The 56,680-nt window shown below is 71.1% G+C and carries 52 protein-coding genes, 1 pseudogene and 1 riboswitch (1 of these 54 cut by a window edge); of the genes and pseudogenes, 19 read left to right on the top strand and 34 right to left on the bottom strand.

The window, feature by feature from the left end:
* Positions 1-1,175, bottom strand: the 5' portion of a protein-coding gene (locus DSC45_RS31415; protein ID WP_119295401.1) for an MFS transporter. Its footprint begins 271 nt before the window's first position; only the first 1,175 of its 1,446 coding nucleotides appear in the window; the start codon lies at positions 1,173-1,175; its stop codon lies off the left edge, out of view.
* A 177-nt stretch (positions 1,176-1,352) separates the two neighbouring features.
* Here DSC45_RS31415 and DSC45_RS31410 point away from each other — a divergent pair, with 177 nt between their 5' ends.
* Positions 1,353-1,865, top strand: coding sequence for a MarR family winged helix-turn-helix transcriptional regulator (locus tag DSC45_RS31410; RefSeq protein ID WP_119295459.1), 513 nt, complete (start codon positions 1,353-1,355; stop codon positions 1,863-1,865).
* Between the two features lie 3 nt (positions 1,866-1,868).
* On the opposite strand, the gene DSC45_RS31405 is transcribed toward DSC45_RS31410, so the two are convergent.
* The gene (locus tag DSC45_RS31405) at positions 1,869-2,270 is read right to left on the bottom strand and encodes a DUF5997 family protein (protein ID WP_119295400.1); all 402 of its coding nucleotides are present in this window, start codon (positions 2,268-2,270) and stop codon (positions 1,869-1,871) included.
* Positions 2,271-2,327: 57 nt separating this feature from the next.
* Here DSC45_RS31405 and DSC45_RS31400 point away from each other — a divergent pair, with 57 nt between their 5' ends.
* The gene (locus DSC45_RS31400) at positions 2,328-3,122 is read left to right on the top strand and encodes a LysR family substrate-binding domain-containing protein (protein WP_119295399.1); all 795 of its coding nucleotides are present in this window, start codon (positions 2,328-2,330) and stop codon (positions 3,120-3,122) included.
* A 32-nt stretch (positions 3,123-3,154) separates the two neighbouring features.
* On the opposite strand, the gene secD is transcribed toward DSC45_RS31400, so the two are convergent.
* Positions 3,155-5,383 (bottom strand): protein translocase subunit SecD, encoded by a 2,229-nt coding sequence (secD, locus tag DSC45_RS31395; RefSeq protein WP_119295398.1) that lies wholly within the window; start codon positions 5,381-5,383, stop codon positions 3,155-3,157.
* Between the two features lie 66 nt (positions 5,384-5,449).
* Positions 5,450-5,941 carry a hypothetical protein gene (locus DSC45_RS31390; RefSeq protein WP_162929400.1) on the bottom strand — a complete coding sequence of 164 codons (492 nt, stop codon included), beginning with the start codon at positions 5,939-5,941 and terminating at the stop codon, positions 5,450-5,452.
* Positions 5,942-6,139: 198 nt separating this feature from the next.
* Between DSC45_RS31390 and DSC45_RS31385 the strand changes: the two genes are divergently transcribed.
* Genes DSC45_RS31385 through DSC45_RS31375 form a run of 3 tightly spaced genes read left to right on the top strand, consistent with a single transcriptional unit; the run spans position 6,140 to position 7,622 of the window.
* A complete protein-coding gene (locus tag DSC45_RS31385) occupies positions 6,140-6,469 on the top strand; it encodes a TraR/DksA family transcriptional regulator (RefSeq protein ID WP_119295396.1) in 330 nt (109 codons plus the stop codon).
* Between the two features lie 26 nt (positions 6,470-6,495).
* Positions 6,496-6,831, top strand: coding sequence for a TraR/DksA family transcriptional regulator (locus DSC45_RS31380; protein WP_119295458.1), 336 nt, complete (start codon positions 6,496-6,498; stop codon positions 6,829-6,831).
* Positions 6,828-7,622: a rod shape-determining protein gene (locus tag DSC45_RS31375; RefSeq protein WP_119295395.1), complete on the top strand. Its 795-nt coding sequence runs from the start codon at positions 6,828-6,830 to the stop codon at positions 7,620-7,622. Before DSC45_RS31380 ends, DSC45_RS31375 begins: the two co-directional genes overlap by 4 nt.
* 104 nt (positions 7,623-7,726) lie before the next feature.
* On the opposite strand, the gene DSC45_RS31370 is transcribed toward DSC45_RS31375, so the two are convergent.
* From DSC45_RS31370 to DSC45_RS31340, 7 genes are all read right to left on the bottom strand, one after another.
* The gene (locus tag DSC45_RS31370) at positions 7,727-8,092 is read right to left on the bottom strand and encodes a PH domain-containing protein (RefSeq protein WP_119295394.1); all 366 of its coding nucleotides are present in this window, start codon (positions 8,090-8,092) and stop codon (positions 7,727-7,729) included.
* A gap of 111 nt (positions 8,093-8,203) precedes the next feature.
* Positions 8,204-10,744 carry a polysaccharide lyase family 8 super-sandwich domain-containing protein gene (locus tag DSC45_RS31365; RefSeq protein ID WP_119295393.1) on the bottom strand — a complete coding sequence of 847 codons (2,541 nt, stop codon included), beginning with the start codon at positions 10,742-10,744 and terminating at the stop codon, positions 8,204-8,206.
* Between the two features lie 130 nt (positions 10,745-10,874).
* Positions 10,875-11,711 carry an ABC transporter ATP-binding protein gene (locus tag DSC45_RS31360; RefSeq protein WP_162929399.1) on the bottom strand — a complete coding sequence of 279 codons (837 nt, stop codon included), beginning with the start codon at positions 11,709-11,711 and terminating at the stop codon, positions 10,875-10,877.
* A gap of 2 nt (positions 11,712-11,713) precedes the next feature.
* Positions 11,714-12,793, bottom strand: a complete 1,080-nt coding sequence (locus DSC45_RS31355) for a FecCD family ABC transporter permease (RefSeq protein ID WP_119295391.1) — start codon at positions 12,791-12,793, stop codon at positions 11,714-11,716.
* On the bottom strand, positions 12,790-13,827 hold the full coding sequence (locus tag DSC45_RS31350; RefSeq protein WP_119295390.1) for a FecCD family ABC transporter permease: 1,038 nt from the start codon (positions 13,825-13,827) through the stop codon (positions 12,790-12,792). Before DSC45_RS31350 ends, DSC45_RS31355 begins: the two co-directional genes overlap by 4 nt.
* A 17-nt stretch (positions 13,828-13,844) precedes the next feature.
* Positions 13,845-14,888: an iron-siderophore ABC transporter substrate-binding protein gene (locus DSC45_RS31345; protein ID WP_119295389.1), complete on the bottom strand. Its 1,044-nt coding sequence runs from the start codon at positions 14,886-14,888 to the stop codon at positions 13,845-13,847.
* Positions 14,889-15,075: 187 nt separating this feature from the next.
* Positions 15,076-16,452 (bottom strand): NAD(P)/FAD-dependent oxidoreductase, encoded by a 1,377-nt coding sequence (locus tag DSC45_RS31340; protein WP_119295388.1) that lies wholly within the window; start codon positions 16,450-16,452, stop codon positions 15,076-15,078.
* Positions 16,453-16,562: 110 nt separating this feature from the next.
* On the opposite strand from DSC45_RS31340, the gene DSC45_RS31335 reads away from it, so the two are divergent.
* Complete coding sequence (locus DSC45_RS31335) at positions 16,563-17,252, top strand: luciferase domain-containing protein (RefSeq protein ID WP_119295387.1); 690 nt, start codon at positions 16,563-16,565, stop codon at positions 17,250-17,252.
* Positions 17,253-17,326: 74 nt separating this feature from the next.
* Here the strand turns inward: DSC45_RS31335 and DSC45_RS31330 are convergent, their stop codons facing one another.
* The 4 genes from DSC45_RS31330 to metE all read right to left on the bottom strand — a co-directional run bounded on the left by DSC45_RS31330 (position 17,327) and on the right by metE (position 23,420).
* Positions 17,327-19,546, bottom strand: coding sequence for an NADP-dependent isocitrate dehydrogenase (locus tag DSC45_RS31330; RefSeq protein ID WP_119295386.1), 2,220 nt, complete (start codon positions 19,544-19,546; stop codon positions 17,327-17,329).
* 126 nt (positions 19,547-19,672) lie between these two features.
* Positions 19,673-20,392 (bottom strand): HAD family hydrolase, encoded by a 720-nt coding sequence (locus tag DSC45_RS31325; protein WP_119295385.1) that lies wholly within the window; start codon positions 20,390-20,392, stop codon positions 19,673-19,675.
* Between the two features lie 46 nt (positions 20,393-20,438).
* Positions 20,439-20,921, bottom strand: a complete 483-nt coding sequence (locus DSC45_RS31320; RefSeq protein ID WP_119295384.1) for an Lrp/AsnC family transcriptional regulator — start codon at positions 20,919-20,921, stop codon at positions 20,439-20,441.
* Positions 20,922-21,095: 174 nt separating this feature from the next.
* Positions 21,096-23,420, bottom strand: a complete 2,325-nt coding sequence (gene metE, locus DSC45_RS31315) for a 5-methyltetrahydropteroyltriglutamate--homocysteine S-methyltransferase (RefSeq protein ID WP_119295383.1) — start codon at positions 23,418-23,420, stop codon at positions 21,096-21,098.
* 185 nt (positions 23,421-23,605) lie between these two features.
* Positions 23,606-23,758: riboswitch (cobalamin riboswitch) on the bottom strand.
* Positions 23,759-24,151: 393 nt separating this feature from the next.
* Here metE and DSC45_RS31310 point away from each other — a divergent pair.
* Together DSC45_RS31310 and DSC45_RS31305 are read left to right on the top strand one after the other, a co-directional pair.
* Positions 24,152-25,663 carry an FUSC family protein gene (locus DSC45_RS31310; RefSeq protein ID WP_119295457.1) on the top strand — a complete coding sequence of 504 codons (1,512 nt, stop codon included), beginning with the start codon at positions 24,152-24,154 and terminating at the stop codon, positions 25,661-25,663.
* 91 nt (positions 25,664-25,754) lie between these two features.
* Complete coding sequence (locus tag DSC45_RS31305; RefSeq protein WP_240434956.1) at positions 25,755-26,789, top strand: lactonase family protein; 1,035 nt, start codon at positions 25,755-25,757, stop codon at positions 26,787-26,789.
* Positions 26,790-26,943: 154 nt separating this feature from the next.
* On the opposite strand, the gene DSC45_RS31300 is transcribed toward DSC45_RS31305, so the two are convergent.
* Together DSC45_RS31300 and DSC45_RS31295 are read right to left on the bottom strand one after the other, a co-directional pair.
* A complete protein-coding gene (locus tag DSC45_RS31300; protein WP_119295381.1) occupies positions 26,944-27,867 on the bottom strand; it encodes a sirohydrochlorin chelatase in 924 nt (307 codons plus the stop codon).
* Between the two features lie 95 nt (positions 27,868-27,962).
* Positions 27,963-28,973 carry an N-acetylglucosamine kinase gene (locus DSC45_RS31295; RefSeq protein WP_119295456.1) on the bottom strand — a complete coding sequence of 337 codons (1,011 nt, stop codon included), beginning with the start codon at positions 28,971-28,973 and terminating at the stop codon, positions 27,963-27,965.
* 255 nt (positions 28,974-29,228) lie between these two features.
* Between DSC45_RS31295 and DSC45_RS31290 the strand changes: the two genes are divergently transcribed.
* Positions 29,229-29,906, top strand: a complete 678-nt coding sequence (locus tag DSC45_RS31290) for a uracil-DNA glycosylase (RefSeq protein ID WP_119295380.1) — start codon at positions 29,229-29,231, stop codon at positions 29,904-29,906.
* A gap of 130 nt (positions 29,907-30,036) precedes the next feature.
* Here DSC45_RS31290 and DSC45_RS31285 read toward each other — a convergent pair whose 3' ends face one another.
* Both DSC45_RS31285 and mmuM read right to left on the bottom strand, forming a co-directional pair.
* Positions 30,037-31,119 carry a WD40/YVTN/BNR-like repeat-containing protein gene (locus DSC45_RS31285; RefSeq protein ID WP_240434955.1) on the bottom strand — a complete coding sequence of 361 codons (1,083 nt, stop codon included), beginning with the start codon at positions 31,117-31,119 and terminating at the stop codon, positions 30,037-30,039.
* Between the two features lie 196 nt (positions 31,120-31,315).
* Positions 31,316-32,248, bottom strand: coding sequence for a homocysteine S-methyltransferase (gene mmuM, locus DSC45_RS31280; protein WP_119295378.1), 933 nt, complete (start codon positions 32,246-32,248; stop codon positions 31,316-31,318).
* A 71-nt stretch (positions 32,249-32,319) separates the two neighbouring features.
* On the opposite strand from mmuM, the gene aroQ reads away from it, so the two are divergent.
* Complete coding sequence (gene aroQ / locus DSC45_RS31275; protein ID WP_119295377.1) at positions 32,320-32,787, top strand: type II 3-dehydroquinate dehydratase; 468 nt, start codon at positions 32,320-32,322, stop codon at positions 32,785-32,787.
* 55 nt (positions 32,788-32,842) lie between these two features.
* On the opposite strand, the gene DSC45_RS31270 is transcribed toward aroQ, so the two are convergent.
* Positions 32,843-33,490, bottom strand: a complete 648-nt coding sequence (locus DSC45_RS31270; RefSeq protein ID WP_119295376.1) for a response regulator — start codon at positions 33,488-33,490, stop codon at positions 32,843-32,845.
* Positions 33,481-34,701 (bottom strand): sensor histidine kinase, encoded by a 1,221-nt coding sequence (locus DSC45_RS31265; RefSeq protein WP_119295375.1) that lies wholly within the window; start codon positions 34,699-34,701, stop codon positions 33,481-33,483. The genes DSC45_RS31270 and DSC45_RS31265 overlap by 10 nt, the downstream gene beginning before the upstream one ends.
* 110 nt (positions 34,702-34,811) lie before the next feature.
* Between DSC45_RS31265 and DSC45_RS31260 the strand changes: the two genes are divergently transcribed.
* Both DSC45_RS31260 and DSC45_RS31255 read left to right on the top strand, forming a co-directional pair.
* A complete protein-coding gene (locus tag DSC45_RS31260) occupies positions 34,812-36,347 on the top strand; it encodes a serine hydrolase domain-containing protein (protein WP_119295374.1) in 1,536 nt (511 codons plus the stop codon).
* Positions 36,348-36,555: 208 nt separating this feature from the next.
* Positions 36,556-37,374: an endonuclease I family protein gene (locus DSC45_RS31255; RefSeq protein WP_119295373.1), complete on the top strand. Its 819-nt coding sequence runs from the start codon at positions 36,556-36,558 to the stop codon at positions 37,372-37,374.
* Between the two features lie 85 nt (positions 37,375-37,459).
* Here the strand turns inward: DSC45_RS31255 and DSC45_RS31250 are convergent, their stop codons facing one another.
* The 3 genes from DSC45_RS31250 to DSC45_RS31240 all read right to left on the bottom strand — a co-directional run bounded on the left by DSC45_RS31250 (position 37,460) and on the right by DSC45_RS31240 (position 41,176).
* Positions 37,460-38,908, bottom strand: a complete 1,449-nt coding sequence (locus DSC45_RS31250) for a nucleobase:cation symporter-2 family protein (RefSeq protein ID WP_119295372.1) — start codon at positions 38,906-38,908, stop codon at positions 37,460-37,462.
* Positions 38,909-39,032: 124 nt separating this feature from the next.
* Entirely contained in the window at positions 39,033-40,442 is a 1,410-nt protein-coding gene (locus tag DSC45_RS31245; protein WP_119295371.1) for an FAD-dependent oxidoreductase, read from the bottom strand.
* A gap of 92 nt (positions 40,443-40,534) precedes the next feature.
* A complete protein-coding gene (locus tag DSC45_RS31240; RefSeq protein ID WP_240434960.1) occupies positions 40,535-41,176 on the bottom strand; it encodes a DUF305 domain-containing protein in 642 nt (213 codons plus the stop codon).
* Between the two features lie 232 nt (positions 41,177-41,408).
* Here DSC45_RS31240 and DSC45_RS31235 point away from each other — a divergent pair, with 232 nt between their 5' ends.
* The gene (locus tag DSC45_RS31235) at positions 41,409-42,920 is read left to right on the top strand and encodes an LVIVD repeat-containing protein (protein WP_119295369.1); all 1,512 of its coding nucleotides are present in this window, start codon (positions 41,409-41,411) and stop codon (positions 42,918-42,920) included.
* On the opposite strand, the gene DSC45_RS31230 is transcribed toward DSC45_RS31235, so the two are convergent.
* The 8 genes and pseudogenes from DSC45_RS31230 to DSC45_RS31200 form a co-directional block, all read right to left on the bottom strand.
* Positions 42,896-43,570, bottom strand: coding sequence for a TetR/AcrR family transcriptional regulator (locus DSC45_RS31230; protein ID WP_119295368.1), 675 nt, complete (start codon positions 43,568-43,570; stop codon positions 42,896-42,898). The genes DSC45_RS31235 and DSC45_RS31230 overlap by 25 nt on opposite strands.
* A gap of 231 nt (positions 43,571-43,801) precedes the next feature.
* A complete protein-coding gene (locus DSC45_RS35925) occupies positions 43,802-43,963 on the bottom strand; it encodes a hypothetical protein (RefSeq protein WP_162929397.1) in 162 nt (53 codons plus the stop codon).
* Positions 43,964-44,003: 40 nt separating this feature from the next.
* Positions 44,004-44,737 (bottom strand): annotated as a pseudogene (locus DSC45_RS31225) (HAD-IA family hydrolase).
* A gap of 32 nt (positions 44,738-44,769) precedes the next feature.
* Complete coding sequence (locus DSC45_RS31220) at positions 44,770-45,450, bottom strand: phosphatase PAP2 family protein (protein WP_119295367.1); 681 nt, start codon at positions 45,448-45,450, stop codon at positions 44,770-44,772.
* A 32-nt stretch (positions 45,451-45,482) separates the two neighbouring features.
* Positions 45,483-46,418, bottom strand: coding sequence for a M56 family metallopeptidase (locus tag DSC45_RS31215; protein WP_119295366.1), 936 nt, complete (start codon positions 46,416-46,418; stop codon positions 45,483-45,485).
* 188 nt (positions 46,419-46,606) lie between these two features.
* Positions 46,607-47,167, bottom strand: coding sequence for a DUF5134 domain-containing protein (locus DSC45_RS31210; protein WP_162929398.1), 561 nt, complete (start codon positions 47,165-47,167; stop codon positions 46,607-46,609).
* Positions 47,168-47,300: 133 nt separating this feature from the next.
* On the bottom strand, positions 47,301-48,488 hold the full coding sequence (locus DSC45_RS31205; RefSeq protein ID WP_119295455.1) for a cytochrome P450: 1,188 nt from the start codon (positions 48,486-48,488) through the stop codon (positions 47,301-47,303).
* Positions 48,489-48,779: 291 nt separating this feature from the next.
* Positions 48,780-49,166, bottom strand: coding sequence for a VOC family protein (locus DSC45_RS31200; protein ID WP_119295364.1), 387 nt, complete (start codon positions 49,164-49,166; stop codon positions 48,780-48,782).
* A gap of 146 nt (positions 49,167-49,312) precedes the next feature.
* On the opposite strand from DSC45_RS31200, the gene DSC45_RS31195 reads away from it, so the two are divergent.
* The gene (locus tag DSC45_RS31195; protein ID WP_119295363.1) at positions 49,313-49,867 is read left to right on the top strand and encodes a GNAT family N-acetyltransferase; all 555 of its coding nucleotides are present in this window, start codon (positions 49,313-49,315) and stop codon (positions 49,865-49,867) included.
* A gap of 45 nt (positions 49,868-49,912) precedes the next feature.
* Here DSC45_RS31195 and DSC45_RS31190 read toward each other — a convergent pair whose 3' ends face one another.
* A complete protein-coding gene (locus tag DSC45_RS31190) occupies positions 49,913-50,596 on the bottom strand; it encodes a glycerophosphodiester phosphodiesterase (RefSeq protein WP_119295362.1) in 684 nt (227 codons plus the stop codon).
* 430 nt (positions 50,597-51,026) lie between these two features.
* On the opposite strand from DSC45_RS31190, the gene DSC45_RS31185 reads away from it, so the two are divergent.
* The 3 genes from DSC45_RS31185 to DSC45_RS31175 are packed head-to-tail and all read left to right on the top strand — an operon-like array spanning position 51,027 to position 54,321.
* Positions 51,027-52,469: a DUF6421 family protein gene (locus DSC45_RS31185; protein ID WP_119295361.1), complete on the top strand. Its 1,443-nt coding sequence runs from the start codon at positions 51,027-51,029 to the stop codon at positions 52,467-52,469.
* A 26-nt stretch (positions 52,470-52,495) separates the two neighbouring features.
* Entirely contained in the window at positions 52,496-53,251 is a 756-nt protein-coding gene (locus DSC45_RS31180) for an SDR family oxidoreductase (RefSeq protein ID WP_119295360.1), read from the top strand.
* Positions 53,248-54,321 (top strand): threonine aldolase family protein, encoded by a 1,074-nt coding sequence (locus tag DSC45_RS31175; RefSeq protein WP_119295359.1) that lies wholly within the window; start codon positions 53,248-53,250, stop codon positions 54,319-54,321. Before DSC45_RS31180 ends, DSC45_RS31175 begins: the two co-directional genes overlap by 4 nt.
* Positions 54,322-54,399: 78 nt before the next feature.
* Here the strand turns inward: DSC45_RS31175 and DSC45_RS31170 are convergent, their stop codons facing one another.
* On the bottom strand, positions 54,400-55,122 hold the full coding sequence (locus DSC45_RS31170; protein ID WP_119295358.1) for a lysophospholipid acyltransferase family protein: 723 nt from the start codon (positions 55,120-55,122) through the stop codon (positions 54,400-54,402).
* Positions 55,123-55,414: 292 nt separating this feature from the next.
* On the opposite strand from DSC45_RS31170, the gene DSC45_RS31165 reads away from it, so the two are divergent.
* Both DSC45_RS31165 and DSC45_RS31160 read left to right on the top strand, forming a co-directional pair.
* Complete coding sequence (locus DSC45_RS31165) at positions 55,415-55,735, top strand: TlpA family protein disulfide reductase (RefSeq protein WP_119295454.1); 321 nt, start codon at positions 55,415-55,417, stop codon at positions 55,733-55,735.
* A 241-nt stretch (positions 55,736-55,976) separates the two neighbouring features.
* The gene (locus tag DSC45_RS31160; RefSeq protein ID WP_119295357.1) at positions 55,977-56,483 is read left to right on the top strand and encodes a flavin reductase family protein; all 507 of its coding nucleotides are present in this window, start codon (positions 55,977-55,979) and stop codon (positions 56,481-56,483) included.
* The last annotated feature ends 197 nt before the right edge of the window (positions 56,484-56,680 follow it).

The raw sequence follows: 56,680 nt of genomic DNA, 5'->3' as shown, positions 1-56,680 counted from the left end.
TCCTGGGGTACGCCGCCCATGATGAGCGCGGGCATCGCCCCGTACGCCAGACCCACGCCCGCACTGCAGATGATGGTCACGACGAGCAGGCCGGCAGTGGAGCCCATCAGGAGCATCGAGGCGCCGTAACCGACCGCGATGACCAGGCTGCCGACGCCGAGCGTGATCTTGGGCCCGCGGGCAGCGGAGAGCTTCGCGCCGAGCGGGGACAGTGCCATCATCATCAGTCCGCCGGGCGCCATCCACAGGCCCATCGCGAGCATCGACTGCCCGAGCCCGTAGCCCGTCTCCTCGGGCAGCTGGAGCAGCTGGGGGACCACCAGGGACTGCGCGTACATCGCGAAGCCGACCAGGATCGAGGCGAGGTTCGTCATCAGGATCTGCGGCCGGGCGGTGACCCGCAGGTCCACCAGCGGCTCCGGAGTGCGCAGTTCCCACCGGGCCCACACCAGGAGGACGACGACGGCGGCCGTGAACAGGCCCAGCGTCGTCCCGCTCGTCCAGCCCCAGTCCGAGCCCTTGGACACGGCGAGCAGCAGCGACACCAGTCCGGCGCCGAGGCCTATCGCCCCGGGAACGTCGAAGCGGCGCGAGCCGGTGCCGGGCCGACCGGCCGGGACCAGCATCCGGATCAGTACACCGACGATCGCGCTGAGCGCTGCGGTGACCCAGAACAGCACGCGCCAGTTGGTGTTCTCCGCGACAGCGGCCGCGAACGGCAGGCCGAGCGCGCCGCCGACGCCCATCGAGGCACTCATCACGGCGATGGCGGAGCCGAGGCGCTCGGGCGGCGTGACGTCCCGCAGCAGACTCACGCCCAGGGGCACGACGCCCATGCCGAGCCCCTGCAGACCACGTCCGGCGATCATCGGAACCACCGACGACGACAGCGCGCACACCACCGAACCGGCGACCAGTGGGACCACGGAGGCGAACAGCATGCGGCGCTTGCCGTACATGTCACCGAGCCGGCCGGCGACGGGCGTGGCCACGGCCGCGGAGAGCAATGTGGCGGTGACCACCCAGGAGGCGTTCGAGGCGGAGGTGTCCAGGAGGCGTGGCAGATCGCCGATCAGCGGCACCACCAGGGTCTGCATGACCGCGGCCACGATGCCCGCGAAGGCGAGGACGACGACCACCCCGTGGGGGCGTACGTCGGACTTGGAACCGTTCACATGCTTCTCCCTGCGACTCCGTCATGGGTGCACAGCCGATCCGGCCGTATGCATGGTTGCATAGTGCACATCGTGTGCAGAGTACATGCCATATGTATTCTGCATATTGCGGGTGGGGAGTGGAGACGTGGAGTGGTGCCGTCCGGGCCGCTCGACGGGATTGGGAAGATGGTCGACATGGACAAGCCCACGCACCTGATCGAATTCGAGACCATGCTGGTCGGGCGGCACTCGCATCTGGCGAGCTCGCGGACCCGCAACGACGACGTGCGTCTCGACCGCAGCGCCTACGTGCTGCTGAACCGCATCGACGTGCAAGGGCCCATGTCCATCAGCGAGTTGAGTGCCGCGTTCCGGCTGGACGCATCCACCCTGAACCGGCAGACCGCGGCCATGCTGCGGTCTGGAGTGGTCGAGCGCATCCCCGATCCGGAGGGCGGGATCGCCCGGAAGTTCACCATCACCGAGGAGGGCCGGCGCCGGCTCGACGCCGACCGGGCCCACCACATCTACGGACTGGAGAAGGTGCTCGCCGACTGGACGGCCGCGGAAGTGGCCGAGTTCGCCGCGTATCTGAGGCGGTTCAACGGGGACATCGAGCGCCTGGAGGGTGCACCGTGGCCGCGCCCCGATACGGACGGATCCGCCGGGGCGCGGGACAACCGGACGGTACGGCCGGGCAACGCGTGAGTGTCAGGAACGGGCGTCGTCGCCGGACTGCTGCTGCGCCTTCTTCTCCTTGAGGCGCGCCGTCTCCTTGCGGACGTCCGCCTGCGTGGAGCGCTCGCGCCGCAGCCAGGCCGGATTCTCCGCCTTGAGCGCGTCGATCTGCTCGGTGGTCAGGGCCTCGGTGACACCGCCGCGGGCCAGACCGGCGATGGAGACGCCGAGCTTGGCGGCGACGACGGGCCGCGGATGCGGGCCGGTGCGGCGCAGTTCGCGCAGCCACTCCGGCGGGTCGGTCTGCAGGGCGTTCAGCTCGCCGCGCGAGACCTCGCCCTGCTGGAACTCGGCGGGCGTGGCCTGGAGGTACACACCCAGCTTCTTCGCCGCGGTTGCGGGCTTCATGGCCTGGGTGGTCTGGTGCGACGTCATGCCCCCAGGGTAACGATCCGGTGGGATGCCCCTGACCACGGCCGGTAACCTGGCGAGGTGACAGGCGCCGCAGTACCTCCTCCCTTCCGGCTCGCTTACGTCCCGGGCGCGACCCCCGGCAAGTGGGCGCGGCTCTGGCGGGAGCGGCTGCCCCGCGTGGAGCTGGTCCTGGATCCGGTGACCGCGGAGCACGCGCCGGACGCACTCCTGGAGGGGGAGGCCGACGCCGGGCTGCTGCGCCTGCCGGTCGACACGGCGCTGCTGCACGCCATCCCGCTGTACACCGAGACGACGGTGGTGGTCGTCCCCAAGGATCATCTGGTGACCGCTGCCGACGAGGTGAACTGCGCCGACCTCGCCGAGGACGTCCTGCTGCACCCGCTCGACGACACACTCGACTGGGAGCGCCCGCCGGGGGAGCCGGCCTTCGAGCGGCCCGCCACCACCGGCGACGCGATCGACCTGGTCGCCGCCGGAATCGGTCTGCTCGTGGTGCCCCAGTCGCTCGCCCGGCTGCACCACCGCAAGGACCTCACCTACCGCGCGGTCACCGACGCCCCCACCTCGCAAGTGGCCCTTTCGTGGCCGAAGGACAGCGCGAACGAGCAGGTGGAGGACCTCATCGGCATCGTCCGCGGCCGGACGGTGAACAGCACGCGCGGACGCGCCCGGGAGAAGAACGACACCAAGGCCTCCACCGGCCGGGCGTCCGCGGCCGGCAAGAGCCGTACCGACAAGGCCGGCGGCCGGTCCGCGGGCCGCGGTACGGGCGGCGGTCCCACCGGCCGCACCGCGAACCGAGGAGCGAAGCCCGGGGCCGCGCGACGCGGGAAACCGCGCCGCCGTTCCTGACCACCGGCAACCGCCCCTCCGGGCAATTCGCGTCAGCCGCGCCGCCCGCCGCGCGACTCCAACTCGACGGCCAGCGGCGCCGCCGTGAACATCGACGAGTACGTCCCGACCACGATGCCGATCAACAGGGCGATCGCGAAGTCGTGCAACGAGTCGCCGCCCAGCACCGCGAGCGCGGACAGGATGAACACCGCACCCATCCCGGTGTTGACCGTACGGGGCACGGTCTGCAGCACCGCCGTGTTCGCGACGGACCTGAACGACTCCTTGCGGCGCGCGGCCCGCAGCTCCCGGACCCGGTCGAAGACGACCACCGAGTCGTTCACCGAGTAGCCGATCACCGTGAGCAGCGCCGCCAGGAACACCCCGTCGATCGGCTTGCCCAGCCAGGCGAACACACCCACCAGAATCAGCGCGTCGTGCGCCATGGCCGTCACCGACGACGCGGCGTACGACCAGCGGAAGCGCACCGCCAGATAGAGCAGCTGACCCGCCAGAGCCACACCCAGCGCGATCAGCGCGCCACGTCGCAGCTCGTCACCGAGGCTCGGGCCGATCAGTTCGTCGCGCAGCTTGTCCGTGCCGTCGCCGCCGAGGTCCGTGATCGCCGAAGTGACCTTGCGTTCCTCGGAGTCGGAGAGCTCACCGGTCCGCACCGTCAGGTCCGCGTCACCCGATGTCTGCACCACCGCCTGCGGGAAACCGGCGTCCGCGAGTGCGTCGCGGGCCCGGTCCGCGTCGACGGCCGAACTCGTCGAGTACTGAAGCAGCCGGCCGCCGGTGAACTCGACCCCGAAATCCAGGCCCTTGGCCACGATGCCCGAGACGGCGAGTACGAGCGCGGCCGCCGACAGCGCGAGCCAGCGTCGACCGTGCCGCATCAGGTCGGGGTTACGCCGGGTCAGCCACTGCCTGACCCGCCCTGCGTCCGCGATCCCGCTCAGCCGTGGCCTGCGCCGAAGCGAGGGCCGGGCCACCGCGAACTCGGCGAGCACCCGGGTGATCACGAGGGCGCTGAACATCGAGGCGATGACACCGATGCCGAGGGTGACGCCGAAACCGCGGACCGGACCCGAGGCCAGGAAGAACAGCAGGCCGGCCGCGATCAGGGTGGTGATGTTGGAGTCCGCGATCGCGCTGAAGGCGTTCCGGAATCCCTTGGCGAGGGCGGACCGCAGACTGGCCCGGCCGCCGGTGAACTCCTCCCTGGCCCGCTCGAAGACCAGGACGTTCGCGTCCACCGCCATACCGATGGCCAGTACGAAACCGGCCAGCCCCGGAAGTGTCAGCGTCGCCCCGAGACCGGCGAGGGCCGCGTACGACACCAGTCCGTAGCAGGCCAGAGCGAGCGCGGCGAGAGCGCCGAGCAGCCGGTAGATCACCCCGATGAACAGCGAGGTGAGGGCGATGCCGATCACCGCGGCCTGGGCGCTGGACTCGATCGCCGCGGCGCCGAGCGTCGGGCCGACGGTGCGCTGCTCCACGGTCTCCACCGGCACGGGCAGCGCCCCGCCGTTGATGAGCAGCGCCAGATCCTGGGCCTCCTCCTGACTGAAGCTGCCGGTGATCCGCGTGGAGCCGCCGGTGATCCCGGAGCCGCAGCGCACCCCGCCGTCCACCTGCGGCGAGGAGATCACCTCGTCGTCGAGGACGATCGCGACCCGTCGGGTCGGGTCGCCGCTCGGGGCGCAGGCCGCCTTTCCGGTGAGGTCCGCCCAGCGGTCGCCGCCCGGGCCGCGCAGATCGACGTTGACGAACCAGCCGACTCCGCCCTGCGGGTCGATCTGGCCCTCCGCGCTCTCCACGTGCCGTCCGTCGAGGCCGGAGGGCCCCAGCCGCAGGGGCTGCTTCTGCTCGTCGGGCAGGACGAGTCCGTTCTTCTTGCCGCTGCTCCTGTCCGCGGGATCGGCCGCGCCGAGCACGGGATGGAAGGTGAGCTGTGCGGTCTTGCCGAGTACCTCGGCGGCCTCCCGCGGGTCCTGCACGCCCGGGAGTTCGACGATGATCCGGTTGTCGCCGGAACGGGCGAGGGTGGGCTCGGAGACGCCGAGGGCGTCCACGCGGCGGCGCAGTACTTCCAGAGTGCGGTCGGTGGCCTCGCCGTCGGCCTTGGCCTCGGGGGTGTCGCGTGTCTCGAGGACGATCTGGGTGCCGCCGCGCAGATCGAGGCCGAGGCGAGCGGGCACGGTGACGGTGACGTACAGGGACAGGGCGAGCACGGCCAGGGCGAAGAACGCCCGCAGCCGGGTGGCGCGAGTCAAGGGATGCCTCCCACAGGCATGGCGCCGCCCCGGACATGGCGGGACGACGTTCGGCAGAAAGGGGTGTCAGATGCCGGTGGGGAGGGGTGGTGCACGGCCCGAACAGGCCGTCACGAGCGGGCGTTCGGCCGTGGCGTCCGGGGCGCGGGGCATCGGCTGCCCGGCCGTCGGCGGCCGCGGCAGGAGGATCCCGGCCGATGTCACGGCGCCGGGGTGCGCGAGGGGTTGCTCGACCGGAACGCCGCGGTGTGCGCGGGGAGTGACGCAGTGGTCGGTGGAGGTGACCGAGCTGTCCAGGCCGAACGAGGTCGGGACCCTGTCACCCTGCGCGGTGGCAGGGGCTCCGGTCGTCTCCGACGCGATCCCGGTCAGCGGCGCGCCGGGGTAGGTCTGGCCGGGAAGCAGGACGCCGAGAACGGCCAGGAGAGCCGCGCACAGCAGGCGAGCGCTCGGCGCGAGCCGGGCCGGACGTGCCGGGCCCGCACCGTCGCGCTGGTGCACCGAACCGCCGCTCACACCGCCCCCGCTCACCCCGGCCCCCTTCGCTCGGTCCACCATGGCACACCGCCCGAGGCAGCCGGGCCGTCGGTCACCCTCAGGGGTGTCCCTGACCGCTGCGGCTCCGTACCCGGCGTATCTACACCACGCGGCCCCCGGGAAATGGGGCCTGGCCCCGATGGCGATTCTGTCCCGGGTTGTCCACGCTGGGCCTCGAGGTCGGTCCGGACCCCATAGGAGCAGCTAAGGAGCGATCGAATGTCCCTGGACATGGTCGGCCCTGAACCCCGGCCCGAGCGCTTTGCGGTGGAAGAGATCCGCCGGAGCCTCGAGCATGAGCGCGATTCGCGGTTGGCCCAGCTGAGAGTGATCGACGACGAGGCCCGCGACGCCGAGCAGGATTTCGTGTGGGCGCAGCGGGAGTCGATCCAGCGGGTCCTGAGGGACATCGAGACCGCCTTCGCGCGCCTGGAGCGGGGCGAGTACGGCGTGTGCGAGGACTGCAGCAAGCCGATCCCGGTCGAGCGGCTCGACATCCTGCCGTACGCGCGCCACTGCGTCAGCTGCTGCCGGCGGCGTGCGTCGTGACCGGGCGAGTGGAGGTGCGCGATCCCGTGCGGCAGAACACGCTCGGCACGCGGCAGCGCGGCGCCCAGCCGGACGACGCCGGCCTCACGGGCGCCGAACTGGCCGCCCTGGCTGACGCCCTGCGGGCGCAACAACGCCTGAGCCAGGACCGGTTGGCCGGACGTGCCGGGTCCGGGAGCCCGGACGTCACGGCCCGGATGGTCCTCGCCGACGTCGAGGAGGCGCTGGAGCGGATGCGCCGTGGGGACTACGGGCGGTGCGGCCGGTGTGCCGGCCCGATCGGCCCGCGGCACCTCGAGGCCGTACCGCAGGCGCGCTACTGCGTACGGTGCGGCCGTCTCCGCAGGGCGGTGCGACGATGAACGCCACTACCGGGTCCCGCGAGCGGAGCTGGGTCGCCCGGCGGTTGCGTCCCGGGATCGCACTCGATCTCGGCAGCTCCCGCACCCGGGCCTGGGCCACCGGGCGAGGCGTGTTCCTGGACGTCCCGACCATCACGTTCCCCGGCACCGGCGCGTCCCGTCCGGTACAGCGCGGGACGATCGTCGACCCCGAGGGCGCGGCCCGGATGCTCGTCCGGCTGCTGGGCCGGCAGACGTCCAGGCTCGGCCGGCCGGCGATCGTACTGACCGCGCCGGTCCTCAGCGACGCGGGGCACCGGGCGTCCGCCCGGGCCGTGCTCGACGTGCTGCGCCCGCGTTCCGTGCTGATCATCGAGAGCGCCCATGCGGTCGCACTCGGCTGCGCCGCCGACCTGACCCGCCCGCTGCTCGTCGTCGACATGGGCGCCCAGCTGACCGAGATCGCCCTGCTCGTCGACGGTGTGGTGGTCCGCGCCGAACGCATCCCGCTCGGCACCGGCGACCTGGACCCGGGTGAAGGGCAGGGGGAGCCGGCGGACTCGGTGGCCGCGGTCGTCGTCGGCATGCTGAGGGACGATCCGCACGGGAACATGCTGCGGGCGCTGCGTCGAGGCCCGCTCCTGGCCGGCGGCGGCGCACTGCGCCCGGACGTCTCGGGCCTGCTCTCGAGGGAACTCGACGTCCCCGTGCTTCCCGTCGAGTCGCCGCACACGGCGGCGTTGCGCGGGGCGGCCGTGGCGCTGCGGTCGGCCCGAGGGCACTCGGCCCGGACGGGCGGGCCGGGTGCCTGACCGGGGGTGAGCCCGGACGCTCAGGGGGCGTCCGGTACGGGCCGTGTGCGGCGGCACACGGCCCGTGGCTCCCCCCCCGGGGCCCACGCCCGGGCGTCCGGGACTCAGCGGGCGACGAACTGGGTGAGTATGGCCTGCACTTCGTAGATGTCGACGCCCTTGGTGAAGGTCTTCTCCACCGGCGTGGCCGAGCCGGAGATCCAGATCTTCAGCTCCGCGTCCAGATCGAAGGTGCCGGCGGTCTCCACCGCGAAGTGCGTGATGCTGCGGTACGGGATGGAGTGGTACTCCACCTTCTTGCCCGTGATCCCCTGCTTGTCCACCAGGATCAGGCGGCGGTCGGTGAAGAGGATCGTGTCCCGTATCAGCAGATACGCCGCATGCACCTGCTCGCCCTGGCCGAGCAGCCGGGCGAACTCCTGGTGCGCCGAGGCGGGATCGATCGTGTGCGCGTTTCCGAACAGTGCCATTTCGGGCCCCCAGTTGACGAAAATGGTCGAAGGCGATCGATTTTCGCACAGCCGTCATCGCGGTGCCCGACCGCTCCTGCCCTGCCGGACGCGGGCCGCGCCGCACCTTCCTCACCGCAGCGTGACCGTGAAACTCTTCCCGTACGCGTGCCGGGTGCGGGCCTCCACCAGCGTGCCGCCCGGCACCCGCCGCACCCGCACCCCGGGATCGGCGACGACCGCATCCAGGCGCCGCCCGCGCAGCAGGACGGCCACCGAGTCCCGGCCCATCGTCGGGTCGGACAACGCCACTTGGGTGCCGCTCCGGTGACCGAGCCGCCGCACCAGAACCGAGGCAGCGCCGTCGATCTGCAGTCCCGCGGTGTCGTGGCGGTGGCGGGTGAAGGTGTTCGCCGCGGTGAGTCCGAGCCCGCGATGCGTCACGGCCTGCATCCGGGTGGTGTTCGCGAGCACCTTCAACGGGCCGGTGCGGCCGAGGGAGCGCAGCTGAGCCGATTTGGCGTTCGGCACCAACGCATAGGCGAGAGCGCCCGGTTCGGCACCGGCCGGGGACTCGAAGGAGATGTCGAGGACCTGCCGTGTCACCTCGGTGTCCGGATTCGCCGTGCGCACGACCCGCAGGCTGCGGGTGACTTCCTCCAGGCGCACGGTGACCTCCCCGGTCTCCAGGAACACATAGCCCACGGTCTCGCCCCTGGTGGTGTTCGCCCAGTGCAGCCAGCGCAGTTCACCCGTGCCGGGCCCGGTCCAGGTGCTTCCGTCGCGCAGCGCCCCGGTCACGGTCACCCGGTCGTCCGGCCCGGCGATCCGGGCGTCGGCCGTGGTCGTCACGGCCCGGCCGGCCCCGTCACCGACGCCCGCCGCAAGCACCACGATCTCGTCGTCGAACAGGAACCACGACTTCGTCGCCCTGGCGTTCCGGTACGTCACGAAGTCGTCGGGCAGCAACTCCCGTTCCTCGTACGCCACATCGTCCGACTGCACCAGGGACGCCGTGCCGTAGGCACCGAGCACCGCCCCGCCCGAGTGGCCGGCGGTGCCGCGCGGGAAGTACACATAGGTGTTCTGCGACTCGGACGACGGGGTGAAGTTCAGCGGGTGGTCCGGGTTGTCGTAGTACGGCTGCCCGTACAGCTCCGGGACGGTGCCGCGCCGCTCGACGGGGGCCGTGACGCCCGCGAGGCGGTACGGGGACACCGCGGTGTAGTAGTCGACACCGAACGCCTGCCGCTGGTCCTGCCCGGCCAGATACAGGTGGTGTGCACCATCACCCTGGAACCACGGCATCAGGTTCTCGCCGCTCATGTACTCGTACTTGCTGATCCGGTCCGAATTGCGGGCCAGCGCGAAGGCGTATCCGGGCCGCCGGTGCACGGTCCGGTCCATCGCGTTGAAGGCGACGCTGCGGGCCGCGGGGTTGAGGTCCTCGGCGGGAATCGAGGGGTCGCCCTCGATCTCGGCATGGCGGGCCACGCTGACCGGCGAGACGAACGTCGCCGGGTCGAATGCCGCCGCCCCGGCCGAACTCAGGTGCTTGGCATAGCTCTTGAGCCGGGCGGCCCGGTCCCCGGTCGCGAGGAACGCCAGGTCGACCACTGCCTCGGCGACGACCGCGACATCGGTGTACCCCGTGGCCGTACGAGACACCGCGCGCCCCTTGACCATCTCCATCATCCAGCCCTCGAAGATCAGCGGAGCGAACCCGTTCGCCACCCAGCCGTGCACGGTCGGCACCAGTTCCTCGCCGTGCGCGAAGCCCGAGCCCTCCAGGATCGTCAGCGTCTGCACCACGCGCGACAGCAGACCCTTGCCGTACGAGCCCGTGTACGCCACCGAGGCGTGCTGGATGAACGACCCGTCCGCGTAATGCCCGTCCGTCACGCCGTGCTGCAGGTGGTAGGGGTCGACGGTCACGAACACCGTCAACTGGTCGGTCAGCGCCTTCTGGATGCGCGCCTCGTCGCCGAGCAGCGCGCCCTGCAGGATCCGATTGGTGGTGATGTCGGCGAGGTTCGCGCCGGTGTGGAAGCGGGAGTCGAGGTCCACGTCACCGTCGACGCCGTTGCGCAGGTAGGCGTCCATCGAGTCGACGCTGGTGGCCGTCAAATCGGGCTGGTACTCGGCCACTTGACCGCGCAGTAGCAGCAAGGTGCGGGTCAGGTACTGGGAGATCCCGATCTCCCAGTTGAACCAGTTGCCGTAGTAACCGCCCGACTGGTCCCCGTAGTAGTGCTCGTGCAGCCACACCAGGCCGTCGATCACCCGTCGTTGCACCGCGGTGTCGTCGTACAGGTCCGACGGGGGAGCGCCGGGTGTGCGGGTGGCCAGAGCGATCTCGTACAGACGCAGGTAGGCCGTGTAGAGGTTGGCGTCGTCGGTGCCGAGCTCCAGGCCGGCGAACAGCTCGTCCGCCCCCGCCTCGTCCATGGACTTCAGGTTGGTCCGTGCCGCGGCCAGGATCGCCTCGAGCCTGGGAGCCACCTCGGTGCGGGAGTTGGAGGCGTCGGTACCCGCGAACAGGGCTTCGGTGTTGGCGAGGAGCCGGTCCTGCCCGGCCGCCGATTCGGCCGCACTCACCCGGCCCGTCGGAATCACCGCGAGCAGCCCGGCGGCCGAGAGCGCGGACAGCAGGGTTCTCCGGGCGATCTCCATGACGTCCTCCGCACGTGGGCATACCGGCGGCCGGAGTCAAGCAGACGGTCCCAGGCGCGACAAGGGTTCCGGCACGCACCGGAGCCCCGAGCGATCCTCGGGCCAGGACGCTTCGACGGTGGCTCCGGGATCACGACGCCCCGGCTGTCCGCACCCGCTCGTGCGGAATCACCATCGGGGTGCCCGTGCGCGGATCGGGCACGATGTCGCAGTCGAGCTGGAACACCTCGCAGACGAGCTCGGCCGTCAGTACGTCGTGCGGAGCGCCCTCGGCGACCACCTCGCCGTGATGCATCACCACGAGGTGGGAGGCGAACCGGGCCGCCTGGTTGAGGTCGTGCAGCACGGCCACGATCGTGCGTCCGTCCTGGTTGAGCTCCGCACAGAGTTCGAGCAGGTCGTACTGGTGCGAGATGTCCAGGAAGGTGGTCGGCTCGTCGAGCAGAACCACCTCCGTGTCCTGGGCGAGCACCATCGCGATCCAGGCGCGCTGCCGCTGGCCCCCGGACAGATCGCCCGCCTGCGACTCGGCGAGGTCCGTCATCCCGGCACGCTCGAGAGCCAGCGCGATCGCCCGGTCGTCGTCCGGTGACCACTGCCGCAGCAGGGTGTGGTGCGGATGCCGGCCGCGGCGCACCAGACCCTGCACCGTGATGCCCTCCGGGGCGATCGGGCTCTGCGGCAGCAGCGCCACCTGCCGGGCGAAGTCCCGTCCCCGCAGGGACCGTACGTCCTGGCCGTGCAGGGTGATCTGCCCGCCGGCCGGCTTCATCACCCGGCCGAAAGCCTTCAACAGGGTGGACTTTCCACACCCGTTGGGCCCCACGATCACGGTGAGCCCACCGTGCGGGATCTCCAGGCTGACGTCCTTGACCACCGGAGCGGCGTTCCCGTAGGCGAGTGTCACCCCGCGTGCCCCGAGTCCGGGCCCGGCCGCCGCCGATCCGTCCCGCTCATCCGCGTCCATGGTCACAAGCTTCCCCTTCTCCATTCACGCGTCAGCAGGTAGCCGAGGTAGAGGCCGCCGACGGCCATGGTGTAGATGCCGACGGGCAGATCGTCGAAGAACGGGAGCTGCTGCGCCGCGAGGTCGGCGAGGACGAGCAGCAGTGCCCCCATCAGGGCCGACAGGACCAGGCGCGGCCCCGCACCCCGGGTGATCCGCCGGGCGACCTGCGGTGCGATCAGCGCGACGAAGGCGATGGGTCCGGCCACGGTGACCGCTCCGGCCGCCAGCACGATGGACAGGACGACGGCCGCCGTCCTGGTGCGACCGGGGTCGCTGCCGAGCGACGCGGAGATCTCGTCGCCCATCTCGCCCACCGCCAGATGCCGGGACACCAGCGCGCACAAGGGCGCGGTGGCGAGCAGCACCACCCAGACCGTGGTCGCGTCCGACCAGGAGCGGGCGGCCAGGCTGCCGTTCAGGTAGGCGGTGAGTGAGGTCGCGGCGTCGCGCTCCACCACGTACACGACGTACTGGATGATCGCGGTGGCGATCGCGGCCACACCGATGCCGGCCACCACGAGGCGGCCGGGATTGCGGAAGCCGGTGCCCGTCGACACGTACACGAGCGCCATCGCGCCCACCGCACCGAGCACGGCGCCGATCCACACCGGTACGCCCGGCAGCAGCAGTGCGAAGGTGGCCGCGCCGGCCCCCGCGCCCGTGCTGAGGCCGATGATGTCGGGACTGCCCAACGGGTTGCGGGTCACCGTCTGGAACAGCGTGCCGGACAGGCCGAAGGCCGCACCGGTCGCGATCCCGGTGACCAGGCGCGGACCGCGCAGCCGGTCCAGTACGAAGGCGTCCTTGCCCTCGGCGGCACCGAACACCGCGCCCGGCAGATCCGTGAGCCCGATGCCGAGCCGTCCGAGCGTCAGCGTCGCCACCGAGGCCAGGACCAGCGCCGCCAGGGCCCCGAGGACCACGACGACGGAACTGCGCTGCACCGGCAGGGCGACCCGGGTGCCGATACGCAGATAGCCGCGGGGCGGACGGGGAGCACCGACGGGTGCCGGAGCCGCCTTGCGGAGATCGGTGGTCATGCGCTCCCCTTCATGCGGCGCACCGCGAGCAGCAGTGCCGGCGCCCCGACGAACGCCGTGACCACGCCGACCATCAGCTCCTGAGGCCTCAGCAGGATCCGTCCCAGCACGTCGGCGAACAGCAGCAACGACGGTCCGGTGAGAGCCGCGAGCAGCACCTGCATCCGGAAGTCGACACCGCCGATGGCGCGCACGATGTGCGGAACGGCCAGGCCCACAAAGGCGATCGGCCCCACCGCGGCGGTCGCCGCAGCGCTCAGCACGGTCGCCGTCAGCAGGCCGGTGCCGCGCACGACCGCCGGGTCGGTGCCGAGCGAGGTGGCCGACTCGTCGCCGAGCGCCAGGCTGTTCAGGGAGGGCGCGAGCACGACCGCGACGAGCAGCCCGACGATCGCGAACGGCAGAACCGGCCAGAACGCCGAGTAGTCACGCCCGCCGAACGCCCCCACCACCCAATAGCGGTAGCTGTCGAAGACCTGCGGCTTGGTCAGCGTCACGGCCTGCACGAACGCGGTCAGTACGGCAGTGAGTACGGCGCCCGCGAGGACGAGCCGCACCAGCGACGTACTGGACCCGGCAGAGCCCAGCAGATGTACGAACACACCGGCGAGCAACGCTCCCGGCAGCGCCCACCACATCGTCTCCGACTGCCCGGACGCACCGAGGAAGGCGGTGGCGGCGACGATACTCGCGGCGGCGCCGGCGTTGATGCCGAGCAGTCCGGGATCGGCCAGCGGATTGCGTGTCACTCCCTGCATCAGGGTGCCGGACACGGCCAGGCAGACTCCGGCGAGGACACCGAGCACGGTGCGCGGGTAGCGGCTCTCGACGACGGTCGTCAGGTACGCATCGCCGTTGCCGGAGAGCACGTCGAGGACATCGCCGAAGGAGTTGCTCATGTTGCCGAACATGACGCTGGAGAACAGCGCGAGCACGAGCAGCACCAGCGCCCCGCCCACACAGAGCACCGACCGGGCGGCACCGCTCCGCGAAGGAACCGCGCCGCCCGTACGGGACTTGACAGAAGTGCTCATGCGGGAAGGACCACGCCCTACTTGGTCTTCTCGATCGCCTTGTCGATCATCGGCAGATAGCGCTCGATGCTCCACGGCACGGTCAGCGGGTTGATCATCGAGGAGGCCGTGACGAACGGATTCTCGTCACCCGCGACGACAGCGCCCTTCTCGATCGCCGGGATCGCCTTGTAGAGCTTCTGGCCCTCGATCTGCTTCCGGGACTTCGCGTCGGAGTAGAACGTGAAGATCAGGTCGCTGTTCTTCAGCTTGTTGCCGTTCTCCAGGCCGATCAGCGCGGAGTCCGTGCCCTCGGTCTCCTTGAACGTGTCCACCACCGGGTCGGACTTGAGACCGAGCGAGGACACCATCTCGACCCGCTGCTCCTCCGACCGGAACACACCGAGCGTGCCGGGACCCGTGGTGTAGATGTACGAGAACGTGTGGTCCTTGTACCCGGGGCGCGACTTGGCCGCGGTGGCCAGCTGCTTGTGGATCTTGTCCTTGAGCTTCTTGCTGTCCCCGGGCTGACCGAGCGCCTTGGCGATGATGTCGATCTGCTGATCCCAGTTGGTGCTCCACGCCTTGTCCGGATAGGCGACCGTGGGAGCGATGTCCTTGAGGATGTCGTACTGCTTCTGTGTGACGCCCGACCACGGAGCGAGAATGACGTCCGGCTCGAGCTCCGTGATGGCCTCGATGTCGAGCTCCTCGCCGCCCTTGAACTGCTTGGGCAGCTTGTCGCCCTTCTTCTTCACTGCCTCGTGGACCCACGGCAGATAGCCGGTCTTGTCGCTGCCCCAGGGGTACTCCTCCATGCCCACCGGGGTGTGGCCGAGGGCGATGGCGGTCTCCGTGGAGCCCTGGCCGAGGGTGACGACCCGCTCCGGCTCTTCCGTGATCTCGGCGGTGCCGAGTGCGCTCTTGATGCTCACCGGGAAAGCGCCGTCGCCCTTGCCCGAATCGCCGCCGGCGGACGAACCCTCGTCGTCCGGGCCGCAGGCCCCGAGGACGAGGGTGAGCACCGCGGCGGACACAGCCGCCGCAAGAGCCCTGCGGCCCGGTCGAGTCGATATGAGCATCAGAGGTCCTCTTCGTTCGGTACAGGGAACGCCGGGGGGGCGTCTCGACGCGTGTACGCGGAGCCGCCCGGGCGGGCATCGCTGCGCGGAGCCGAGCTAGTAAGGAGACCCTAAGTTAAAGCGTTCAACAACATCAAGTCGGCCTCGCGAAGCGGTCCGGGGCCCGGGGAGGGCGGTGATCGCCAGGTCAGTGGCGCCCCGAGAGCGTGTCCGCGAAGTGGGCCAGGGGTGAGGTGCGGTCGCCCTCCGTGCGGTGCTCGACGGCGTCCGCGGAGCGGTAGAGGGCGTACGTCGCGTAGCTGCCGAGCCAGCGGAGCGGCTCCGGTTCCCAGGTGCGGGCGCGGCGCTGGGTCCAGGGCAGCCGGGTGTAGTGGGTGTCCCGGCCGGCCACCAGGTCCGCGAGGGAGTGGCCGGCGAGGTAGGCCGCCGTCACGCCCTGGCCGGCGTAGCCTCCCGCCTGCCCCATCCGCGTGGTCGAGTTGTAGGTGACCGACGGCGTCCAGTCCCGCGGCACCGCGAGCACGCCGCACCACGCATGAGCGATGGGCAGATCCACCCCGGGCCACAAGTCCGTGAGTACTGAATGAAGGTGATGGATCGTCAGGGAATCGAGCCGGCCGTTGTCGTCGATCCGTGAACCGAACCGGTAGGGGAGTCCCCGGCCGCCGATCGCGATCCGTCCGTCCGCGGTGCGCTGCGCGTAGAAATACGTGTGCTGGGCGCCCGAGAGTGTCTCGCAGGCGTCCCAGCCGATCGCGTCCCAACTCCGTTCGTGCAGCGGCTCGGTGACGATCATCGAGCTGTTCATGGGCAGCACCGCGCGCTTGAGGCGGGGCAGTGTCGGCGTGTAGCCCTCGGTGGCGCGCAGGACGTGGCGGGCGCGCACCGTGCCGTTCGGCGTGACGACCCGGCCGGGGGAGACGGCGGTGGCCGGCGAGCGTTCCACGATCCGCACCCCCGCCCGCTCGGCCACGTCCGCCAGACCGAGCACCAGCTTCGCCGGATCGATACGAGCACAGTGCGGGCTCTGCGCCGCACCGAGCACGCCCTCGACATGGATGCGCTCGTACGTCTCCTCGGCCGACAGGAGCCGGACGTCCTTCTCGGACAGGCCGAGCGCGTGGTCCGCCTCCACCGAGGCCCGCATCCGGGCGAGTTCGGACGGCGTACGGGCGATCTGGAGATAGCCGCTGTGCACCGCGTCGATGTCCACGCCATGGCGTGCCATGAGCCCGATCACCTCGTCGATCGCCTCCGACGCGGCACGGCGCAGGTCCGCCACGGCCCGCCGGCCGCCCGGACCCTTCGCCAACTGCCGGGGCAGGCCGATCATCTTGCCGGACAGCCAGCCGCCGTTACGACCCGAAGCCCCGTACCCGACGTGCTCGGCCTCCACCACCACGACCGAGGCGTCGGGCAGTGCGCGGGTGAGCCAGTACGCGGTCCACAGTCCGGTGTACCCGGCGCCGATGACGCACACGTCGGCGACCGTGTCGCCGTCGAGCGCGGGCCGCTCGCGCCGCGCGGACTGCCGCATCCAGTGGGAGGTCTCACCGTTGATCATCTCGAACTGTCCTGTTCTCGCGGGGGATTGCGTCAATGCTGCGGCTGCACGCGTACGGGCACTGGGAACATGGTGCAGGTACGACGTCGCTGTCTGGAGGCTGGTCTTCGATGAAGAGTTCCCCGTTCGGTCCCTGGCGCGCAGCCGCGGGCGTTGCCGCCGTCGCCACCGCGGCGGTCCTCGTGCGGCGTGACTACGCCCGCTGGCAGGCGCTGGGTGAAGGGGGCATCCCCTGGGGTCCCCGCGGTTGGCTCACGGTGACGGGGCTCCGCCTGCGGGCCGGGGACCCGCTCGACGTGTCGGGCCTGCCGGACGACGGACCGCATCCGGACCTCGGGGACTTGCCGCACCGCGGCGCCCGCCCCCGTATCGCCCCGCACCCGGTCCCGCACCGGCAGCTCGACCAAGACGCACCCGGCGACATGCTCGACCGCCTCCAGGAGGTGTTCGACGAGGAACTCCGCTACCGCAAGGGCGAGTTGGAGGAGCGTCAGAGTCAGTTCGAGCGGCACAACCCGGCGTTCTTCGCTGCTGCCGCGGTGCTCCGCGGCGACTCGGTGACCGGCGAGGTGGCGCACTTCCACCGGCCTCAGGGTTCGCTCCACCTCCACCTCCATCCCGCGGACGTCCGTCCGGTCGTCGAACGCGGCTGGGGCGAACTCCACCCCCTGGCAGGCCGGTTGGCGAACCTGCCCGCGAGCTACACGCTGCTGTACGCGCCGCGCGACCCGACCGAACTCGACACCGTCGCTACGATCCTGCGCGTCACCCTGGACCGGGCGACCGGCCGCACGGACTGAGGGACCGCACGCACGACCGCCCCGACCGGCGCGCTGCCGGTCGGGGCGGTACGGGAGCGCTGTCCCCGAGTGGTTCAGGACAGCGAGGCGATGGCCTTGTTGAAGGTGGCCGAAGGGCGCATCACCTCGGCGGCCTTGGCCGGCGACGGCTGGTAGTAGCCACCGATGTCGGCCGGGGAGCCCTGGACGGCGATCAGTTCGTCGACGATCGTCTGCTCCTGCTCGGTCAGCGTCTTGGCGAGCGCTGCGAACGCCTCCGCGAGCTGGGCGTCATCGGTCTGCTTGGCCAGCTCCTGCGCCCAGTACAGGGCGAGGTAGAAGTGGCTGCCGCGGTTGTCGATACCGCCCACGCGACGGCTCGGCGACTTGTCCTCGTTGAGGAACGTGGCCGTGGCGCGGTCCAGGGTGTCCGCGAGCACCTGAGCGCGCGCGTTGTCCGTGGTCTGGGCGAGGTGCTCGAAGCTCACGGCCAGGGCGAGGAACTCACCCAGGCTGTCCCAGCGCAGGTAGTTCTCCTTGACGAGCTGCTGCACGTGCTTCGGGGCGGAGCCGCCGGCGCCGGTCTCGAAGAGGCCGCCGCCGTTCATCAGCGGCACGACCGAGAGCATCTTCGCGCTGGTGCCCAGCTCGAGGATCGGGAACAGGTCGGTCAGGTAGTCACGCAGCACGTTGCCGGTCACCGAGATGGTGTCCTCGCCGCGGCGGATCCGCTCCAGCGAGAAGGCCGTGGCGTCCACGGGCGAGAGGATCTCGATCTGCAGACCGTCGGTGTCATGCTCGGCCAGGTAGCCGCGGACCTTCTCGATGAGCACCGCGTCGTGCGCGCGGGTCTCGTCCAGCCAGAACACGGCCGGGGTGCCGGTCGCGCGGGCACGGGTGACGGCGAGCTTCACCCAGTCCTTGATCGGCTCGTCCTTGGTCTGGCACATACGGAAGATGTCGCCGGCGCTGACGGTCTGCTCGAGGACCGCCTCGCCGCTGCCGTCGACGACCCGCACGGTGCCGGTCGACTGGACCTCGAAGGTCTTGTCGTGGCTGCCGTACTCCTCGGCCTTCTGTGCCATCAGACCGACGTTCGGCACCGAGCCCATGGTGGACGGGTCGAAGGCGCCGTTGGCCCGGCAGTCGTCGATGACGACCTGGTAGATGCCCGCGTAGCTGCTGTCGGGCAGCACCGCGATGGTGTCCGCCTCCTCGCCGCGGGTGTCCCACATGTGGCCGGAGGTGCGGATCATGGCCGGCATCGAGGCGTCGACGATGACGTCGCTCGGCACGTGCAGGTTGCTGATGCCGCGGTCGGAGTCGACCATCGCGAGCTCGGGGCCCTCGGCGATCTCGCTCTCGAAGGAGGCGCTGATCTCGGCGGCCTGCGGCAGCGAGTCGATGCCCTTGAGGATGCCGCCCAGACCGTCGTTCGGGCTGAGACCGGCGCCGGCCAGGACGTCACCGTAGGCGGCGAAGGTCTTCGGGAAGAAGGCGCGCACCACGTGACCGAAGATGATCGGGTCGGAGACCTTCATCATCGTGGCCTTGAGGTGGACGGAGAACAGCACACCCTCGGCCTTGGCGCGGGCGACCTGCTCCTTGAGGAACTCGCGCAGCGCGCCGACGCGCATCACGGAGGCGTCGACCACCTCGTTCGCGAGGACCGGTACCGACTCGCGCAGCACCGTGGTGTTGCCGTCGTCACCGACGAGCTCGATGCGCAGCGAACCGGCCTCGGCGATGACCGCGGACTTCTCGGTGGAGCGGAAGTCGTCGCCGCTCATGTGGGCGACAGCGGTCTTGGAGTCGGCCGACCAGGCGCCCATGCGGTGCGGGTGCGTCTTGGCGTAGTTCTTGACCGACGCGGGTGCACGGCGATCGGAGTTGCCCTCGCGCAGGACCGGGTTCACGGCGCTGCCCTTGACCTTGTCGTAGCGCGCGCGGACGTCCTTGTCCTGGTCCGTCTGCGGGTCGTCCGGGTAGTCCGGCAGCGCGTAGCCCTGCTCCTGCAGCTCGGCGACGGCGGCCTTGAGCTGGGGGATGGAGGCCGAGACGTTGGGCAGCTTGATGATGTTCGCGCCGGGAGTCTTCGCCAGCTCGCCGAGCTCGGCGAGCGCGTCCGCGATGCGCTGGTTCTCCTCGAGGTACTCGGGGAAGCTCGCGATGATCCGTCCCGCGAGGGAGATGTCACGGCTCTCCACGCCCACCCCGGCCGTCGAGGCGTAGGCCTCGACCACCGGCAGGAACGAGTACGTCGCCAGGGCAGGGGCCTCGTCGGTGTGCGTATAGATGATGGTCGAGTCAGTCACCGGGTGCTCCGCTCCACGTCTGCAACATTGCTTGACATCAAGATATCCCGACAGGGGGCCCCGATCGACAAGGGCCCCGGTCCGGGATCCGGCCGGCCGGGACGCGACGGGATCCGCGGGCCGCCGTCAGCCGACGGACGGCGCCGTCCGCACCAGCCAGTCGTACGCCGCCCGCGCCGTGAACTCCTTCTGCCCGCCGGGAAACAGCAGGTCCGCGGCCGCGAAGGCGGCAGCGTCCGCGGTCTCGGGTACGTACGGGACGGCGATGCAGCGCATTCCGGCGGCGCGGGCCGCCGCGGCACCCGGCGCCGCGTCCTCGACGACCACGCACTTCGCGGCGGCGACACCGAGCCGCCGCGCGGCCTCGAGGAACACGTCCGGCTCCGGCTTCCCGCGCTCGACCTCCTCGGCCGAGACCAGGACGGTCAGGTGCGCGTCGAGTCCGGTGCCCTGCAGGATCGCCTCGATGGCCGCGCGCGAGGACCCGGACGCGACGGCCATCGGCACGCCGCGGCTGTGCAACTCCGCCACGAACTCCCGCATCTGCGGGAAGACGCGGGTGCCTGCCCGGGCCAGTTCCAGGTAGTAGGAGTTCTTCTCGGTGAGGAGTTCATCGGTCGTCGCGTCGAGGTCGTACTTGGTCCGCCAGATCGCGACCGTCTCGGCGGTGGAGATGCCCACGTACCGCTCGTGGTCGGCCCAGTCGAAATCGGTCACGCCGTGCCGGGCGAGCAGTCGGCGGCCCGCCTCGAAGTAGTTCGGCTCGCTGTCGACGAGGGTGCCGTCGAGGTCGAAGACGACGGCGGTACCGGCCGGACCGGAGGTGCGGGATGTCTGGCTGCTCATGCCCTCAAGCATGCCAAGGGCCGGCCGGACCGGCGCCGCGGGCGGCTCAGGACGAGCCACCCGGCGCACGGGCGAGGGACGCCACCAGCGGGAGCAGCCGGTGCGGCACCCGCTCGCGCAGCGCCACCTCGGAGCGGGTGCGGACCACGCCCGGCAACTGGATGAGCTGCTGGATGACGTCCTCGAGGTGGCCGTTGTCCCGGGCCACGACCCGAGTGAGCAGATCGCCGCCACCGGTGATCGAGAAGGCCTCGATGATCTCCGGCACCTGGGCGAGCGCGTCACCGACGTCGTCGAGATGCCCCTGGGTGACCTCGATGTGGACGAACGCCAGCACGGGGTGCCCCAGCGCTCCGGGCGACAGCGCAGGACCGGTCCCGGTGATCACACCGTCCCGCTCCATCCGGTCGATACGGGCCTGGAGCGTGCCGCGGGCGATGCCGAGGATGCGGGCGTACTCCCGCACGCTGGTGCGCGGCTGCTCGATCAGCAGCCGCAGGATCCGGGTGTCGAGCTCGTCGACGGCCATGCTGCGCGCGCCTTCCGTGGGACGGCCGTGCCGGGAGTGGTGGGGCCATCGGTACGACCTCCGCACCTCACCTGCACCGAGTAGCACTGGACGGAGCGATGATAGACAGCCGATGGCCCAGTGGCGACCGGTCCCCGGGGCGGGACACCGAGGTGCCCCGCCCCCTGCCTCGGCTCAGGACCCGGTCGTCCCGATCTCCGCACGGACGGTGCGGGCGGCCGCGACCAGGTTCTCCAGGGACGCGCGCGTCTCGGGCCAGCCGCGGGTCTTCAGGCCGCAGTCCGGATTGACCCACAGGCGTTCGGCCGGGATGGCCTCAAGTCCGGTACGCAGCAAGGCGGCTGCCTCGGCCGCATCCGGGACCCGCGGGGAGTGGATGTCGTACACCCCGGGCCCTGCCTCCCGCGGATAGCCGTGCTCCGCCAGCTCGTGGGCCACCTGCATGTGCGAGCGGGCCGCCTCGAGGCTGATCACGTCGGCGTCGAGATCGTCGATGGCCTGGACGATGTCGCCGAACTCGGCGTAGCACATGTGGGTGTGGATCTGGGTGTCCGGACGTACGCCACTGGTGGTGAGGCGGAACGCCTCGGTCGCCCACGCCAGGTAGCCGGGACGGTCGGCGGCGCGCAGCGGGAGGGTCTCGCGCAGCGCCGGCTCGTCGACCTGGATCACGGAGGTGCCGTTCGTCTCCAGGTCGACGACCTCGTCACGCAGAGCCAGTGCGACGTGCCGCGCGGTGTCCCCGAGCGGCTGGTCGTCCCGCACGAACGACCAGGCGAGCATCGTGACCGGACCGGTCAGCATCCCCTTGACCGGCCGGTCGGACAGCGACTGGGCGTACGTGGTCCAGCGCACCGTCATCGGCTCGGGCCGCGAGATGTCACCGGCGAGGACCGGCGGGCGGACATAACGCGTGCCGTACGACTGGACCCAGCCGTGCTGGGTGGCCAGATAGCCGGTGAGTTGCTCGGCGAAGTACTGGACCATGTCGTTGCGTTCGGGCTCGCCGTGCACGAGCACATCGAGGCCGGTCTTCTCCTGGAAGGAGACGACCTCACGGATCTCGTTCCTGATGCGCTCCTCGTAGCCCTCGGTGTCGATACGTCCCGCGCGCAGGTCGGCACGGGCGGTGCGCAGTTCGGTGGTCTGCGGGAACGAGCCGATGGTGGTCGTCGGAAGGAGCGGCAGGCCCAGGTGAGCGCGCTGCGCGGCGGTGCGCTCCGGGTACGGCTGGGAGCGGCGCGCATCCGCGTCGGTGACGGCGGACGCACGGGCACGTACGGCCGGGTCGCGGGTGATCGGGGACGCGGCGCGCGAGGCCAGGTCGGCCTTGTTGGCGGCGAGTTCCGCCGTGATGGCGTCCGTGCCCTGGGTGAGCCCCTTGGCCAGCGTCGCCACCTCGGCCGTTTTCTGCCGGGCGAAGGCGAGCCAGCGCACGATCCCCGGATCGATGTCCCGCTCCAGGGAAGCGTCCAGCGGTACGTGGAGCAGGGAGCAGGACGCGGCGACGTCCACGCGGTCGGCGAGACCGAGCAGGGTGCCGAGCGTGGCGAGCGATTTCGCCAGATCGTTGATCCAGATGTTGCGGCCGTTGACCACACCGGCGACCAGACGCTTGCCCGGCAGCCCGCCCACGGTCGCCAGCGCGTCGAGGTTCTCGGCGGCGGCCCCGGTGAAGTCCAGGGCCAGGCCGTCGACCGGTGCCTTGGCCAGCACGGGCAGCGCGTCACCGAGCCGGTCGAAGTACGACGCGACCAGGAGCTTGGGGCGGTCGGTGAGGCCGCCGAGGTCCCGGTAGGCGCGGGCGGCCGCGTTGAGCTCCGCCGGGGTGCGGTCCTGCACGAGGGCCGGCTCGTCGAGCTGCACCCACTCGGCACCGGCTGCCCGCAGATCGGCCAGCACCTCCGCGTACACCGGGAGGAGCCGGTCGAGCAGCGTCAGCGGGTCGAAGTCGGCCGAGACGCCCGGCGCGGGCTTGGCGAGCAGCAGATACGTGACCGGGCCGACCAGCACCGGCCGCGGGGTCAGGCCGAGGGCCAGGGCCTCCCCGAGCTCCGCGACCTGCCGGGTGGAGTCGGCCGTGAACACCGTGTCCGGTCCCAACTCGGGTACCAGGTAGTGGTAGTTGGTGTCGAACCACTTGGTCATCTCGAGCGGCGCGACGTCCCGTGTCCCGCGGGCCATGGCGAAGTAGCCGTCCAGGGTGCCGGCGTCGAACGCCGCGCGGTGGCGTCCGGGGATCGCACCGACCATCACGCTGGTGTCCAGGACGTGGTCGTAGTACGAGAAGTCGCCGGTGGGAACCTCGGTGATGCCGGCGTCGGCGAGGTCCTGCCAGTTCGTACGGCGCAGTTCTGCGGCAGTGGCGCGGAGCGCGTCGGCGGTGACGCGGCCCTTCCAGTAGCCCTCGATCGCCTTCTTCAGCTCACGCTGCTGTCCCTGACGGGGGTAGCCGTACACGGTGGCCCGTGCTGCCGCGGCTGCGGTCTTGGTGGTCACGGAGTTCTCCTTCGAGAGACGTATCCCTGAGATCCCGGAGACCGGCGCGGCCAGATGAGGAGTGACACACCCGCGGTTCGACCTCGCGCGGCATCAGCGCGGCCGTTCGCCTGGTGTGTACGCCGACCTGCCCTCGAGGTCACCGAGATGTCCGTGCGCGCGGTGTACGCGCCCGGGCAGGTGGCAGGTCTTCGGACTTGTGGGCGCGCCTCGTATGGGACAAGGCTCCTACTGACCGTCGCTTCCCAGGCCCGTTCCTCGGGCCCAGTGCGTGGTGACGGCGGTCGTTCCCACTCACCGCTGCGGGGCAGTCCCGGATTCCCACCGGGTTCCCTCTTGCGACGCCTCCCGCCTGGCGGACGGGCGCGAACCAGCTGCGTGCGCCACCCTACGGGGCCCCGGTCGACGGCGGCCAGTGCATCCGGAATCCGGACGGTGCGATGCGGCGGGCGGCTTCAACGCCTCACCGCGTCCGCGCCGTTGAGGCCGAATCCGGGGGCTGAGCCGCTCCGATGGTCCGTTGGCCCGCCGGCGGCTTTCCGGCCAGGGGCCGAGCTGGGCCAATGGCCCAGGGGTTTCGGCGAGTGTTGAACCAGCAGCCGTACGGATGCTCTGATGTACGCGTCGATGGCGCTGCGGATCCCTGGGGATCTCCGCGGCGCCTTTCTCATGTCGGACGAACGCGGCGGGTGTGCCGCGGCGCACCGGGTGCGCGGAAGGGGCGGGGCAACTTGCTGAGAAGGGCGTTCGTGGCACCGGACCCCGGACGGGTGCGGCTGCGGTTCGCGAGCCGCGCCGTGCTCGGGATCGGGCTCGCCGTGGTGGTCTGCGGTCTCGCCGGTCATTCGCTGGTGGCCGCCATCACCGGCGGTCTGGCCGCGCTGCTCGCCCTGTTCACGGTGACCGATCCCACCGTGCGCGGGCAGGCGGTGACGACGGCCCTGCTGCCGGCCGTCGGCCTTCCGGTGCTCGCGCTCGCCGCCGTGCTGCACGATGCGCCGGCCGCCAGGGACCTGGCGTTCCTGGCGGTCATGGGGGCCGGGGTGTACGCGCGGCGGTGGGGACCGCGCGGCCACTCGCTCGGGGTGTTCGCCTTCATGACCTTCTTCGCGGCACAGTTCCTGCACACCGTGCCCGGCCAGCTCCCCGAGCTCTACGCCGCTGTACTGCTCTCCCTCGTCGCCTCCTCCACCGTGCGCTTCGGCCTGTGGTGCTACGAGCGGCGGATCGCCGGCCCCGTCGCCGTCGCGCCGCCGACAGGCGGGACGAGGCTCGCGCGGATCACCTCACGGCAGGCCGTCCAGGCGACCCTGGGCGGCGCCTTCGCGCTGGCCATCGGCCAGTTGCTGTCCGGCGAACGCTGGTACTGGGCCGTCGGCGCGACCTGGTGGGTGTTCGTGAACACGACCTCGCGCGGCGAGACCCTCGTGCGCGGATTCCGCCGGTTCCTCGGCACCGTGCTCGGGATCGGCCTCGGTTTCCTGGTCGCCATTCCGCTGCACCACCAGCCGGCGGTGGCCGCCGTGGTCGTCGCGGCCGGCATCTTCGGGATCTTCTACACCGCCGCCGTCTCGTACACCTGGATGATGCTGGCCGTGACCGTGATGGCGAGCATGCTCTACGGGCTGCTCGGCGTGCTCGACCCGGCCCTGCTGGTCCTGCGGGTGAGCGAGACGGCAGTGGGAGCGCTGGGCGCCGTGCTCGCGGTGCTGCTCGTCCTGCCGGTGACCACGCACTCGGTGACCGATGCCTGGGTGGAGCGGGCGCTGCGCTGTGTGCGGGCCTGCACCGCGGAGGCGGCGGCGCGGCTCGGCGGGGACGCGGAAGCGGATCCGGCGCCTCGAGTCGCGGAACTGGAGTCGCTGCTCGGTCGCGTACGTCTTTCCCTCGCGCCGCTGGTGCATCCGTTCAGCCCGATGAAGGCCCGCAAGGGCCGGGCCCGCCAAGTGCTCGCGCTGCTCGACGACTGCGCCCGGGAGGTGGGCGGCCTCGCCTCCGTCGCCGCCGACCCGGAGGCCTCGCACGACGCCCGCCTCGCGGCCGCGTGCTGGCGCGTCGAGGCCGCGGTCGAGGCACTCACCGACGCGCCTGCCGTCGGAGCGGACCGTCGGCCCGAGGAGGCGACGGCCTCGGATGCCGCGGCCGCGGAGCCCGTACTCGTTCACCTCCACGCGCTGGAGCGCGCCCTGCTCGAACTCGCCGTCCCGCTGCGGAGATCCGACCGGCTGCCGATCGGGGTCTGAGGTACGCCCGAGGGCCCTCCTCCGCCGCTTTGGTCTAGACCGGCTGCTAACGTCGGGTCCGGCACTCGGCCTCGGCGACAGGGATTCTCACGTGGGCGGCACCCGGGCGTACATCGGTTCCTTCACCACCGCCGGCGGGCGCGGCATCACCGCCGCCACGGTCGACCCGGAATCGGGCGAGCTGACCGTGCTCGGTGCGGCCCACGCACTCGAGAACCCGTCGTTCCTGGTCCCGTCGCCGGACGGGGACCTGCTGTACGCGGTCGGTGAGAGCGAGGCCGGACTCGCTGCGGCGTTCCGCACCACCGGCACACCGGACGGCGTGCCGGTCCCGATCCGCGCCCCGGTCCCGGTGGGCGGCGCAGGCCCCACCCATCTCGCCCTCGCGGACCGCCACCTGGTCGTCGCGAACTACGGCTCCGGCAGCGTCTCCACGCTGCCCCTGCTGCCGGACGGGGCCCCCGGTGGCGGCGCGGTACTGCAGCACACCGGATCCGGCCCCGATCCGGAACGCCAGGAGGGCCCGCACGCCCACCAGGTGGTGCCCGATCCGAGTGGCCGGTGGATCCTGTCCGTGGACCTCGGGACCGACTCGGTGCGCGTGTGCGCCTTCGAGGACGACGCGCTGGTCGTACGCCGTGAGACGGCCCTGCGACCCGGCAGCGGACCTCGCCACCTCGCCTTCCATCCGGACGGCCGGTTCGTCCACGTACTCAACGAACTGGCACCGACCGTGACCGTCTGCCACTGGGACCGGGACACCGGGGCCCTCACTCCGCGCGAGGAGATTCCGGTCCAAGCTCCGGGCTCCACCGGCGACGCCTATCCGTCCGGGATCGTGGTCGACCCTCGGGGGCGCTTCGTCTGGACGGCGATCCGCGGACAGGACGCGATCGCGGTCCTGTCCGTCGAGGACGGGGGCGCCGCGCTTCGCCTCACCGCCACCGTGGACTGCGGCGGTCACTGGCCGCGGGACCTCGCCCTCCACCCGTCGGGACGTTTCCTGTACGCGGCCAACGAGCGGTCCGGGGACGTCACCTGGTTCACCCTCGACCCGGAGACCGGCGTGCCCGCCCGTGGCGGCGCGATCGACGCACCCGCCGCCTCGTGTGTGGTCTTCGGCTGACCTGGCCCGCACGTGACGGCCAGGTCCGGTCGTCTGCCCCACGCGAAGGGCCCGCTCCAGCAGGAGCGGGCCCTTTCGGGTGACGTCGGCCGCGCGTCGTGGACGACGGCCGGCGCAATTCTCGTACGGCTACGGCTACGGCTGCAGCGATGGCTCAGTGGGTCGGGGCACCGGACTGCGGGGCCGGGGCGATACCGAGCGCGGTCGTGTACTGCGACAGCGCGAGCTTGCCGATCGCCGGGTACGCGCCGAGCGCCTCGGCCGCGGCGCAGCCGGCCTCCTTGGCGGCCGTCTCGAGCAGTCCCTCGTCGACCTCCGGGCCGATCAGGTGCGGGGCGAGCGCGAGCTGCGTGGAGCCCGAGGAGCGCAGCTGCTCGGCCATGGCGGCGATCGCACCGTCCTGGTCGAGCGGGGCCGCCATCACCGGAACCGCGAGCCGGGCGGCGAGCAGCATGCCGGTGATCCCGGCGGCCTGGACCGCCTCCTCGCCGCCGATGGTGGCGAGGATGATGCCGTCCGCGGCGGTCGCCACCGTGAACAGCCGGGCCCGGTCGGCGCGCGCCAGGCCGGCCTCGGAGAGGCGGACGTGCAGAGCCTCGGCGAGCAGTGGGTGCGGGCCGAGCACATCGGTCAGTTCGGCGGGGGCGCGGCTGTCCATCACGGCCTGCCGGACACGGCGCATCAGCGCGCTCTCCGGGCCCGCGAGCAGCGGCACCACGACGGCGACCGGGCCCTCGGGCTCCGCCACCTCCTGGCCGGCCGCCCGCGCCTGCTCGTAACGGGCGGTGCGCTGCTCGGCGGCCTGGGCGAGCACCGACTGCAGGGTCGGGTACTCGGCGTCGTCACCGTCCAGGTAGCCGATCCGGGCGTCGAGGCCGGGCAGCTCGGAGCGCGCGATGCTCACGACCTCCTCGGCAAGTTGCCTGGTGGCGGTGCTGGGCGCACCGGGCACGGCGAGGACGAGCGCGGGTGCGCCCTCGGGAGCCACCGCGGGTTCCGGACGGCGGTGCCGGCCGGGCTGGCGGGGTCGCGGCATTCGTACGGGCAGGCCGGATGCGGGCCCAGTGGGGGAGCTCATGGCGCCGCATGCTACTGGTTTTGTGGGCTCCCCTGTTCGGGGAGGGTGCAGACGAACGGTTTTCGTCCGTATTTATCCGATGAGTTACGAAAAGGTCAATTGGGCTGATCGTCCGGTGACTTGGGCAGCCAGAGCAGCCTGCCGTCGGACGGCAGCAGCGGTCCGCCGGTACACAGCGCAGTGGCGAGACTCACGGCACCGTCGAGCGGATCACCCGCGGCGGGCACCGGCCGTGCCCCCGGGATCCGACGGGCCAGCTCCTCCCGCAGCGGTGCGAGCAGGACCTCGCCCATGCCGAACAGGCCGCCGGTCAGGCCCACCGTGCCGTCCGCGTCCGGCGGGCAGACGGCCGCGGCAGCCTCCGCGATGTGCCGCGCCGCCTCCCGCAGAATGCCGGCCGCGACCGGATCCTGCGGCGCACAGCGGGCGACCTCGGGAGCGAAGGACGCCAGCACGGCAGGGCGGTCCGTCCGCGGATAGAGCTTCCCCGGCAACTCCGTCAGCGGGCCGTCGAAGAAGTCCTCCGCACGCTCCCGCAGCACCCCGGACCCGCCGTCGCGACCGTCGTACGCGCGGAATGCGGCCTCGAGCCCGGCCCGCCCGATCCACGCTCCGCCGCCGCAGTCGCCGAGCAGATGCCCCCATCCGTCCGCGCGGTGCCACGAAGTGAGGTCGGTGCCCAGCGCGATCAGCCCGGTCCCGGCAGCCACCACCGCGCCCGCCCGCTGCCCGAGCGCCCCGGCGTACGCGGTCACGGCATCGGCGGCGAGTGCGAGGCGCCGCACGCCCAGCTCGCGTTCCAGGGCGGCGGGCAGGACGGCACGGAGCTCGCCGCCGAGGGTCGCCATCCCGGCTGCGCCGAGAGTGAGGGCGACCGGTCGGCCACCACCCGCTCGCTCCGTCAACTCATCTGCCATGGGCAGCAGTTGATCCAGCAGATGGGCGGCCTCGATGCCCTGCGCTCCGGTGCGTACCGGCGTCCGGGAGGTGGTCGTCAGCGTCCGGGGAGGCGAGGCGTGCGCGGGTTCGCCGGCCTCCGGGGCCGGGGCGAGTGCCACCCGCAGGCCGGATCCGCCCGAGTCCACGCCGAGTACCCAACGGCGCACGGGGGCACCGTCGTCGAGCGGTGCGGCAGCCGTCGCGCCGTCTCCCGCGAAGTGCTCCGCGTCCACCTGTGCCTCCTCCGCTCGCACCGCATGCCGCCGACGCCCAAGTGACCCGCCCCGATGGCCCCTTGGACCGCGCGGCCGCCCGATCCCCGCCGAGGCCCGGGAGGAACCCTAGTGCCATACCGGGCCACCGCGGAGGGCGGGCCGGGACCGGTGTGTGGGGCACGCCCGGGGCCAGTAGAGTGACGCGGCGTGGCATCACGACCGTTGCATGAACTCGTAGAGGCCGGCTGGGCGAACGCCCTCGAACCGGTGGCCGGACGCATCGCGGACATGGGGGACTTCCTCCGTGCCGAAGTGGCCGCGGGGCGCACCTATCTGCCCTCCGGGGCGAACGTCCTGCGGGCCTTTCAACAGCCCTTCGACGACGTCCGCGTCCTCGTCGTCGGCCAGGACCCGTATCCCACCCCCGGTATGGCCATCGGCCTGAGCTTCGCCGTCGCGCCCGAAGTGCGGTCACTGCCCGGCAGCCTGGAGAACATCTTCCGCGAGCTGAACGCGGACCTCGGGCATCCGCGGCCGTCCAACGGCGATCTGACCCCCTGGACCCGGCAGGGCGTCCTGCTGCTCAACAGGGCACTCACCACAGCGCCGCGCCGCCCCGGTGCGCACCGCGGCAAGGGCTGGGAAGAGGTGACCGAGCAGGCGATCCGCGCGCTCGCCGCCCGCGGCAAGCCCCTGGTGTCCATCCTCTGGGGCCGGGACGCACGCAATCTGCGCCCGCTGCTCGGAGATCTGCCGTCCGTCGAGTCCTCGCACCCCTCTCCGATGTCGGCCGACCGCGGCTTCTTCGGCTCCAGGCCGTTCAGCAAGGCGAACGAACTGCTGGTGCGGCAAGGCGGGCAGCCCGTCGACTGGCGCCTTCCCTGACCCGACCGGCTTCTGCCACCGGGGACCTGCCGCATCCGCGGGCCGAGTGCCTCCCGACCGGGCCGGGCGCCGCGCGGCGCCCTGAACCCGAGCGCGCCGAAGGGCCGACAACGCCGCCCGTGAAGGACCTTCAGGCGACGACCGCCGCGCGGACGCAGAGCACGTCCGGCAGATGCGAGGCGAGCTGCTGCCAGCTGTCCCCGTCGTCCGCGCTCGCGTACACCTCGCCGTTGCGATTGCCGAAATAGATGCCCGCCGGGTCCGTGTCGTCGGCGCACATCGCGTCGCGCAGCACCGTGCCGTAGTGATCGCCCTCCGGAAGCCCCGCCGTGAGCGGCTCCCAGGTCCCGCCCGCGTCCGACGTCCGGAACACCCGACATCGGCGCTCGGCCGGGACCCGGTCCGCGTCCGCGTTGATCGGGAAGACGTAGGCGGTGTCCGCACGGCTCGGGTGGCTGACCGCGGCGAAGCCGAAGTCGGAGGGGAGGCCCTTGCCGATGTCCGACCAGGTGCCGCCGCCGTTGTCACTGCGGAACACGCCCCAGTGGTTCTGCAGATACAGCCGGTCGGGATTCACCGAGTCACGGGCGACCTTGTGCACGCACTGGCCGAACTCCGGATTCGGATCCGGCAGAAACGACGCCGAGACACCCGAGTTGGAGGGGCGCCAGCTCGCGCCGCCGTCCTCCGTACGGAACACCCCGGCCGTGGACACCGCCACCGTGACTGCCTCCGGGTCGCGGGCGTCGGTCAGGATGGTGTGCAGCCCCTCACCGCCACCGCCCGGCACCCAGCGCGAGCGCGTCGGATGCTCCCACAGCGGCCGGACGAGCTCGAAGCTCTCGCCCCTGTCCTCCGAGCGGTACAGGGCGGCCGGCTCGGTGCCCGCGTACACCACGTCGGGTTCGGCGGCGGCCGGGTGCAACTGCCAGACCCGCTCCAGGGAAGTCCCGGTGTCCTTGGGGAACTTGACGGCGGGGGCAGTCGGCTCCTGCCAGCTCTTGCCGAGGTCGTCGGAGTGGAAGACCGACGGGCCCCAGTGGGCGCTGTCGCCCCCGACCAGGAGCCTCGGCGTGTCCGAGCGTGTGTCGATGGCGACCGAGTAGATCGCCTGGGCGTTGAAGTGCAGATCCTCGAACTCCCAGGCGCCCCCGCGGCGGCGTCCGATGAAGAGTCCCTTGCGGGTGCCGACGGTGAGAAGTACGTCGGTCATACCGATCGCCTCCGAAGTCATTTCGACGGTCGTCGGACGTCCTTGTCCACGACACGGGTCAGTGTGCACCCCGCCACTGACAATGCTGCCGAAATGGGCCCGGACCTGCAGCTTTTACGCCAGCGAGGCAATCTGCCGGTACGTGCCGCGGCCCACTGCGGCTACGCCGGCGCAGGCCGGCCCGCACACCGCGACGTCACGCCCGCAGCTGCGCGGCGACGTCCGCGATCCGCTCCGGCCCCACCCGGCAGCAGCCACCGACGAGCCGCGCGCCGTACTCCGCCCAGCGTGCCGCCCGAGCGCCGTCGAAGGCGTCCGCTCCGGTCCAGCCACGGGCCACCGGATCCCAGGTCTCGCCGCTGTTGGGGTAGACGACGACCGGCTTGCCGGTGACCCGCGCCGCGAGCCGGACCGCCGCATCGGCGTCGGCGGGCGTGCAGCAGTTGATGCCGACCGCGAACACGTCGTCGCACTCCGCCGCGAGCCGGAACGCCTCGTCGAGAGGCTGTCCCGCCCGGGTCAGGCCCCTGCTCACGCTGTACGAGAGCCAGGCCGGCACCCCGAGGCCGCGCACCGCCCGCAGCAGAGCGCGGGCCTCGTCGGCGTCGGGCACCGTCTCGAGCGCGAAGGCATCGGGGCGCGCCGCCGCGAGTACCTCGAGACGCGGCCGGTGAAAGCGTTCGAGCTCGGCCACCGACAGCCCGTAGCGGCCGCGGTACTCGGACCCGTCGGCGAGCATGGCCCCGTACGGGCCCACCGACGCCGCCACCCACAGGGGCCGGCCCGCCCCGGCCCGCCGCGCCGCATCCCGGGTCAGTTCGACACTCCGCACCAGCAGCGCGGATGTCGCGTCGGCGCCGATGCCACGGCGCGCGAATCCCTGGTACGTGGCCTGATATCCGGCTGAGATCGCCACGTCGGCGCCCGCCAGGTAGTACGCGAGGTGGGCCTCGGCCACCGCCTCGGGTGCTTCGGCGAGCAACCGGGCGGACCAGAGCGCGTCGGACAGGTCGTGCCCGTCGGCCTCCAGCTGATTGGACATCCCTCCGTCCAGGACGAGCGGACCGGCCGCCACCGCTTCGGGCAGGGACCGTGCGGCCCCGACGGTCCCCTCCTGTGTCGCGTCCATGATCCGAAGGTAACTCCGTGCGGCGGCGGGCGCGGTGATCGGTGAGGGCCGGGCGGCCGTAGTCTGGGGCCATGGCATCGGTGATGATCCTCAACGGCCCCAATCTCAACCTCCTGGGGACCAGGGAGCCCGGCATCTACGGGGCGCAGACCCTGCGGGACGTGGAAGACCTCTGCACGCGGACCGCCGCCGATCTCGGCCTGACGGCCGACTGCCGGCAGAGCAACCACGAGGGCGTGCTCGTCGACTGGCTCCAGGAGGCCGGTGCGCAGCAGCGCGACGACCACTCGATCGGCGCCGTACTGAACGCCGGTGCCTACACGCACACCTCGGTCGCGCTGCACGACGCCGTCACCGGATCCGGACTGCGCCTCGTCGAGGTGCACATCTCCAACGTCCACGCGCGTGAGCCGTTCCGGCACCACTCGTACCTCTCGCCCGCCGCCGCCGGGATCATCGTCGGCTTCGGAACCGAGGGGTACCGGCTGGCGATCCAGGGTCTGCACCGTCTCGCCGAGGCCGGCCGGCTCGAGGCCTGACCAGGGCCGTCGCAGGTCTCGCTCGCCGATGTGAACGGCGTACGGCGTACGGCGGTCAGGCGCGAAGGTAGGCGAGGACCGCCAGGACGCGCCGGTGCCCCTGGCCGTCCAGGCGGAGGTCGAGCTTCTGCAGGATGTTGCCGATGTGCTTGTTGACTGCAGCCTCGGTGACGTAGAGGTCGCCCGCGATCTCGGGGTTGGCCCGGCCCTCGGCCATCAGGGCGAGGACCTCGCGTTCACGAGGGGTGAGGCGCTGAAGGGGGTCGCGGCGGCGGTTGAGGAGCTGGCCGACCACCTCGGGATCGATGACCGTGGCGCCGGCGGCGACCTGGGCGACCGCGGCCGCGAACTCGTCGACCGCACTGACCCGGTCCTTGAGCAGGTAACCGACGCCGGTGTCGCTGCCCAGATCGAGCAGGTGGGCGGCGTAGGACTGCTCGATGTACTGGCTGAGAACAAGGACCGGCATGTCGGGGCGCTCCCGGCGGAGCGTGACCGCCGCGCGCAGTCCGTCGTCGGTGTGGTCGGGCGGCATTCGGACGTCGGTGACGACGATGTCCGGACCGTGGTCGCGCACCGCGGCCAGCAGCGCGTCCGCGTCGCCGACGCCGGCGACCACCCGGTGGCCGAAGCGGGTGAGCACGCTGACCAGTCCGTCCCGCATCAGGACGGAGTCCTCGGCCACGACGACGGTCAACGACACGGCAGCTCCACATGCAGCAGGGTGGGCCCGCCGGGCGGGCTGGAGACTCGGAGTCTGCCATCCGCGGCCGCGACGCGGTCGGCGAGGCCGACCAGGCCGGTGCCCGCCTCGGGAGAGGCACCACCGGCGCCGTCGTCGCTGATCGAGAGGGTCAGGAGGTCGGTGTGCAGGCGGGCGTGCACCTCGGCCCGGGTCGCGCCGCTGTGCTTGACGGCATTGGTCAGGGCCTCGGCGCTCACGTAGTACGCCGTGGTCTCCACGGAGACCGGCATACGGTCCGGAAGGCTGATGTCGACGTTGACGGGCAGTGCGGAGCGCGCGGCGAGGTTCTCGATCGCCGCTGCCAGGCCGTGATCGGTGAGGGCCTTCGGGTGGACGCCGCGACTGAGCTCCCTCAACTCGTCGACCGCGAGCGTGACTTGCTGTTGCGCATCGGCGAGCTGCGTCGCCTGCGGAGAGTCGGGGGCGGCCTCGTGGCGTGCCAGGCCGAGCAGGACGTTGAGGGACACGAGTCGCTGCTGGGCGCCGTCGTGCAGATCTCGTTCGATCCGGCGCCGTTCCGCGTCGAAGGCGTCGACGAGGCGGGCGCGGGAGGCACGCACGTCGGTGAGTTCGCGCCCCAGTTCACTGTCACGGGGCGCCAGCATGAGACGGGTGACCGCGGCCCGCGCGCCCGCCCAGGCGGTGACGGTGTAGGGCGCGGCCACGAGCAGGCACAGGCCGAGGACCGCGACCGGCCAGGCCGACGGATCGTCGACCGGCGACCTCATCAGCAGTACGGGCACGACCAGGGCGAAGCCGAGGACGAGGAAGTCCATCCACCACAGGGCCGTCGCCGACACCGCGGTGAAACCCAGCTCGCGCCAGGTCGCCGGTTCCGCGAGCCGGGTCCGCAGCCACGCCCTGAACCCGGCCCCATCGGGTGACCGGTGGGGGTCCTGCACCGGGTCGCGATCCACCAGACGCAGCCGCCATCGCTCGAAGCGGGTCACCGGGATACCGGACAGCGCCACACCGAGCAGAACCACCGCCCCCACCACGACGACCAGCAGCACGACTCCCGCGGCGAGCGCCGTCACCAGGACGGTGATGGCCACGGCGCCGAAGACGACACCCGACAGGAGGTAGGCGAAGGACCGCCAGGGCCAACTGGAGCCGAGCACCTTCAACGGATTCTGACCGAGCGCCTGCCACGCCGTTCGCTGTCGCACCTGACGACCCTACTGATCCGTCCGCCCGGCGACAGTAGTGCGGGCACTACCCTGTCGACTCCTCTGCACACCAGTGCGCCGGCCAGGGGTCGGCCGGTGCACTGGGCGCCATGCAGATCCTCACCTTTCGCGCCGTGCTCCGGCGCAGATTCGCCGTCCTCGGCGCCGTGTTCGCCGTCGTCGCGGCGGCCGCGGCCCCGACCGCCGTCGCCGACGACGCCGCACCGAACGCCGCCGTCCTCGACGCCGCCTCGATCGACCGGTTCGTACGCGACTACGTGGAGCAGACTCGGCTGCCGGGCGCGGTGGTCGCGGTGACCGAGGGCGACCGGGTGGTCCACACCGCGGGATACGGACACACCGCGTCCGGACGGACCATGACGGAGCGGACCCGGGTGCCCGTCGCCTCCCTGTCGAAGGCGATGACCGCGCTGGCCGTGATGCAGTTGGTGGAGGCCGGCAAGGTCCGCCTGGACCGGCCGGTACGCCAGTACCTGCCCGAGTTCACGATGGCCGACAAGCGCGCCGAACGGATCACCGTACGGCAGCTGTTGACCCAGACATCGGGCATGGCCGACTCCAGCTACCCCGACCTCGCGCGCTCCCAGCCGCACTCGCTGCGGGAGGCGGTCGCCGCGATGCGCGAGGCGCCGCTGGCCGCCGATCCCGGCTCCCGGCACCGCTACCACAACCCCAACTACTTCGTAGCCGCCCGGCTGGTCGAAGTTGTCTCCGGACAGCCCTTCGCCTCTTATCTCGACGGACGGCTCTTCGCGCCGCTCGGCATGGAGCGCACGGCCTCGGTCGACACCAGCGCCGAGATGCCGGACCGTGCCCGTGGGTTCGTCCGCGCCTACGGCACGACCGTCTCCGTCTCGCACCCGCGCTGGTTCACCGCCGGCGGCCACGGAGTGGTCACCACCGCGGACGACTTCGCCCAGTGGCTGATCGCCCAGAACAACGGGGGCGTGTCCGCGGACGGCCACCGCATCGCCACGCAGGCCACCGTCAGGGCCACGCACACTCCGCCCCGCATCCCCGACGACAGCGAGTACGCGATGGGTTGGGGGGAGTACCGGGCCGACGGCGGTCCCCGGCAGATCCAGCACACCGGCCAGTTGCTGACCCACAACTCGATGGCCACGCTGTTGCCCGAGAGCAAGGTGGGTATCGCGGTCGTCACGAACACCGGCATGATCGCCGGCGACGACGCGCCGCAGATCGTGCAGGGCCTCGTCGAACTGGCCGGAGGCCACCGGCCCGAGGTGGCCGCGCCCTTCTCCATGACGGCCGACTGGGTGCTGGCGGCCCTCACCGTGCTTGCGGTGGCCCTCGGTGTCCGGGGTGTCCTGCGTGCGCCCCGGTGGGCGAGGCGCGCGGCGCGTCGGCCGTGGTGGCGCGCGGCGCTGCGTCTGCTGCCGCAGGTTCTGCCTGTCCTCCTGCTCGCTCAACTCGCCTCAGTGGTGGGCCTGTTGATGAACCGGTCCGGGACGCTGGGGCAAGCCACGTACGCCTGGCCCGCGTTGGTGGTGTGCGTGGCCGCCGGCGCCCTGGCGTCCACTGCGGTCATCGCCGCACGGATCGCCGCGATCCTCCGGCGCGCCCGGGCCGGAAGTCTGCCCGGGGGCGGTTCAACTGCGTCCTGACCGGGCGGGGTTGAGGCGGGCGGACGTTCCGCCCGCCCGCGCCCCCGATGTCGTCGCGTCCATGACACTGTCACGTAACCGCCGCACGACGTTCACACGACGGCACACAATCCCGTGTCACGCTCCCGTAGGCCACTTGTCAACTCGCGTAGAACGGGCGCCTCTTGGCCGGGCGCCACGCGCGAGCCTCCGGGAAAGGACACCCCACATGCCCATCCCGCGCATACGTCGCTGGAAACCGCTGGCTCTCACCGCGGCCGTCGTGCTCGTCGGCGTCACCGTGCCGGCCGCCGCCTCCGCTTCCCCCACACCGTCGTCCGAGGCCGCCGCCGTCGGCCCGTACGACGACACGTACTACCAGGACGCACTCGGCAAGACCGGGCCCGAGCTCAAGGACGCCCTGCACACCATCATCAGCGACCAGACCAAGCTCTCGTACGACGGGGTCTGGGACGCACTCAAGGTCACCGACGAGGACCCGGCCAACGCCTCGAACGTCGTGCTTCTCTACTCCGGCGAGTCCCGCAGCAAGGACGCCAACGGTGGCGACCAGGGCGACTGGAACCGCGAGCACGTCTGGGCCAAGTCGCACGGCGACTTCGGCACCTCGACCGGCCCCGGCACGGACGTCCACCACCTGCGCCCGACCGACGTCGGCGTCAACAGCACCCGAGGCAACAAGGACTTCGACGAGGGCGGCTCCGAACTCGAGGACGCACCGGGCAACTTCACCGACGGCGACTCCTTCGAGCCGCGTGACGAGGTCAAGGGCGATGTGGCCCGCATGATCCTCTACATGTCCGTGCGCTACGAGGGCGAGGACGGCTTCGCCGACCTGGAGCCCAACGACGAGGTCGACAACGGCAGCGCGCCGAACATCGGCCGGCTCTCGGTCCTCAAGCAGTGGAACGACGAGGACCCGCCGGACGACTTCGAGAAGAACCGCAACCAGGTGATCTTCGACGAGGTCCAGCACAACCGGAACCCGTTCATCGACCACCCGGAATGGGTCGGCAGCATCTGGTAGACCCCGCGGCCGGGATCACGGCCATGGACGAGCACCACGGACGGCCCCGGCGGTGAGATGAATCCGCCGGGGCCGCCGCACGCCGTCAATCCCGGTCGGTGCCGGTGGCCTTCCCCGTGCTTGCCTCGGAGTCTGCCGCCGGCGCCCCGGAGGCATCGGCCGACCGGGGCCCGGGGACCGCGTCCAGCCCCTTGGCCGCCGCCCCCGGCCCGTGGTTGAACAGCAGATTCAGCAGGATCGCGGTGATGCAGCCGGCGCTGATCCCGCTGTCCATCACCGTCTGGAACCAGTCGGGGAACTCCGCGTAGATCTCCGGGACGCCGACCGGCAGCATGCCGACCGCGACCGAGACCGCCACGACCGTGAGGTGATGGTTCCCGCGGAAGTCCACGGTGGCGAGCGTGCGCAGACCGCTGGCCGCCACGGTCCCGAACATGACCAGTCCTGCCCCGCCGAGCACCGGTGCCGGAACCGCGGCCACCACGGCGCCCAGCTTCGGCAGCAGCCCGAGCAGGACCAGGATGCCGCCGGCCGCCGCGACCACCCACCGGCTCCGCACCCGTGTCATCCCGACCAGGCCGACGTTCTGCGCGAACGCCGTGTACGGGAAGGTGTTGAAGACCCCGCCGAGCACCGTCGACAGCCCGTCCGCGCGCAGTCCGTCGGCCAGTGGGCGCGCCGTGACCTTGCGGCCGGTCATCTCGCCGACCGCGATCATGTCCCCGGTGGTCTCCGTCATGATGACCAGGGCCACCACCAGCATGGACACCACGGCGGCGGGCTCGAACGCCGGCGCCCCGAAGTGGAAGGGCGTACTCACTCCCAGCCAGTCCGCCTCGCCCACGTTCCCGAAGTCGGTGAACCCGAACGGCACCGCGACCGCCATCCCGACCGCGATCCCCACCAGAACCGCGATCCGGCTCAGGAACGGCGGCGCGAAGCGCTGCACGCCGAGCACCACGACGAGGACGAAGGCCGCGAGACCGAGGTTCTTCGGCGCCCCGAAGTCCGCCGAACCGGCCCCGCCCGCAACCCAGTTGCCCGCCACCGGCAGCAGCGAGACGCCGATGATCAGGATCACCGTGCCGGTGACGAGCGGCGGGAAGAAGCGCAGCAACTTCCCGAAGACGGGCGCGAGCAGGATCATCGCGACCCCGGACACGATCACCGCCCCGTAGATCGCGGGCAGTCCGCCGCCCTCGGTCCCGATCAGGACCATGGGGGAGACTGCGGCGAAGGTGACCCCTTGCATGATGGGCAGCCGCACGCCGAACCGCCAGAAGCCCACGCACTGGATGAGCGTCGCGATCCCGCAGAGCAGCAGGTCGGCGGTGATGAGATACGCCAGGTCCGCGGGCGGCAACTTCATAGCGCCGCCCACGATCAACGGCACGGCCACCGCACCCGCGTACATCGCGAGCACGTGCTGCAGTCCGAAGACGGCGAGATGTGTGACGGGCGGAACCTCGTCCACCGGATGCGGGGCGGGACGCGCGGACGCGGCCGGCGGTGGCGGGGATGCCGAGGACGCCATGAGTGCTCCAGGGGTCAGGCGGGTGACGGGGACTGCACGTGACCGTAAGTGGCTTGATCATGTCGGTGATTTCGCGGATGTTGCCTTGCTGTGTCGAGGCGTTCGCCACCCTCGCGGACGCTGGTCAGTCCTCCGGTACGAGCCCCGGCCCCACACCGCCCGCCCCCGGCCCCCTGGCGCCGCCCGCGTGCGCGGCCGCGAGCAGCCCCGGCCAGTCGGGAATCTTCACCGGCGGCCGGCCGAGCGAGGTGCCGAGCTCGGCCTCGGCCCGCTCGATGTCCTCCCAGCCCTGCCACACAACGGGCCGGAGACCCGCCGCACGCAGTGCGTCGAGCGGGTCGTCGGGACGGCGGCCCGCCAGCACGGAGGCGTCGTCGAGCAGCGAGGCCACCGTCTCCTTGGCGCACGGACGATTGGTACCGATCACTCCGGTGGGACCGCGCTTGATCCAGCCGGCCACGTACTCGCCGCGCGCCACCGCCCCGTCGCGCAGGACCCGGCCCGCGCGATGCGGGACGGTCCCGCGGTCGTGGTCGAACGGCAGCCCGTCGAGCGGCACTCCGCGGTAGCCGACCGACCGCAGCACCAGATCGGCCGGAATCTCCTCGAAGCGGCCGCTGCCCGTGACGCCTCCGGCGCCGTCCTGGACCGTGCGCTCGAAGCGCACCGCACGTACCCGCCCCGACGCACCGGACGCCACGAACTCCGTGGGCCGCAGCTGGAAGCGCAGATGGACACGGCGTACGTCCCCACGCGCGCCGGTCGGGTCCGCCTCGGCCCAGCCGCGCAGCACCTCGACATTCCGCCGTACCGCTGTCGGAAGCTCCGACGGGTCCAAGTACGCAGGATCGAGGGCGAGTTCATCGCGGTCCACGACCACCTGTACGCCCGGCAACGCACCCAGCTCGCGCAGCTCCTTGGTGGTGAACCGGGCCTGCGACGGCCCCCGCCGCCCCACCAGATGAACCTCCCGCAACCGGCTCACACCGAGGGCATCGAGCGCTGGCTGCGGCATGTCCGTGGCCCGAAGTCCGCTGCTCGGCCGGGCGAGGACGCGGGCCACGTCGAGGGCCACATTGCCCACCCCGACCACCACGGCCGACCGGACGCCGCCCAGATCCTCGAAGGGGGCGGCATCCGGATGCGCGCTGTACCAGGAGACGAAGTCCGTCGCCGAGCGGCTGCCGGGCAGGTCCTCGCCGGGCACGCCGAGCCTGCGGTCCGCCGCCGCGCCGACGCAGTACACCACCGCGTCGTACAGCTCGAGGAGCCGACCGGGAGCGATCCCGCCCGGACCCACCTGCACGCCGCCGAGGAAGCGCACCCCGTCCGAGGTGAGCACGGTCCGCAGGGTGTTCTGCAGCGATTTGATCTTCTCGTGGTCGGGCGCGACCCCGTACCGCACCAGGCCGTACGGGCACGGCAGCCGGTCGAGCACATCGACCCGCACCCCTGGCACCCGGTTTTGACCGAGCAGCGACTGGGCGGTGTACACCCCGCTCGGGCCCGACCCGACTACGGCGACCTGAAGCACGGTGGGCTCCTTCCGCGGCGTGCTTCCAGGATCGCACCAGGTGCGCCGGGAAGGGGAGGCCTGCGGAGTGGTCGACCGGCGGCGCGGGGGTGTCAGGCCATTTCGCGCATACGGTTGATCTCGCTGGTCTGCTGGGCGATCACGTCGGTGGCCATCTCCTCGAGGCGGACGTTGTTGCCGTCCGAGAGCGCCTCCGTGGCCATCGTGACCGCGCCCCGGTGATGCGTGATCATCAGCTTCAGGAACAGTTCGTCGAAGGCCGCACCGTCGGCCGCCCGCAACGCGGCCAGCTGGGCGTCACTGGCCATGCCCGGCATGGTGGCGTGATCGTGCCCCGACCCGCCATGCGCGCCGCCTCCCTCGGCCGGGTGGTCCTTGCCGTGCTCCGTGAGCCATCCCTCCATCGCGCCCACCTCGGGGCGCTGCGCCGCCTCGATGCGGTCGGCCAGCCGCTTCACCTTCGACGCCTTCGCCCGGTCGCCCGCGAGCTTCGTCATGGTGAGCGCCTGTTTGTGGTGCACGATCATCATCTGCGCGTACGTCACGTCCGCGGAGTTGGGCGCATCGTCACCGCGCCGCTTCTCGGCCTCCCGGGGACCGATCGTCTCGGCCTTCTCGCCCGGTTTGCCCGGCGCGATCACCGAAGGCCCCTCGTCAGCCGCCGAGTTGTCGTCCGAGCCGGAGTCGCAGGCCCCGAGCGAGAAGGTGACGGCGGCCGCGGCCGCCGCGGCCAGGACTCGCGCGGATCCGATGCGCTTGAGCACAACTGCCTCCCGGGGCACAGAGCTTGGTTCGGCGTCCGACAACGGTCGTGCAGCCGCAGGGGCATGACGGCACGCCAGTGATTGTCGATGATCGAAAACTTTCATTACAAGGCTGTTGCCGTCTATTGATATGTGCATGGCGGCACCGATACTGCGAGTGTCCGTGCTCGTTCAACTCCGCACGGCTACGAGGGAGGACGCAGTGACCCTGTTGAACACACCCCGGCTGCGGCGCAGACGCATCGTCGGTGCGGCAGCCGCCGTAGGCCTGGTCGCCACCTTGCTGACCACCGGGCCCGCGGCCGCGACGCCCGACCCCGGCGACGCGCCCACCCGCTCGGAGGTGTCCCGGAGCACCAGCGCCGACACCAAGGCCGCGATCAAGCGCGGCGACATCCCCGAGCCCGACGAAGTCGTCCACTCCGACAACATCGAGCACCTCGCGAACATCCCCAAGGACACGCTCGCCGACACCAATTCGGACCTGGCCTTCCAGGGCAAGTACGCCTTCGCGGGCAACTACGACGGCTTCCGGATCTTCGACATCAGCAACCCGAAGTCCCCGAAGACCGTCTCCCAGGTGCTGTGCCCGGGCTCCCAGAACGACATATCCGTCTCCGGGGACCTGCTCTTCCTGTCGACCGACTCCTCACGCAGCGACGACTCCTGCGCCAGCTCCACCCAGCCGGCCACCGAGAAGTCCTCCTGGGAGGGCATGAAGGTCTTCGACATCAGCGACAAGCGCAACCCCAAGTACGTCTCCGCCGTGGAGACGGCGTGCGGCTCGCACACCCACACCCTGGTCCCCGAGCGCCGGAACGTGTACGTCTACGTGTCGTCGTACTCGCCGAGTGCCGAGTTCCCGGACTGCCAGCCGCCGCACGACGGCATCTCGGTCATCAAGGTCCCCCGCAAGGCGCCCGAGCGGGCTGCCGTGGTGAAGTTCCCGGTCCTCTTCCCCGGTGACGGTCCGGACGGCGGAGGCAACCCCGGCGAGCCCACCAACCCCGGCGTCTCCAAGACCACCGGCTGCCACGACCTGACGGTGCTGCCCTCCAAGGACGTCGCGGCGGGTGCCTGCATGGGTGACGGCATCCTCTTCGACATCAAGAACCCGGAACGGCCCAAGGTCATCGACAGGGTCCAGGACAACGTCAACTTCGCGTTCTGGCACTCGGCGACCTTCAACCAGCGCGCCGACAAGGTCGTCTTCACCGACGAGCTCGGCGGCGGCGGAGCGGCCACCTGCAACGAGGAGACGGGCCCGGAGCGCGGCGCCGACGGCATCTACGACATCAAGGGCAAGGGCGACAAGCGCAAGCTCGTCTTCAAGAGCTACTTCAAGATCGACCGGCACCAGGCGGACACCGAGAACTGCGTGGCGCACAACGGCTCACTCATCCCGGTCAAGGGCAAGGACCTGATGGTCCAGGCCTGGTACCAAGGTGGCGTCTCCGTCTGGGACTTCACCAACTCCTCGAAGCCCGAGGAGATCGCGTACTTCGAGCGCGGCCCCCTCAGCACGGACAGCCTCACCACGGGCGGATCGTGGTCGGCGTACTACTACAACGGCTACATCTACTCGAACGACATGGCCAAGGGCTTCGATGTACTGAAGCTCAACGACCGCAGAACGGACCCGGCCAAGCGGGTCCGGCTCGATGAGCTCAACGTCCAGACGCAGCCGGACTACTTCGCCCGCTCGCGCGGCTGAGCCGGCAACTCCGGTACCTGCGACAGGAGTTCAGCGCGCGATCCGCCGGGCGGAAGTCCGGCCGGCGGATCGCCGAGCTCCCAGTCGAGACCGAAGCGCCGGAAGAGCTCGGCGCGCAACGACTGCGGCGGCATCGGCGCCCCCGGTAGCAGTACGGCGACCACTGCGCCCATCAACAGCGCCCGCAGCAGCGGGTATTCGCGGTCGACGTCGGTCGAGCCGTGCCGCTCGACGGTGTCCCGCAGCAGCTCCGCGAGCCGCTGCTGCTCCTGGCACTGCACAAAGCCCTCAGCCTGCAGGATCCCTGCCATGTGCTGGCGCATGAGGACCGGCCGGTCCACCGCGAGGCCGAGGATCGCGTCGATGGCCCGAGCCATCCGCTCCGCCCCGTCCTCGGTCTTCGGGTCGCGCTCCAGGCCCGCTTCGAGCGTGAGATGCATCAGCCGGTGCACCGCGGCCTGCAGCAGCTGGCGCTTGCCGGGGAAGTAGTACGAGATCAGACCGCGGGCCGCGCCCGCACGGTCGGCGATGTCACCGAGCGTCGTCGCTTCGTAACCGCGCTCGCTCACCAGCTCGACTGTGGCGTTCAGAAGCCGCTCGCGCGAACGCCTGCGCAATTCCTCATTGACCGAAGCGCTTCGCGGGGACATCCTGTACTCCTGCGTTGACTGGCTCTGGGCCAGTATACTCAGCGCGTCCCGCGCGGTTCCGGCCGTATCGCGGGTTCAGCGTCCGCATTTGGGCGACGCGGGGGATCGTCCAAATGCGGGCGTACCGCATGTCCAGTGGCGTTTTCGTCCACGCCTCCGGGCCGGATGACGTGCGGACATGTGTCAGGGGCGGCACTCTTCGGGTGCCGCCCCTGAATGTTTCCGCCGCGCTCAGCTCTGCGGACGCGAGCCGTGGTTCGCGTTGTTCTTGCGGCGGGCCTTCTTCTTGCGGCGTCGCTTCGACGACATCGAATCCTCCGTGTTCCTTGTGGTGCGTCCCTGAATGTCAGTACAGGCAATCATGCCGCTCGTACCCAGCACGATGGTGGGCAATGCATCGATTTTCCGCCACCGACGGATCGCCCGCTCCCGGTCACTGTGCGTCGCCGTCGCCGTCACCGGCGGAGGCGGCCCCGTCGACGAGGCCGAGCACGGGGCGCAGTCCGTCGGGACGCTCTGAGACCGGCAGGTGATCCACGAAGTGGACGGCACAGCCGCTGTCGGCCGCACCACCGTCGGCGAGCCGGTCGTCGCCCACCATGAGAGTGTCCTCGGGCGCGGTGCCGAGGCCTTCGCAGCCGAGCTCGAACAGCCGCGGATCCGGCTTCTGGATGCCGTGCTCGTAGGACAGGACGTAGGCGTCCACGTACGCGTCGAGGCCGTGCCCGCGGAAGACCGGGCGCAGGTCCCAGCCGATATTGCTCACCACACCCACGCGGACGCCCCGGTCGTGCAGGCCGGCGAGTGTCTCGCGGGTGTCGGGATAGGGGTGCCAGGCGGCCGGCGTCATATGGCGTTCGTAGAGCGCCTCGGCCAGATCGTCGGCGGGTAGCCGCACCTGGCGTGCGAGCGCGAGGTAGGCGGCCCGGTGAAGCGCGGCGCTCTCGTCCCGCGTGGCCCAGACGTCGGCGACCGACTCGGGGACGACGGGGGAGTGGGTCGAGCCGGGAAGTGCGCCCACGGCCTCGAGGCCCGCGGCACAGCGGTCGAACTCCGCCTCGTCCGAGGCGATGTCGGCCTGCTCCAGAGCTGCCCGCAGCCACGAGCGGTCGACTCGATGCGCAGGAGAGTCCCGGAGAAGTCGAAGAGCACGCCCTTGATCGCCATGCGGTGATCCTGGGCCGATCGGCCGGGCGCGGTCAAGCCGGCCGGGGCTTGCCGCAGGTCTCCCGCACACGCCCGTGGACGAGTACGGCGACGAGGACGGCCAGGGCGCCGAGCAGCCAGCCGCCCATGACGTCGGTCGGCCAGTGAACACCCAGCCACACCCGCGTCCAGCCCACTCCGAGCGCCGAGACGGCCGCACCGGCGACCGCGGCCCACCAGACGGGCCCGCGGACCTCGTACAGCCGCAGAGCCCACAGGCACAGGCCCAGCGTCACGACCACCGTCATCGCGTGCCCCGACGGGAACGCCTGGTACTGCGCGCTGTCCACCGGATCCGTCCACTGCGGGCGGTCACGGTTCACGGCGGCCTTGAGGATCTGCTGCAGCACCGTGCCGAGCACACACGTCACCGCGAAGCACAGGGCCGGTAGCCGCCGTCCGCCCGTCCACAGCCGGATGACGGCCGCGGCGGCCAGCAGGCGCATGGTCCACGGGTCCCACACCCAGTCGCTGAGCACCCGGTGCGTGTGGGTGAGCGTCGGATGGTCCAGCGCCCAGCGATGGGTCGTACCCGCCAACTCCTGGTCGAACGAGGCCAGTGGCGCCCAGCCGGCCGTGACCAGCACGAGCAGGAGGGCTGCCGCGCCGCCGGTGGCCGCGGCGCAGACCGGCAGCGGCGGCGGCCGACGGGGGAGAGGTGGTGCTGAAGCCATCGTGCGATCTTCGCGTACGAGGTGCCCGGGGGCTATCCCAGCGCGCGGAGTCCGGGGATGAACGTCACGAGCAGCGGGACGAGCGGCACCAGGGCCGAGACGGCGGTCAGCCGCAGTTTGCGGCCCGCGGTGAGTCGGGGCAGCGGTGAGAGGAGTCGGTTCACCCGCGCCGGAACCTCCGCCTGCGGCACGGCGCACGGCCCGAACACGCCGCGGTGTTCGTTGAGTTCGACCAGCGCGAGCGCGATGGTCAGGCGCCCGAACCGGCGTGAGGCGACGTCGTCCGCGGCCAACTCGACAAGGCGGTGCATCTCGTCGCGGAACGCCGCGAAGACCGGCACCTGAGGAAACCCGGCCGCGAGGGCACCCGAGCAGTGCAGCAACCAGTCGTGCCGCGCCTGCGCATGCCCCTGCTCGTGCGCCAGTACCGCATCGAGCTGACGGCCTTTCAGGCGACGCAACGCGGTGGTGGTGATGACGAGTTGGGGAGCGGCCCCGGGCAGCCACCAGGCGTCGGGCCGCTCGCCCTCGAGGACGACGAGCCGGTCCCCACCGGGCTCCTCGCCGGGCAACAAGGGGGAGCGGACGACGAGTTCGGCGCGCCGCTGCCGCCGCCGCGCACGCGCGCGGACGATCTCGCGGGTCAGCATCGCCGCGGTCCACACGCCGCCGAGCGCGAGGGTGACCGCGGTCGCCGCGGCCCAAGGGCCCGCGGCTTGTAGGGCGTAAGCCTCCATGACGCCGTGCGGTGCGCCCGCGAAGACCTGACCTCGGACCGCCTGCCAGGCGGCGGAAGCGCTGAGTGTCATCGACAGGGCGCAGCACAGGATCACGGCAGCCACCAGGCACTGCCAGGCCCACAGCGCCACCACCGGCTCCCGGTCCGGCCATTCGGCCCTGGCGAGCAGACGCGGTCCCAGCACGGCGGTCAGTGCGCCGAGCATCAGCAGGGCGACGGAGACCATCATGGGTCCAGCCTATGAGACCCGCGCCACTCGGCGATATGGACGGCCCGGCCAAGTGACGGACGCCACGACGCGGAGCATCGGTGCCGCTACCACCCGAAGTCGGTACGGCCACCCGCTCCGACCGGCCGCGACGCGGCCGCGGAAACTGCTCCGTGCGGCCGGGAATCCATGATCCGGCCCCGTATGTCTCACATGATGAGCAACATCGCGAGCATGCCGATCCCCATCGAGAGCCGGCAGGCCATCGCGAGCTCCGGCCGGTCTCCCCAGCCCGAACCCCCCGGCCCGCCCGCGCCCACGGCGGGAACAGGTACCAGGCGGAAGCCCGCGACCAGCACGTACCCGCCGTAGTACACGAGCAGCAAGGCGGTCAGCACGGGGGCGCCCCCACCGGAGTGGCCACCGTGTGCGGCGTGCGCCGAGGCGGGCGCGGCCATCACGACCGCCATGTACACCATCGCCAGCGCCCCGACCAGGTGGTGCAGGTGATGAGCCGAGGAGCGCGCCGACCACAGGGAGCGGACCGCGGTCGCACCGAACACCACCGCGACCGTCCCCCACACCCACCGGGGAGGGCCGAACACCGCGGCCGGCACGGCCATCAGCGCCATCCCGAAGCCCATCAAGGCCTCCGAGCCCGCCGCCGCGCGCTGCTCGTCGACCGTGCTGCGCATCCGCAGCAGACAGTAGGCACCGGTGGCCGCACACAACGCTACGAGCAGCCACCCCGCCGCAGCAGGACCGTGCACCAAGTACCTCCCCCGGACGACACCGTCCAGGAGGTGATGCCCACGTCGACCGCGGCACACGCGGCGCAAGGAGGTACGCAGGGGAGCGCGAGGGGGCGGACACAGCCCCGCGACAAGGAGCGGCCCGGATGCCTCAACGCAGGTGTACGGGAAGCGAATCCACGCCGTAGACGATCGACAGCTTGCGGAAGTCGAGCTCCTCGGGGGCCACGGCCGCCCGCAGATCGGGGAAGCGCCGTACCAGCGCCGGGTAGGCCGCCCGAAGCTCCATGCGGGCCAGCTCCGCACCGATGCAGCGGTGGATGCCGTAGCCGAACGCGAGATGGCCGGACGCCTTGCGGTGCGGATCGAACGTGCCCGGGTCGCCGGTGAAGGACGCGTCGCGGTCGGCGCCGCTCAGCGAGCAGATGACCATGTCGCCCTTGGGTATCAGGGCGCCCGCCACCTCGATGTCCGCACGCGCGAAACGCGGGAACGCCATCTGGACGACGGTGAGATACCGCAGCGCCTCCTCGACGAACGGAGCCGCCGCAGCGTCGTCCGTACGCAGCCGGTCCGCCGTCTCCGGGTTCTGCAGCAGGACCAGGGAGCCGAGCGCGAGCATGCTCGCTGTGGTCTCGAATCCGCCGGTCAGTACACCGTCGGCCAGACCCGCGAGCTCCTCGTCGCCCACACTGTCGCCATGCTCCTTGACGATCATGCCGAGCAGGCCGTCGCCGGGTGACTCGCGCTCCTTCTTCACCACATCGCGGAAGTACGACAGCGAGGCCGATATCGCGCCCAACGGAGCGGTGGCACCGGCGAACAGGTCGAAGCGCTCCATGGCCAGCTGCTGAAAGTCGTGCCGGTCCTCGTAAGGAACCCCGAGCAGCTCGCAGATGGTCAACGAAGGGATCGGCAGCGCGAACGACTGCACCAGATCGACGGGACCGGTGCTCCGTTCCATGGCGGACAGCTGCTGCTCGACGATGTCGTCGATACGCGGAGTGAGCCGACGCAGACGCCGCATCGTGAACTCGGGAGTCAGGATGCGCCGCAGCCGCGTGTGTACGGGTGGGTCACTGAAGCCCAGCCCGCCCGGGTGCTGTTCCTCGACCACGCCCGCGTTGCCCGCCAGGTTCGTGAAGTCGTTACTGAAGCCGTCCGCCGAACCGAGGACCGCCTTGACCTCCTCGTACCCGGTCACCACCCAGGCGTCCATCCCGAACGGCAGAGGTACGCGACGCACCGGTGACTCCGCACGGAGCTCGCCGAGTTGGGACACCGGGTCCAGACCCTCCCGCTTCAGAGGCATCAGCAGGGTGTCGGGCAGCAGTGCCATGGTCGACGAACCGAGGCCGTGCTTCTGGATCCGCGCGAGATAGGTGCGCCCGAGCCGCGCGGCGATGCGGGAACGCAGACTGGCCCTCAATGTGTGCTCCAGGGGACGTTTCGTGAGGCCGGGCACCGGGCGGACACGCGGCGCGCACTTGTGGAGCGGTCAGCATAAGTGGCCCCGGCCCGCAGTGGTGGTGATGGGCAGGACAGAACGGACCTTTCAGGGTTTTCTCAGAGAGTGTCCCTCGTCTCATGGCGCGCCCCGACTGGGGGCCACGCCACGGGGCACCCTCGGTCACGGGCGGTATCGCAAAGGGTGGTCGGCCGGCACCTCGACGACGGCGATGCGCACTCCGTCGGGATCGGCGATCCACATCTCGATCAGGCCCCAGGGCTCCTGGCGCGGCTCCCGCAGGATCTCGACGCCGTGCGAACGCAGTTCCCGGTGAGCGGCTGCCGCGTCGGACACCTGGAGCCAGAGTCGGAGCCCGGGAGCGGGCGGCGTCTCGGACCGGCCCGACACCTCCAGATATCCGCCGCCCAGGAAATACACGGTGCCGCGCTCGGGCCCCGTGCCGAACTCCCGGTAGACGGCGAGCCCCAGCGCCTCCCCGTAGAAAGCACGGCTCCGCTCCGGGTCGGTGGGACGCAGAAGAGTACGACTGCTCAGTACGTGAACCATGCGGGCAAGGCTAGGTCCCGTCCGGGAACTGCCGTCCTGGCACCGCTCTCGCACGGCAGTTACGCTCGGGACCGGCGCGCCAGGCCCGGCACACCCACCGCTGCTCGCGCACCGCCCCCGCAGCAGCGAGCGAAAGGCGCACGGCCATGGACACCGCCCCCCGCACCGGCGAGCAGGCACTGACGTTCCGGGACGCCGGCGAGGCCGATGCCGCGGACGTCGCCGAGCTCGTCGACTCCGCCTACCGCGGTGATGCGAGCCGGGCAGGCTGGACCACGGAGGCCGATCTGCTCGGGGGGCAGCGGACCGACCGCGACGCAGTGCTCGAGGTGATCAACTCGCCCGGCAGCAGACTCGTCGTGGTCGAGCGGAACGGCGAACTGATCGCCTGCTTCCAGCTGGAACACCGAGACAGCCGCGCCTACTTCGGGATGTTCGCGGTCCGTCCCACGCTGCAGGGCGGCGGGCTCGGCCGGACGATCATCGCCGAGGCGGAGCGCACGGCACGCGAGTCCTGGGACGTGCGGACCGTGGAGATGACCGTGATCTCGGCACGGGAGGACCTGATCGCCTGGTACGAGCGCCGTGGCTATCGCCGTACGGGCACGACGAGCCCCTTCCCGTACGGCGACGAGCGCTTCGGCGTTCCGCAGCGCGCGGACCTCGAATTCGAGCTCCTGGTCAAGGACTTGACCGCATGACGGGCGCTCCCCGGCTGCCCGAGCCCAGACCGTCCAGGAACCCCGTCAGGCCGTGAAGCGGCCGGTGCGTTTGATCTCGGGATAGTCCGTGGTGGCGCCGTCGAGCCCGAGCGCACGGACCAGACGCAGCTGGTCCTGCGTGTTGACCACCCAGCCGAAGGTCCGCAGATCGGCCTTGCGGGCGAGTTCGGCGGTCTCGAGGGTCAGCCGCCGGATGTTGAGGACCAGCGTGCCGGCGCCGACAGCCGTGGCACGTTCCACCACCTCGGGGCCGTAACGGCTGGCCACCAGAGCTGTCCGCACCCCCGGAACCAGGCGCGTGATCTCGGCCAGCGCCTCGTCGTGGAACGAGATCACCTCGACGCGCGGAGCCAGGCCCCGTGCGTTCATGACGTCGGCGAGCGCGCGGGCGGCCGCGACATCCTTGATCTCCGCCTGCAGCGGCGCCTGCACGGCGTCCAGGACCTCCTCGAAGACCGGAATGCGTTCACCGCCGCCCGCGTCCAGCTCGCGCAGTTCGGAGAGGGTCTTCTCGGTGATCGCGCCCTTGCCGTCAGTGGTGCGGTCGATCTGTGCGTCGTGCATGACGACCAGGGCGCCGTCCTTGCTCAGATGCAGATCCAGTTCGATGAGATCGAGGCCGGCCTGTTCGGCGCGTACGAAGGAACGGAGAGTGTTCTCCGGTTCCACGCCCATGACCCCGCGATGACCGATGAAGAGGAAGTTCAAGGTTCACTCGCTTCCGTCGGCGGCGACTCTCCGAGCAGCACGTCCCTGTGCGGCCCGGACAAGGCCGCAGCCTAACGGCCCGTTCTGGCAAAGGGACCGGATCGCACGCCAGAAACGGCAGGCATCGTGTGCGCGGCGCGGCACCTGCCGTCGTCCTGCCTCGGGCGCAGCCCGGTGGACGCGCGCCGCCCGGCTCACCCGTGGGTGGGCGATTCCGCAGGCCGTTGACCCGCTGTCGCCGCGGCCGGTCGCCCACTGCCGGGACGTGCTCCGCCCGTAGCGGCACATACCTGTAGAAACGGCAGACCGCAGGAAAATATCCGGTGAAAGAGGGGGTGGCGCAGGAGGATCTTCCGAGGGTGCCCTTGTGGAGCGAACCTCCCGCACATACGGTGAGAGCTACGCGAGGTTCTCCCGTGGAGGAAGAGACATGACGGAAATTCTTGTGCCGGCCACCGTGCGAGAGGATGTTCCTCCCGCCGAGCGGGTTGTGGACGATCCGGCCTGGCCCCAGCTCAAGGATGCCGTGGAGGAGATCCGGCCCTGGCAGTCCCCGGACGGTTCCATCGACTTCGACGCCGAGGGCGCTCCGAGCCGCCCCGTCGCCGAACACGCCGTGGACCGGGTCATCGTCGCGGTGGAGCAACTCACGCCTCTGCTGCCGCACGACGCCGAGTACCACAGCGCCCTCGTCGGCGACCTCAGGCGCTGGGTGGACGACGGATTCCGGGTCCCGGACTTCCTCGACTCCCTGCTGGCCTTCCAGCCGGCCGCCCACCGCGCCGACGGCCTGCAGCACCTCGTCGTCTTCCCCATGTACACCCAGAACGGCAACCCCGACCGCAATCTCGAAGCGGTCGTCCTGCGCATGGTGTGGCCCGACTGGCTGGCCGAACTCGAGCGCACCCGCTACGACAACCCGCTGTTCTGCGGCATCACCTTCGAGGACTTCACCTCCGGCTACGACACCAACTCGGCGGTGCTCTTCCCCGAGACGATCGCCGTCCGCGAAGCCCCGGAACGCTTCAGCTGGGGCGCCATCTTCTGCGACCGCGAGGCCGCACGCTTCCGCCGGGTCACCGAATCCGCCGTCGACATCCTCGGGCTCGAACTGCCCGACGACGTCCGCGAGATGATCGCCGACCAGGACCGCTGCCAGCAGGCCTTCGTCCTGTGGGACATGATCCACGACCGCACCCACAGTCACGGCGACCTGCCCTTCGACCCCTTCATGATCAAACAGCGTCAGCCGTTCTGGATGTACGGCCTCGAGGAACTCCGCTGCGACCTGACCGCCTTCAAGGAGGCCGTCACCCTGCAGGCCGACGGCGTACCCCAGGGCCGCGACGTCCAGTACGCCGTGCTCTTCGACCGCATGTTCCGCTTCCCGGTCTCCGGCGAGCGGGTGCGCAACTACGACGGACTCGGCGGCCAGCTCCTCTTCGCCTACCTGCACCAGCACGACGTGGTGCGCTGGACCGACAACAAGCTCCACATCGACTGGGACCGCGCCCCGGAGGTCACCAACCAGCTCTGCGGCGAGATCGAGGATCTCTACCGGGCGGGCATCGACCGCCCCAAGCTCGTCCACTGGTTCGCCGCGTACGACCTGGTCTCGCGCTACCTCTCCCCGCACCCCGGATCCCGCTGGGCCAAGGGCCCCGACGCCCTCGACGTCTCGCTGCCGCCCCGCAAACTGGTCGACGAGGTGCTTCCGGACGAGTTTCCGCTCAGCATGTTCTATGAGGCACTCCGTAAGAAGCTCAAGGGCGTGATCGCCTCGACCCAGGGGATCACGGCCGACAGCGGAGCAGGGGCCGGAGCGGCGAGCGCCGCCCGAGTGGAGCCGACGGTGGCGTCGGGGGCCGCGTGAGCGACAGCGGCCCGGAGGTGAGGACCATGAACGGCAACGAGAACGGTGTACTGGGCGGCGCGGTCGTAGCGGTGGCGGGAGCGGCGGGCCCGGCGGGCCGCGCCACCCTGCTCAGGCTCGCCGAGGCAGGGGCGACCGTCGTCGCCTCCGACGCGGACCCGGCGCGTCTCGCGGAAGCGGTGGACGCGGCACGGTACGCCCATGGTGGGGCGACCGTGACCGGTGACACCGTTGATCTGCTCGATCCCGCGGCGGCCCGCGAGTGGGCGGTCCGTACCGAGAAGGAGTTCGGCCGGATCGACGGCCTGGTGCATCTTGTGGGCGGTTGGCGGGGCAGTGCCTCGTTCATGGAGACCGACCTCGCGGACTGGGACTTCCTGGAGAAGCTCCTGATCCGAACCGTGCAGAACACCTCCCTCGCCTTCCACGACGGACTGCTGCGCAGCCCGATCGGCCGCTATCTGCTGATCAGCGCCGCGGGCGCCGGCAAACCCACCAGGGGCAATGCCGCCTATGCGGCGTCCAAGTCGGCGGCCGAGGCATGGACGCTCGCGCTCGGCGACGACTTCCGCAAGGCCGGGGGCGAGCAGGGGCCGTCGGCGGCGGCTGTCATCCTGGTGGTCAAGGCGTTGGTGCACGACGCGATGCGCGCGGAGCGGCCCAACGCGAAGTTCGCGGGCTTCACCGACGTCACGGAGCTGGCCGAGGCCATCACCGGCGTCTGGGAGCGGCCCGCCGGGGAAGTGAACGGAACCCGTCTGTGGCTGACCGAGAAGCCGTGAACCCTGCCAGGACCGACGCACGGCGACTCCACGACCCCGACCTACGCGGCTTCGCGAGCGACAACTACGCGGGAGCACATCCCGAGGTACTCGCGGCCCTGGCCCTCGCCAACGGCGGCCATCAGATCGCCTACGGCGGGGACACGTACACCGAGGGGCTGCAGCAGACGATCCGCAGCCACTTCGGTGGGACGGCGGAGGCCTTCCCGGTGTTCAACGGCACCGGGGCCAACGTCACGGCGCTGCAGGCGCTCACGGACCGCTGGGGTGCGGTGATCTGCGCGGATTCCGCTCACATCCACGTGGACGAGGGCGGCGCCCCGGAGCGGATGGCGGGCCTCAAGCTGCTCACTGTGCCCACTGCGCACGGCAAGCTCACTCCCGAGCTGATCGACCGCGAGGCGTTCGGCTGGGACGACGAGCACCGGGCGATGCCGCAGGTCGTGTCGATCACGCAGAACACCGAACTCGGCACGGTCTACACCCCCGACGAGATCCGTGCGATCTGCGACCACGCGCACGGGCTCGGCATGAAGGTGCATCTCGACGGAGCCCGGATAGCCAACGCGGCGGCCTCGCTCGATGTCCCGATGCGTGCGTTCACCAACCGGGTGGGCGTCGACATCCTGTCGTTCGGCGGCACCAAGAACGGCATGCTGTACGGCGAGGCAGTGGTCGTCCTCAACCCGGACGCGGTCAGTCATCTCAAGCATCTGCGCAAGATGTCCATGCAGCTGGCCTCGAAGATGCGCTTCGTCTCGGTGCAGTTGGAGGCGCTCCTGGCCAAGGACCTCTGGTTGCGCAACGCCCGCCACGCGAACGAGATGGCACAGCGTCTCGCCGACGGCGTCAGGTCGGTGCCGGGTGTGGAGATTCTCCACCCGGTCGAAGCGAACGCGGTCTTCGCGCGGCTGCCGCACGCGGTGAGCGAGCGACTGCAGCAGCGCTATCGCTTCTACTTCTGGGACGAGGCCGCCGGCGACGTGCGGTGGATGTGCGCCTTCGACACCACCCAGGACGACGTGGACGGTTTCCTGGCGGCGCTCAAGGAGGAGATGGCGCGCCAGTAGGCGCACCTCGCCGACAGTCGGCGCACGGCCCCGCATCCCGACCGGGATGCGGGGCCGATGGCGTTTCGGAACCGTCGCTCAGCCGGCCTCGCGGACCTGGGCGGGCAGCGGTGCGGTGCCGCCGAGGTGTGCCGGGATCCACCAGGTGTCGTCCGGGCCCTTGGGCCGTACCGGGTAGGCGCGCTGTGCGGTCTCCAGGAGGTCCTGCATCCGCTCCCTGACCTTGCGGGTGAGGGCGCCCGCGTACTGGTCGCGGGAGGCCTCGATGGCCTCGCCCACCCGGATCGTGACCGGGATGTGGCTGCGCTTGAGATTGCGCGGGTGCCCCTTCGTCCACAGCCGCTGCGTTCCCCACAGGGCCACCGGGATCAGCGGGACCCCGGCTTCCTGGGCCATACGCACCGCGCCGGACTTGAAGCTCTTCAGCGTGAACGACTCCGAGATCGTCGCCTCGGGGAAGACGCCGATGATTTCACCGGAGCGCAGCGAGTCGAGCGCGTGGGAGTACGCGGCCTCGCCGCGCTTGCGGTCGACGGGGATGTGCTTCATGCCGCGCATCAGCGGGCCGGAGACCTTGTTGCGAAAAACCGATTCCTTGGCCATGAAGCGGACGAGTCGCTTCTGCGGCCGCGCCGCGAGCCCCGCGAAGATGAAGTCCATGTAGCCGATGTGGTTGCTGACCAGAACGGCCCCGCCCGAACGCGGAATGTGTTCCGCGCCCTTGCAGTCGATCTTCAGGTCCAGCGCCTTGAACAGCGTGCGCGCTGCACCGATGACCGGACGGTAGACGAGTTCTGCCATGGGCGGGTTGGACCCTCCTGTGCGCCGGGTTGGGGGTTCCCCCGGCGGAAAGTTACGGGCCCGTAGGTTACGGGCTTGTGGCAGATCGTGCCCGAATCCGGCCGTCGTAGCCACCCCCCGGGGCTCTGAGCGGCGAGATTCTCGTCACGTGATCCTGGATGAGGGCCTGCTGCTCCGGTGCCGGGGCGGCCTGCTCTGACCGGCGGGAATGCCGGGCGGGCTCCTGCTGCTGCACTGGAGCGGGAGGTGCTGCGTGGTCGCGCGCATCGGGTCGGACACGGGAGTCGAAGGTATGAGTGACGTCGAACGAGGGCTCGGCGGTGCGGAGTTGGGTGCCGAGCTCGGCGAGGTGGCGACACTGGTCCAGTTCTCCAGCGCCTTCTGTCAGCCGTGCCGGGCGACGCGCCGGATTTTGGCCGACGTCGCGGCGGTGGTGCCCGGAGTCACGCACATCGAGATCGATGCCGAGGAGCGTCTCGCACTGGTACGCGCACTCGCCGTGGAGCGCACTCCCACGGTCCTCGTCCTCGACCAGGAGGGCCGGATCGTCCGACGGGCGGAGGGGCAGCCGCGGAAGAACGAGGTGATCGCCGCGCTGGGGGCGGCGCTGTGACAGGGCGAGTCCGGTGGTGAGTAAACCTCCTGGCCGGGACCGGTCTCCTGACCGTGAGCCATCTCCCATCGACACAGGCGCACTTGACCGAAGCAGTTCCCCCTAGTCAGCCTTGGTCCATGCCGTCCGAACTCCTTCTGTTCGCGCGGGTCCACCTGGATCTCGCGCGAAACGCGAGTGCGCGCTGTCCGGGTCCTTGAGCAACCACGGACCTCGCACACCACGGCAGAAGGACAATTCCATGACGGTCACCCCCGAGGCTGACACCGCCCGGCTCGCCGCTCCCCAGCTCCTGCGTTCCGTCTTCCGGCAGCATGCCGCCGGCGTCGCGGTGATCACCGCGGCAGGCCCGAATCCCGTCGGATTCACCGCGACCTCGCTCACGTCGGCCGCCGCCGAGCCGCCCCTGATCTCCTTCGGGATCGGTACCGGTGCGTCCAGCTGGCCGGTGATATCCACCGCCGACCACATCGGCGTCCATGTGCTCGGAGAGCATCAGCGCGAACTCGCCACCATGTTCGCGCGCAGCGGCGCGGACCGCTTTGCCGCGCCCACCCGGTGGCACGAGGGGCCCGCGGGCGTTCCCGTACTGGAAGACGTGGTGGCCTGGCTGGTCTGCCGGATCGTGGCGCGCGTGCCGGCCGGTGACCATCGGCTCGTGGTCGCAGAGGTGGAAGAGGGGGACCCCTCCGGTGGCGGCCGCCCGCTGCTGTACCACGGCGGCCGTTTCCGGGAACTGCGCGACTGAGGCGCCGGTCCGGCCATCCCGTACCCGAGACATCGGACGGCGTTGGAAACGTCACAGGCCCAAGCGCTTGCTTGCCTGCAGGTAGCCGGATGTACTGGCGAGTAATATTCTGTGGAGGCGCGGAGCGCCGCGTACGGAACAGGGCCACTTCGGACGCCTATGCTGCCGGAGAGGCAGACCGACAAAGACGATGCAGT

This window comes from Streptomyces sp. YIM 130001 (assembly GCF_003574445.1).
Lineage (GTDB): Bacteria > Actinomycetota > Actinomycetes > Streptomycetales > Streptomycetaceae > Streptomyces.
The sequence above is the reverse complement of the archived record's forward strand: the minus strand, read 5'-3'. Positions and strand labels throughout refer to the sequence as shown.

Excerpts from the sequence above, each read along its gene's own strand:
- DSC45_RS31195 (WP_119295363.1), top strand. The coding sequence starts at position 49,313 with ATGGACACCGCCCCCCGCACCGGCGAGCAGGCACTGACGTTCCGGGAC.
- DSC45_RS31405 (WP_119295400.1), bottom strand. The coding sequence starts at position 2,270 with ATGACGTCGCACCAGACCACCCAGGCCATGAAGCCCGCAACCGCGGCG.
- DSC45_RS31410 (WP_119295459.1), top strand. The coding sequence starts at position 1,353 with ATGGACAAGCCCACGCACCTGATCGAATTCGAGACCATGCTGGTCGGG.
- DSC45_RS31205 (WP_119295455.1), bottom strand. The coding sequence starts at position 48,488 with ATGGCACTGCTGCCCGACACCCTGCTGATGCCTCTGAAGCGGGAGGGT.
- DSC45_RS31170 (WP_119295358.1), bottom strand. The coding sequence starts at position 55,122 with ATGGCAGAACTCGTCTACCGTCCGGTCATCGGTGCAGCGCGCACGCTG.
- DSC45_RS31320 (WP_119295384.1), bottom strand. The coding sequence starts at position 20,921 with ATGGCCGTCGACGAGCTCGACACCCGGATCCTGCGGCTGCTGATCGAG.
- DSC45_RS31340 (WP_119295388.1), bottom strand. The coding sequence starts at position 16,452 with ATGATCAACGGTGAGACCTCCCACTGGATGCGGCAGTCCGCGCGGCGC.
- DSC45_RS31350 (WP_119295390.1), bottom strand. The coding sequence starts at position 13,827 with ATGAGCACTTCTGTCAAGTCCCGTACGGGCGGCGCGGTTCCTTCGCGG.
- DSC45_RS31390 (WP_162929400.1), bottom strand. The coding sequence starts at position 5,941 with ATGGTGGACCGAGCGAAGGGGGCCGGGGTGAGCGGGGGCGGTGTGAGC.
- DSC45_RS31365 (WP_119295393.1), bottom strand. The coding sequence starts at position 10,744 with ATGGAGATCGCCCGGAGAACCCTGCTGTCCGCGCTCTCGGCCGCCGGG.
- DSC45_RS31335 (WP_119295387.1), top strand. The coding sequence starts at position 16,563 with ATGAAGAGTTCCCCGTTCGGTCCCTGGCGCGCAGCCGCGGGCGTTGCC.
- DSC45_RS31165 (WP_119295454.1), top strand. The coding sequence starts at position 55,415 with ATGAGTGACGTCGAACGAGGGCTCGGCGGTGCGGAGTTGGGTGCCGAG.
- DSC45_RS31160 (WP_119295357.1), top strand. The coding sequence starts at position 55,977 with ATGACGGTCACCCCCGAGGCTGACACCGCCCGGCTCGCCGCTCCCCAG.
- DSC45_RS31215 (WP_119295366.1), bottom strand. The coding sequence starts at position 46,418 with ATGATGGTCTCCGTCGCCCTGCTGATGCTCGGCGCACTGACCGCCGTG.
- DSC45_RS31325 (WP_119295385.1), bottom strand. The coding sequence starts at position 20,392 with ATGAGCAGCCAGACATCCCGCACCTCCGGTCCGGCCGGTACCGCCGTC.
- DSC45_RS31255 (WP_119295373.1), top strand. The coding sequence starts at position 36,556 with ATGCCCATCCCGCGCATACGTCGCTGGAAACCGCTGGCTCTCACCGCG.
- DSC45_RS31300 (WP_119295381.1), bottom strand. The coding sequence starts at position 27,867 with ATGAGCTCCCCCACTGGGCCCGCATCCGGCCTGCCCGTACGAATGCCG.
- DSC45_RS31200 (WP_119295364.1), bottom strand. The coding sequence starts at position 49,166 with ATGGTTCACGTACTGAGCAGTCGTACTCTTCTGCGTCCCACCGACCCG.
- DSC45_RS31375 (WP_119295395.1), top strand. The coding sequence starts at position 6,828 with ATGAACGCCACTACCGGGTCCCGCGAGCGGAGCTGGGTCGCCCGGCGG.
- DSC45_RS31220 (WP_119295367.1), bottom strand. The coding sequence starts at position 45,450 with ATGGCTTCAGCACCACCTCTCCCCCGTCGGCCGCCGCCGCTGCCGGTC.
- DSC45_RS31185 (WP_119295361.1), top strand. The coding sequence starts at position 51,027 with ATGACGGAAATTCTTGTGCCGGCCACCGTGCGAGAGGATGTTCCTCCC.
- DSC45_RS31250 (WP_119295372.1), bottom strand. The coding sequence starts at position 38,908 with ATGGCGTCCTCGGCATCCCCGCCACCGCCGGCCGCGTCCGCGCGTCCC.
- DSC45_RS31385 (WP_119295396.1), top strand. The coding sequence starts at position 6,140 with ATGTCCCTGGACATGGTCGGCCCTGAACCCCGGCCCGAGCGCTTTGCG.
- DSC45_RS31360 (WP_162929399.1), bottom strand. The coding sequence starts at position 11,711 with ATGGACGCGGATGAGCGGGACGGATCGGCGGCGGCCGGGCCCGGACTC.
- DSC45_RS31180 (WP_119295360.1), top strand. The coding sequence starts at position 52,496 with ATGAACGGCAACGAGAACGGTGTACTGGGCGGCGCGGTCGTAGCGGTG.
- mmuM (WP_119295378.1), bottom strand. The coding sequence starts at position 32,248 with ATGGACGCGACACAGGAGGGGACCGTCGGGGCCGCACGGTCCCTGCCC.
- aroQ (WP_119295377.1), top strand. The coding sequence starts at position 32,320 with ATGGCATCGGTGATGATCCTCAACGGCCCCAATCTCAACCTCCTGGGG.
- DSC45_RS31355 (WP_119295391.1), bottom strand. The coding sequence starts at position 12,793 with ATGACCACCGATCTCCGCAAGGCGGCTCCGGCACCCGTCGGTGCTCCC.
- DSC45_RS31370 (WP_119295394.1), bottom strand. The coding sequence starts at position 8,092 with ATGGCACTGTTCGGAAACGCGCACACGATCGATCCCGCCTCGGCGCAC.
- DSC45_RS31285 (WP_240434955.1), bottom strand. The coding sequence starts at position 31,119 with ATGACCGACGTACTTCTCACCGTCGGCACCCGCAAGGGACTCTTCATC.
- DSC45_RS31230 (WP_119295368.1), bottom strand. The coding sequence starts at position 43,570 with ATGTCCCCGCGAAGCGCTTCGGTCAATGAGGAATTGCGCAGGCGTTCG.
- DSC45_RS31260 (WP_119295374.1), top strand. The coding sequence starts at position 34,812 with ATGCAGATCCTCACCTTTCGCGCCGTGCTCCGGCGCAGATTCGCCGTC.
- DSC45_RS31345 (WP_119295389.1), bottom strand. The coding sequence starts at position 14,888 with ATGCTCATATCGACTCGACCGGGCCGCAGGGCTCTTGCGGCGGCTGTG.